Here is a 57671-nt window from a genome sequence, read left to right as displayed (position 1 = left end):
CGGTGCTGGTCGGCCAAACTTAGCTGCGCGTCAAACAGTTGGCGCTGCTTGGCGTAGTGCTCGGGGGCTTTGAGCTCATCGCTAAAAGTATCCAGCCCAATCTCACCGATGGCAAGGCTTTGATACTTATCCAAATACGCCGCCAATGTGTCAATATCATTAGGCGCGTGCTGGCGGATATAGGCAGGGTGCAAGCCAAACGCAAGGTGCGCTTGTGGCACAGGCTCGGCAATGGCTAATGTTTGCAGCTGATTTTGGCAAGCCAACATGGCATCAAATCGCCGCGCCAAAAAGCCAATGAGCACCACATGACGCACACCTGCGGCATACGCCAAGCGGCTTTGCTTGGCGCGGTCTGCGTCAAAGTCAGGCACATCAAAGTGCGTGTGGGTGTCAATCAACGGTAACACAGTCGGGACAACGTCCAACGGCTTTTGGCTAACAAGGTGCTCCATGCTTTAGAAAAACCGTCTAATGGGACAAATACTCAGGGCGCACAATGCCTTGTAATTTGGCATAAGGGATGGTAATACTGGGCGCACCAAACGCATAAAACGCCAGCTCATACGGCTGGTATTGCAGCAACAAGCCCTCGCGTGTCCACGTGTAGTTGTCGGTCAAGGCAAATTTCCAGTCTTTAAAATGCTTGACAGGGTCAAGGTCGCCGCGCTTAAGCTGCGCGGTAAAATCCGCGCGTGCCAACGCCTCTAAGCGCGGTTGTTGTTTGGGTAATAAAATATCATCCAAGGTCACCACACGCTCGCGCGCGCTATCAAAGACATAATGCTGAATATTGCTGACACCATGCGCACCGCCCAGATAGGTGTTGGTATCGACCTCAACCAGCTCTAGGCTACCGCGATGCCCGTTGTAGTGCGGCAGGGCGCTGACTTGGACGGGCACGATATCGCCATCTTGCCAATTACCGCGCGCCTCGATGTTGTTGGTATTTTCGCGCACAAGGCTATCAATCGCGGCATTGATGGCGGCTTTATACTGCGCTTGGGTGGGTGCGGCGATGGCTTGCAACACTTGCGCTTGTCGTTTGGTGGCAGTATCGTCACCAACGACAAACAGCGCGTCAATCACGGCTTTATTGACGCGGCTATCTAGCCACGCCTTGCCTGTGTCAATCAGCTGAAAATCAACGTCAGGGCATGCCTTGCCGCAACGCTCGGGGTGCTCAAGTGCGCTGCCTATTTGTGGCCGATAGGTGTTAAAGTACAAATCCTGCGCCCACGTTTGCCCGTTCGCGCCAGCAAGCAATACCGCAAAACTTGCCCATTTGCCCAATGTTTGCCAAGCTTGTGGGGTCATTGCCGACATATGCTATCCTGATTGGTGGTTGGGTGATAGGGTTTATCGCGTTGGCGGCGGCTAGGTGGGCTTGCCGCGTGCGCATGGGACGGCGGTATCACAGACGGCACACTGCCTGCCTGCCGACTGCTGCGCCGTGGCAACAGCAATAACGCTGCCGCAGCGGCGGTGAGCTTGAATGTGGTGGTGACTGTCATACGCTTGCCTTAGGGTTTTGCGCTGTCATCGCTGCCCAGCCTTTGGTCATCATGCCATCAGCTAAAATGCGCTGGCTCTTCGTCATAGACATTGGCATGCCACTGCGACACTTGCCGCTGCATAAAGCTTTGAATCGCTGCGTGAATCATGTGCTGCCCGATGTATTTGCTATCTGCGCCCAGCATTTTGCGCACTTCGTCAGAAAATTCAATACAAACCAAGGGGGCTTCATCGCTGTGAGCCGCACGCAAGACCAGTTTGCCATCGTCTTGTTCGACAAATTCTAACATCATCTTTTCAATACCTGTCTCTGTGCCGCGCTCGACTGCGACATCCATTGCATCCCAGCGCGCATCGTCTGAATTGGTTTTGTGCATGGTGCTAATCCTTGTGCTTAAATTCAAGCAAAACCTAAGCGACACCATCGTCGCGTATGGGTATTAAAATGGGTGCATGGCAAGCAAAAATCAAGTTTGGGTAAGCCTACTGCACAAGCGGCACCAACGCGCCGTAGCCTGCGGCAGGCATTTGCGCAAGCGCAATGAATTTGAGCGCGTCGCCGTTGATACAGTAGCGCAGCCCGCCTTTATCACGTGGGCCGTCATCAAACACATGCCCCAAGTGCGAATGGGCGACCCGTGAGCGCACCTCGGTGCGTACCATGTTAAAACTGGTGTCGGTTGCGGTTGTGATTACTTGTGGGGCAATCGGCTGGGTAAAGCTTGGCCAGCCGCAGCCTGAGTCGTATTTGTGTGTGGACAAAAACAACGGCTCACCGCTGACCACATCGACATATAGCCCTTTGTCAAACAAGTGGTCATAGGCGTGGCTAAATGCGCGCTCGGTGGCGGCATTTTGGGTGATGTCATACTGGGCGCGGCTGAGGCGTTGTTTGAGGTTTTTGTCGTAGCCTTGATAGCGTTTGGGGTCAAGCGCGGCAGCGATGCTGTCAGCCGGCGCAAGAGACTGGTTTTGCGCCTTGTGCCCTATCACGGGAATTTTTTGCTCGGCAAGGCGAATGTCAATGTGGCAATAGCCATTGGGGTGCTTGCTTAGGTAGTCTTGGTGGTAGTCCTCGGCTTGATAAAAGTTTTTGAGCGGTTGGCTTTCAACCACAATCGGCTGACGGTATGTTTGGGCAAGCGCGGCTAAGGTTTGGTCAATCACCGCCTTGTCGGCAGGGTCGGTGTAATAAATGCCCGTGCGGTACTGCACGCCACGGTCGTTGCCTTGTTTATTTAAGCTGGTCGGGTCGATGACGCGCGTGTAATACGCCAAAATGGTGGCAAGGTTGGTTTTGTCAGCGTCATAGGTGACCTTGACGGTCTCGGCATGTCCCGAACCTGCAATCACGTCTTGGTAGCTTGGCGCGCTGCCTGTGTCTTTGCCATTGGCATAGCCTGACACAGCATCCACCACGCCTTCCACGCGTTCCATATACGCCTCAAGCCCCCAAAAACAGCCGCCTGCCAGATAAATGGTGTGCGTGCGAATCGGCGTTTTGCCATCGGCTTGGTAATACACGCCATTGGCTTGGTGGGCGGTCAGTGCATGCGCTTGTGGGTTCGCGCCTGCGCGATCGGTCACCGCCGCGCCACGGGCGTTCATGGCTTTGAGCTCGGCAAAATCATTGCTTGCGTTGTCCGCCAATGCTTGCATTTGCACGGGCGTTAGGTTGCCTTTGACCAACTTAAGCAGATTGCCTTGTTTGTCCAAAATCGCAAAATTGGGATACACTTGAATACCAAACTGGCGAATGAGCGTGCCGTCGCTGTCCATCAGCACGGACAAATCAGGATAGTCCTTGGCAACCACCTTGTACCATGTGGTAAAGTCCTGCGTGGATTTTTCATTGAGCTGACCTGGGCTGACCACGCTGATGACGTTGATTTGTGGGTATTGCTTTGCCCAGTCGTTGGCTTCTTGCAAGGTCGCTAGGCACAGCGGACACCAACTTGCCCAAAACTTCACCACGGTGGGCTTGTTGGGATCAATGCCATGGGTTGGGTTGGCGGCGTTTTTGTGGTATGGATTGGCTTGTGGCAGGCGTTGCAAGGTTGCCAACGTGGCATTGGGCAGCAGGTCGCGCTTGCTTATGCGTGCAGGTTTATCTTGCCGCGCTTGGCTAAGTTGGGCATCGACTTTTTGGCAACTGGTTAAAACAAGGCTTGCGCCAAATAGCACAGACACTAAAGCACGACGAGCAGTGATGGGCATGGTGAATTCCTGTCTTCATGGCAAGTTTTAATCAATATAACGCACAATTTATCAACACGATACGATATTTTAGTACTTTGGCTCATTGCAAGCGTGTGATCATTTAATTTGATTAAAAAATGCCGACAGACTGGTAAAATTTGCGTAGCGTTTTTGCGTTAATCTACCCATTGACTTCCTCCCCTCCCTAAAGTGAGGGGATTCCTTCTGCAAGACGGTGAAGCCCCACCGCAAACCTAAGACAATGGCAACCGCCCGTACGACACACCGTACATCTTAGATTCTTATTTTAAGCTAATCCTACCGTTAGGATTGTCTTAGACACGAATTAGCTTAAGTGTGTGTTTGGAAACGTCTTACCAGTTAAGTTACTGCGTACTCGCAATTTAGTCTTAACTTAACTGTGGAATGTAAGACATTGAATATAGTGAGATGAGTATAGCAAAACTCATCGCATTTAACAATTGCCTTATATCCACCGCCTGAAGTCGCAGGTTTACGGCAACGAATGATAAAAAACCGCTCAAATAGCGGCTGAGCGGATTTGGCAAAGCGACGGCTATCTGCCTGCCCTAGTCCTCACTGGCAAACCATTGCAGCAGCAGCAAGCACACCAACGTGATAATCATCAGCGCGGCAAAATAGGTCGTGGTATCACCCAGTGGGTCGCCCATTTGGTTGAGCATGACCGAGGCATTCATGCCCGAAGTGCTTGGCAATAGCCAGCGCACGTATTGAAGCGGCTCGGGCAGCATGGCCTCTGGCCACGTAATACCCGAGATAAATAGCATGGGCATGGAGCTGACCACCAAAATTTGCATGGCGCGTTCACGCTCACCAAACCACACCCCAAGCAAGCAGCCTAGCGAGGTCACCGCAGGAAAAAACACCGCCAACAAAAGCAGCGAGCCTGTCAAATTTTGGTTGCGCGGATAATCATTGAGCGCAAATACCCAACCGTAATAAAAACAGCCCAAAATCACCCCAACACATGACAAGCCGACCACACGCGCCAGCCACGTCTTAAAATGCGCGCGATACGTCTGGCGCTCGACCCATGTGCCAACCAGCATTGCCGTGCCCATCAAGTACATCTGCTGCAAAATCAAAATCGCCACGGGCGGTACGACATAACTGCCATAGCCTTCAGTGACGTTGTATAACGGGTTGATGGTGATATTGACAGGCGAAAAACTGGCTTTGGCAACATTGATATCCTGTCCCTGCGCAACCGCGCGTTTGATTTCTGCCCCTGCCGATACCGTACCTGCAACCTCCATGAAACCCGTTTGCACTTGTTTATTGAGCAAAAAATAGTTACCGTTTGCCAAGATACTGACTTTGGCGGCTTGCCCTGAATTGACGTTTTGGAACAAATTGGGCGCAATGACCATATAGCCTGCGATTTTGCCTTGCCACATCAGCTGACGCGCTTGGCGTTCGTCGGTGACGACCTGCGCATCAAGGCGTGGATTGGCTTGGGCATAGCCAATCATGGTGTTTGACAGCGTTGAGTGGTCATAATCGACAATCGCCACAGGCACATGGCGCACGACTTCATTTTTGTACGGCCACGGATAAAAAAAGCCGTACAAAATTGGCGCGATAATCAGCATCGTCATCACGCCTTTATCGGCAAGCGCACTTTGCCACACCGCCAGCACTTGGCGCAAAAAACTGCGCTCCCACACATCGCGCACGACCCGTTTTGCCATCAGCGCTGCCCCCATTTTTCAGGTTTTAGCAAGGCTTTTTTGGTCAAAGCTGCCGACAATAGCAAGGTGATGGCAACCGCCAACATAAAGCCATACGCCGCCGAGATGGCATAGCTTGGGGGCGCGCCCATTTGAATTTGCGGGGTTTGTACGCGCAAATAATGCGTCAGCGGCAAGGCATTTGCCCAGCGTTGGGCGGCAGGGCTCATGGCGATGAACGGAAACGTCACGCCCGAAAACGCAAACGACGGCGCGGAGATAAAACCCGTAAATGACAAACCTTGTCGATACGAAAACGTGCCAACAGTGACAATCACGCCAAGCCAAAACGACACCATCATAAACAACAAAAATATGCCATACGTGACCGCAAGCGATGCCAAACGCACAGGATAAATGCGCGTATCAAGGGTCAAAATCACCGCCCCCCACAGCGTATACGCCAACATTGCCCAAATCAATTTGCCATTGAGCCCTGCCATAACGCGCCACAGTGTCGGATGGGCAGGGTCACCGCCGATACTGGCATACCACTGCCCCAGCGTTTTGTCGCGCAGCTCACGCCCAATGACTGACGCACCAATCACCATCGACAAGATATGCAACAAAGCAGGCATGGTAGTGACGGACAAAAACTGTTGGTAGTTGTTGGCGGTGTTAAATAGGCCAATGCTTTGGGTTTGAATGGGTGAATAGCTAGTACGAACGGTGGTGATGTCTTCACCTTGGGCAATACGGCGTTTGATTTCTGCCCCTGCCGAAAACGTGCCCACAGCGGTACGCACGCCTTTTTGCACCATACCTGAGTGCGTCCCAAACTGGGCATTGACATTGAGCAAAAGCCGTGTGGGTCTGCCGCTTTGCAAGTTGTCGGCAAAATCGTACGGAATTTCAATCACACCGTACACCGTGCGCTGTTCAATCGCACGTTTGGCGGCTGCGGCATCGGGCAATTCGGCGACGACATCGACCTCGGGCGTGGCATCAATGTAGCGGATCAAGGTGGTAGATTGCGCGGTGTGGCTGTGGTCAATCACCGCCACAGGCACACCAACCAGCGCACCTGCGCTAAAGGTCCACCAAACCAAAAACACAATCAGCAAGGGCAGCCAAAACATCACGGCAAAATCCCACGGATTGTTTTGCAAAAACACCATCTCACCTCGCGCGCTGCGCCAAAACGCAGCAAACAGCCCACCGCGTTGGTTGGGCTGTGTGTTGGTGACAGGCGGAACGGTTTGGCTAGGCATGCGCTATTATCTAATTGTGCTCATTGTAAAGGTTGAACGCTGCGTTTATTTTGCAGCAGTTTGGTTGTTGTCGGCAGGTATTTCGACCAACACCGTCATGCCTTGGCGCAAACGGCTATCAGGCTTTTGCGGATGGGCGCGAATCTCAAACGTGCGCATATCAAAGCCGTCTTTGCTGTTGGTTGGTCGCCATGTGGCAAAATCTGACAACACCGAGCTTGAATACACCTTGAACACTTGTGTGTATGGCTGCCCATCGGTCGATAGTGCAGGCACTTTACCCGTAAACTGGCTACCGACGGCAAAACGTCCAAGGTTATTTTCGGTGACGTTAAGCACCACCCATTGGTCAGTCGGATCAACGACGGTCACCAACGGTACGCCTTGCCCAACCACTTGCCCCGGTTTGGCAATGACATCATCAACAATGCCTGCAATCGGGCTTTTGAGGTTAGCCTCGTCTTTGGCAACCAAGGCTTCTTTGATTTTGCCCTCAACTTGGCGCACCTGCGCGGCAGCACCTTCGATATCTTCACTGCGCGCGCCTGTTTTGGCAAGGTCGTATTGCGCTTTGGCGGCGTTGGCTTTGTCTTGGCTGGCGCGGTAGTTGGTGTAGGCCTCATCGCGTTTTTGGCGCGACATCAAGCCTTCGCTGGCAAGGCGATCGACGCGCTCAAAGGTGGTCTTTGCCAAATCCGCTGCCGATTGTGCCGCTTCGTACTGATAACGCGCCATCTCGATTTCTTGCGGTCGCGCCCCATTTTTGGCTTTATCAAGTTGGCTTTGCGCCGCATCACGGGCAGCGCGCGCTTCTTCTAGCTTGGCGTTGATTTCAGGGCTTTCCATGTCAATCAGCGGTGTGCCGATGGTGATGTTGTCACCTTCTTTGACATAAATTTGGCTAATCCGCCCTGCCACTTTGGCAGCTACAGGCGTTTGCCTAACCTCGATACGCCCTTGTAGCGTCGTCGGCTCGGTGCTGATTCCGGCTTTATCTTTGAACAATCCCCACAGCACCAAACCTATTAGACTAAGCAAAATCAAGGTGATAATCAGACTGCGCAGCTTGCTGGGCTTTTTGGCAGGTGGTTCGTAAGCAGGGGCAGGTGGCGCAGGCGGCGGTTCAATGGGCGGCACAGTGCCTGCAACAGACGGTGTTGGATCGGCTGACGCTTGTGCAAGCGGCTCGTCGATTTCTTCCACCGTGGTGGTTGTGGTGGTGACAACGACATGGCGCGGTTGTTGCGGCTCTACCGTGTTCGCGTCGAGGCGTGGCGCGTCGTGTGAGGTGGGGTCGTTGGGGTTTGCCATAGGTTGCCTGTTGGTCTCAACGGTTGGTTATCAGTTTTTTTACAACTTTTTAAATTAAAGTACGGCTCATATTAGCTGGCGCGCTGCTCAAAATAAATTGCAGGCAGCTTAATGTCCGCGCTTTGCATGTATTGATTAAACGCCAGCGGTGTGCCACAGCTTTGCATCAGATCCGCCAGTGCTTGCACGTAGTCGTTGGCAGCTTTTGCTTGTTCGGTTTTTGCCTTTTGCAAATTGGCCTCAGCTTGCATGACTTCAACGGCGGTATTCACACCTTCTTGAAAGCCCAAACGGCGAAAGCGTAGCATTTCACTGGCAAGCTCAATGTTGGTGTTGAGTGCGATGTAATTTTGCTGCGCGTTTTTGACGCTTTGCCAGTTTTTTTCAACCAACAACATGATGTTATCGGCGGCATCGACTTGGCTAAATTCGGCTTGGTGCAGCTTGGCAAGGCTTGATTGGCGGCTGGCATCGCGGTCGATACCGCCCCACAGCTTCCAGTTGGCAGCCACACCTGCAATCCAGTTGTCCTCAGTGCCTGCTTGCGCGCGCCCAAATACGGTGACGGTTGGGCGATAGTTGGCTTCGCTAAATGCGTGCAAGGCTTGGGCTTGTTGGTATTTTGCCGCCACTTTGGCAAAGGCAGGGTGGTGCTGTTTGGCTTGCTGCTGAAAATACGCCAGCGGCGGTAGCGGCTTGGTGGAGACAAACAACGGTGAGGTTGGGCGCACGGCATACGGGGTGCGTAGCATACGCTGCAGCGCGGTCATGGCAAGCTGGGCATCGTTTAATGCTTTGATATTTTCGTATTCGGCATCAGCCAGTGCTTTTTTGGCTTCTAGGCGGTCTACCCGTGAAATCAGCCCGACATCCAGCGAGCGTTGGGCGGCGTAGTCGGTTTCTTGGATAGCGCGCAAAGCTTGGTTGCGCAAATACGCCGCCATGATAGCAAGCTGGGTCTGAAAATAACGCTTGGCAAGCGTGGTGTATTGTTCATCAAGTGACAGGCTGGCATCGGCGCGGCTTTCGTCGGTCATGCCGTTGAGCAAATCGGTTACCGATTGGGTGCGATTGCCATTGTACGCTGACCACAGCACCGTAACATTGGCGTTGGCAAGGTTGCGATTGACGTCGCGTGAGGTGTTGTTGGGCACGCTGTCATCAATCAAGCCGCCGATATCGCTTGGGGTTGGCACAGGAATGGGTAAGGGCACGGGCAGCGGATTGGCTAAATTGCCCAAATCCGTGCGCACGTCGTTTTTAAAATCTTTGGTATCAATATCCACATCGACATGGGCGTGGGCGGCGGTTGCGCCGATGAATACCACAGGCTTGTTGAGGTTGCGCGTGGAGTCGGCGCGTAAGGCATTGCTGACGATGTTGGCGTTATCGGCGGCAACTTTGGGTGATACTTGCACCAAATACGCCTGCGCTTGGCTAAGCGTCAAGTAGCTGGGGACATTGACTTCCACACTTGGCGGAAACGGCACGCCATTGTTAATGACTTTGTCAAAGTTTTGCGCGGAATACTCAACGGCAGGCACTTGGGCGATATCGACAGGCTGCGGACTTGGTGGCGCGGTGATAACAGGTGGCGTGTCGGTCGGTGTCGCGTCGGGGTTTAGCTTATCTGTGCTTAGCGCGGTTGGGGCGTTGGAGGTGGCATTGGCGGTCTTGGCCAAATCATCGGCACACGCAGGTTGGGCGATGCCACACCCCAACGCGGCATATAGCGCGACCTGCAACGCCTGTGCACTGCCTTTGCGTGCGTGCGGCAACGATTGTCGGATAAAACGAAATTTGGATGTCATGGCACTCACTATCGCTGATGAACCGTTGCTAAACAAAATCGGGCATAAAACCACTACACCGCCAAACCAATGCTGAATTGTAAAAACTTGCGCATGACTCGTCAATCTATACTTTTGACTGGCATTTTTTGACTTCCTCCCCTCCCTAAAGTGAGGGGATTCCTGCTCCCAGACGGTCAAGCCCGACCGCAAGAATGTTCTTACTAGCATTGATATCTCTATCATGCCGTGTGCCACACTTCGCACAAGTCTACTGCGAGCATAGCTCTTGTCTTGCGAACGGGCAAAGCAGTGCTTTGCTTATCCGTTCTCATCTCTTATTCGCAAACCTGCTCTACCTTTCGGACTACTGGACGTATCGCCACAGCACGAACAAGTTTGGGTAGTGTATTTCTCATTGACGATTTCAAAACGGCAACCTGCGTTCTCGCATTTGTAGGTCAGTTGTCGTTTGAGTTCAAACCAACCTGCATCGTAAACCGATTTGGCTAGTTTGCCTTTTTTGCTGTTAAATTGGGTGGTTTTAACGTCACCAACCACGATTAGCGCGTTATCTTTGACTAATCGGGTGGTGAATTTGTGGATGAGGTCTTGGCGTGTATTTTTGATTTTGGCATGGATAGCCTTAACACGCTGTTTGTTTTTTGCTCGTTGGGCGGTGGCTAATTTTTTAGCCCATGCTTGGGTCTGTTTGATTTGCAGTTTATCACCTTTTGAGGTGGTGGCACTGTCTTTAAGCCCTAAGTCAATACCGATACTATCTGCTCCGCATTGTGTTTTAGGGTATTCTTTGACGGTGATACAGGCATACCATCGGTTACGGCTGTCTTGGACGACCTCAAGGGTGTTGATTTGATACAGCGATAGATTGTAGCTGTCCCATACGTCTATCAGTAGCTTTTGCCCTTTGGCTAGGCTTAATTGTAACGTCGATTTTAAGCCCTTTTTGCCTGTTTGGTGGGTGGCAATGTGTTTGATGGCGGATTGTTTAAATGGTAGCCAACCGAGTGATTGACGTTTTGAGTTTGGGTTGTTGGTTCGCCATGATAGTTTAGCTTTTTTGCATTGCTTTCGGCTTTTGGCATGGGTTTCGTTGATGGCTTGGATGGTTTGCGAGTGTAAGCCAAGGAATTCGCCGCTACCTTTGGTATATTCGTTTAGGTCATAGGCTGAAAAGAATTTGCCTGTTTTTTGTAGGTGCTTGTAACTCAAGTCATTGATGTAGTTCCACACGAAATTGACCGAACCACTTAGGCGGTTAAGTTGGTCTGTGTGTTTATCTCGTATGCGTAACTTGAGTGTTTTCATGGGTTTATTTTAACATATTTAGTATCTTATCGTGTGTAAGCATAGCTACTTAAGTTGCCTTATATCCACCGCCTAAAGTCGCAGGTTTACGGCAACGGAAGATAAACGTTTGCCCGTCGTCGTGGATTTTTGCCGATACCGCCTTTATAATGGCGGTTGATGGCTGTTTTGATGCCACATATTTTATGTCATTGATTTGGCAATCAAATTTTAACATGGTACAAAAAATTATCCACATCGACATGGACGCATTTTATGCCAGTGTCGAGCAGCGCGACAACCCTGCATGGCGTGGGCTCCCCGTCGTCGTTGGCGGTGACCCCAATGGGCGCGGCGTGGTTGCTACCGCCAGCTATGAGGCGCGGCAATTTGGTGTACGCTCTGCCATGTCGTGCTATCGTGCGCGCCAGCTGTGCCCACACGCGGTCTTTGTGCGCCCACGCTTTGAGGTGTATCGCGCGATTAGCCAACAAATTCGTACGCTGATGCAGGCGTATAGCGATTGTATTGAGCCGCTATCATTGGACGAGGCGTATTTGGACGTGTCGGCAAGCCCGTTTGAGCAAGGTTCAGCAACACGCATTGCCAATCGGCTGCGCGGCGATATCTGGACGCAAACGGGTTTGACCGCGTCGGCAGGCGTGTCGTACAACAAAATGCTGGCAAAAATCGCCTCAGATATCAACAAGCCCAACGGTATTGCGGTCATCACACCCGAGCAAGCGTTGGATTTTATCGCCGCCCTACCTGTCAAAAAATTTCACGGCATCGGCAAAGCAACGGTCAAAACTTTACACGAAATGGGCATCTATACGGGCTTGGATTTGCGTAACACGCCAAGCGCGGTGCTCAAGCAGCGTTTTGGCAAGCGCGGTGAGTTTTATCACCAAATCAGCCACGGCAACGACCCACGCGCTGTCAAAGGCGAGCGCGTGCACAAATCCGTCGGCTCAGAGAGTACATTTGTTCACAATCTGACCGATAAAGCTTTGATTTTACAAGCTTTAAATCATGAAAACACCAAGGCGTTTGGCCAGCTTACGCGCAAAAACAAACTTGCCCACACCGTGACCATCAAGGTCAAATACAGTGATTTTAGCCAACTGACGCGCTCACACAGCTTTAGCGCGCCTGTGACCTCAGCGCAGATGGTTGAGGGCTGGCTGGCGTGGCTGTACGATCAGACCCCACAAGCCCTGCCCGTGCGCTTGGTCGGGGTGACGTATTCTAACTTGGTCAATCCCGATGACTGTGATCAACTGGCACTGTTTGGCGACTAGCGACGCTATTCGCTGCTAACGGTGACGCTGCTCAACGATGATGGAGTCAATGCCGTTGTTTTGTAGCTGACGCTGCGCGCGTGCGGCTTGCTCAGCGGTTGGCATGGTGCGTGAGATGACTTGATACAGGGTTTGGTCTTGTGCGTCGCGTTTTTTGACGATTTGGGCATCCACCCCTGCCATGAGCACTTCAACGCGGCGGCGGTCGGCATCGCTGGCATTGTCAAAGCTGTTGATTTGCAAAATGTATGTCGTCGCGCTGGTCAAGTCGCTGTTGGCCGTGTTGGGTGCTGCCGCCGTGCTATCTATTGGCGCGGCTTGCTCGGCGGCAGTGTCTGCCGTGCCGCCCGTGTAATCCAAACCGTTGCGCTCTATCGCGGCCACCGTGGCAGATTGCATCGGGTTGTCGGTTGTGGTAACAGGCGCAGGGGTCGAGGCGCTGCCACTGGCTGGTGTGGGCGCGGTCACCACCGCGTCGGGCTTGGCGGTCGGTGGCAGCCCTGACGCAAGAACGGCTTGGTCGGGGATACCGCTGACTTGTTGCTGACGCAGCAAATCATAAAACTGGTAATCGGTCATTTGCCCATCGGGTGCGCTGGCTGCCGCTTGCGCCACTGTACCAGCAGGCGCAGGTTGGACGCTGTCCGCCTCATGCTTACCCCATGGATTCCACAGATACAACAGCAATACCAACCCAAGCGCCAAGATGACACCGACCAACATCGCTGCCACCAACGACGCGCTGTTGGTCGAGGTGTTGGGAGTCGCGCCGCGTTTGGCTCTTCCCCCAATCGGCGGCAATTTGGACGAGGTTTTTTTGGGCATGGCAAAATCCTTGGGTCAGCTAGGCGCACATATTTTGCAAACGCTTACATGCTGGTTGGCGCAGACAAGCCCAGCAAAATCAAACCGTTTTGGATGACTTGGCGCACCGCTTTGGACAGCCGCAAACGCGCTTGCATGAGGTTTAGCGTAGCGGCGTCGGGCGTGTCGCCGTCTTTGGGCAAAATCCGATTGTCATTGTACCAACCATGAAACGCGCTTGCCAAATCCTTTAGATAGTTGGTTAAAATGTGTGGCTCATACTGTAAGGCCGCGCGGCGCAACGTGGCAGGATAATTTGCCAAACGGTTCATCAGCTCAAGCTCAATCGGCTGAGTCAGCAAGGCTTGGTGGGCTTTGCCTGCCGCGTCATCCACCGTAAGCCCACGCTCCTCTAGCCGCTCAAGCACACGGCAGATGCGCGCATGGGCGTATTGGATGTAGTACACGGCATTGTCTTTGCTTTGCGATTTTGCCAGCTCAAGATCAAAATCCATGTGCTGTTCTGGCTTACGCGCGACATAATAAAACCGCGCCGCGTCATTGCCGACTTCCTCACGCAGCGCACGCAAGGTGACAAATTCGCCCGAACGCGATGACATCTGCACCTGCTCATCGCCGCGCCAAAGGGTGACAAACTGCACCAAAATCACCACCATGCGCGCCGCGTCATAGCCAAGAGCCGATAACGCCGCTTGTACGCGCTTGATATAGCCGTGATGGTCTGCGCCCCACACGTCGATAATGGTGTCAAAGCCGCGCTCAAGCTTGTTGCGGTGATAGGCGATATCTGAGGCAAAATAGGTGTATTGACCATTGGCACGGCGCACCACGCGGTCTTTTTCATCGCCAAAATCGGTTGAGCGAAACCACACGTTGCCATCTTGCTCATACAAATAACCGCGCTTATCAAGCTCATCAAGCGTCGGTGCAATGGCATCTTGCAACGATTTTTCGCTAAACCATGCGTCATAGCGCACGCTAAAGTCTGCCAAATCGTCTTTGATATCAGCCAAGATGCTATTGAGCGCGGCATCATGAAACACCGCATAGCCTTCACCCAGCAACGCTTTGGCATTGCTGATTAAGCCGTCGATGTGCGCTTCTTTGTCGCCTAACACCAGTTGTTTGTCGCCATTGGCAGCCGTGCGAAACACCGCATCCTCGGGCACGTCTTGGCTCAAGGCTTGCCAGTCGATGGCATACGCGTCGCCGTGCTGTTTTTTGATGGTTTTGGCAATCTGGGTGACATAATCACCTTGATAGCCATTGACGGGAAACACCACAGGCGCGTCAAACAGTGCCAAATAGCGCAGCAGCGTACTGGTCGCCAAGATATCCATTTGCCGCCCTGCGTCATTGACGTAGTATTCACGCTGCACTTGGTAGCCCAATGCCTCAAGCAGATTGGCAATGCTCATGCCAAACGCCGCGCCGCGCCCATGGCCAACGTGTAGGCTTGAGGTGGGGTTGGCAGAGACAAACTCGACTTGAACTTTGTGCGCGGCAAACTCATCGCTCGTCCCAAAGTCGCCGCGCTCACGCATGATGTCATCCAGCACGGCAAAATGCGCGTCAGCATCCAAGAAAAAATTGATAAACCCTGCGCCTGCCAGCTCCACACGCGCAATACCTGCCGTTTGCGGCAACGCATCGATGATGGCTTGTGCCAACACGCGCGGCGGCTGCCCTGCGGCTTTGGCGGCAACCAACGCCAAATTACTGGCAAAATCGCCATGCGCGCGGTCTTTGGTGCGGCTGATGGTGCTGCGGTTTTGCCAATCGGCAGGCAAACGTCCATCGGCTTGTAAGGTGGCAACGGCTTGGTCAAGGGCGGATTGAATCAGGCTTGGGTCGGACATGACGCTCTCAAAGTGGTTACAAAGTTAAAGGTTAAACAATCTGCACCTAATATAGCAATTTTTGGCGGTTTTTTCATCTGCTTTGCTGACTGGCCGCGCCCATAAAGACGGCGGCAATTACATTGCTAAAACAAGCGGTGCGCACGTTTTGGCTTATAATACCGTTCGATTTGTCATGACCCGTGGCGCGCTGTCATCGGCAACCGCTGCCAACATTTCGCCCGTATAAAAAAGGTTTACACCATGTTGATGTTGATTTCTAACGAAAAAATCACCGAATTTGGCATGTGGATTGTCGTGCCTGCCTTCATCGCGTTTTTGTTTTTTATCATGTGGGATATCGCCAAAAAATCCCACGCAGGGCGTTCGGGTACGTTTTGGATTTTTTTGGTATTGGGCGCAGGCTGTATCGGTTTTATCATCAAAATGATCATGGAGTGGTATTTTGGGCGCACGCTGTAAGCGGCTTGGGCGTATTGGCATATCACCACGCCAAGTTGCCGCCAGCATCACGGCTTGGTAGCCAGCATCACCGCGCGTTTGGGGCGTGGGTAGCCCTCGATGGTCATACGCATGTCATCGGGATGTAAAAAATCCTTGAGCGAATGAAAGGTCATCCACGCGGTGGCGCGCTGCTCGTCGGTCGTGGTCTCATCGATATCGACGCAGCGCACATTGACAAAGCCTGCTTTTTGTAGCCACAACGTCAAAGCGGCCACCGATGGGATAAAATACACGTTATTCATCTGCGCGTAGCGGTCGCTAGGCACAAGCACGCGCGTGACATCGCCGTCGATGACAAGGGTTTCTAGCACCAGCTCACCGCCTTTGACCAGCTGTGCCTTAAGCTTGGCCAAAAACTCAAACGGCGCGGCGCGATGATACAACACCCCCATGCTAAACACGGTATGAAACAAACCGCTGGCTGGCAATGCCTCAAGCCCAACAGGAATAAAATGCGTGGCAAGCCGCCCATAGCGGTTGCGGTCGGCATCGCCAATAAAATGCCGCAATGCCATAAACTGATGATAAAACAGGCATGACGGGTCAATCACCACCACCGTTGCCGCGCCTGCACCCGTCATGCGCCAGCCGTGATAGCCCGAACCTCCGCCGACATCCAACACGCGCTTGTCGGTCAAATCACCGATATGGGGCGCGACGCGTTGCCATTTATAGTCACTGCGCCATTCGGTGTCGATGAACACCTGCCGCGTGGCATCGCCCTGCGCACCAAGCAAAAACGGCCCTTTGCGCCATGGCATCAGCTGTTTGAGCAGCGCGGTTGTCGCATTGGCCGTGGCGGCTGTCCAGTCGAGTGTCACCGTCACGGCAGGCGCGTTCAAATCCACCGCGCGGTTGTCATCTGGCAACACCGCAGGCAAGCGCGCGATTAACGACGCATAATGCGGCGCGTGGGCATAGCGGCTTTTGTCTTTGATATGCGCAAGCCAACTTGGCAGCCGTGCCAGCCAATCTTGCAGCGCTGGATACGCTGCGCTTAGCTGCAATAGCGTTAGATACAATTCGGTTTCGGCATGGGTAATGCTAGAGGCGGTGGAGCTCATACGACAATGGATTTTTTTATCAATGACCAAACGGTGATGGTTTAAACGCGCTGGCTATTTAAACGCGATGATAGAGGCAAAATTTAAAAACTGAAACCACGTCAGATGCCGCTTAAACCCAACCGCCGCCAGCCGCGCATGATGCATGGGCAAAGTATCGGTTATCAGCACGTTTTCAAGGGCGTTGCGTTTGCCGCTGATTTCCAACTCGCTGTAGCCGTTGGCGCGTTTAAAGTCATAGTACCGCTCAACCTGCCACGCGTCATCTTGCTCATCAAGCAAGTGGGTTTTTTCGGTCACAAGCAAAATCCCACCGTCGGCTAGCGCGTCATAGCACTTTTGTAGCAGCGCGTGGCGTGACTCAGGCGGCAAAAACTGTAGCGTCAAATTAAGCACAATCATATCACACGCCAACAGCGCAACATCGCGCACATCGGCAAGTGTCACCGTGATATCATGCTTGGGATAATGCGCCGTGAGCAAGGCTTGCGCTTGTTGGCACATCGGGGCTGACACGTCAATAGCGTGTATCTCAACATCCGACGGCGCAAAATGGCCTGCCAGCGCAAAGCTCACCGCCCCCAGCGAACAGCCCAAATCATAAATCCGACTGACCTTGTCACCTGCGGCGTTACGCTGGCGAAACGCGCAATGCCGCTGGGCAAAAATCGGCAGCATTGACAGCACTTGCCCATAGCCCGGTACACTGCGCCGAATCATATCGGGAAAGCACGCCACCACTTGCTCATCAAAGCTAAAGCGTGCGTTTTTATCCAGTGGTGTGGTAAAAATGGTATCTTGTGCAGCGTTTGTGGCAAAAGACGGGGCAGAGCGTGAGGCGGCGGTGGTTGCCGCTTGGGTGGCATCATGGGTCATGGCGCGTGAATGTTAAATAAAGTTTGGGTTGGGCAACTGGCAAACTCAGCACACAGCCAACGCTTGGCAGCTTATTTTGCCGCCATTAACGCCAACCACCGCCCAGCGCGTTGTACAAGGCAACTAAGTTCAGCGCTTGCCCAAGTTCATTTTGAATCAGGCTTTGCTCATACTCTTGTGCGGTAATGCGTGCCTTTGGCATACTATCAAAGGTTTGCCGCCCGTAATTATACAGCTTTTTGGCGTGGCTGGCTTGTAATTCGGCAGCTTGTACGCCTGTTTGCAAATCCGTGTGCTGACGGCGCAGCGCGGCATCCAGCTGGGCGCTGTTATCCACTTCTGCCAAAGCATTGAGCAAGGTTTTGTCATACTCTGCCATTGCAGCTTGCACACGCGCGTCAGCAGCTGCAATGTTCAGCTTGATACGCCCGTTGGTAAATAGTGGTACCGATACCGTGGCATTGACCAGCCCAACGGTCGCGCCCGTGCTGCTCAAGCCGTTGTCGCTGATCGACAGCCCGCCTGTGACAGCACCAAAGTCTAACCCAAAACGCGGGTAGCGGTCAGCCACCGCACTGCCGTGTTTGGCGGCCAGCGCATTGACTTGCGCCTGTTTGGCGCGGATATCGGGGCGGCGGGTCAGTAAATCGCTGGGATAATAGCCGCGTGGCGCGTTTGGTAGCCGCTTAAATACATTATCACGGCTGACGGGGATGTCAAACGTTTGCGGTGTTTTACCACTTAATACGGCGATTTGGCGGATGTTGGCCTGGCGCTCGGCTGCCAAATTGGCTTGTTTGGCGCGGATGCCTTGCAGCTTGACTTCCACGTCATCAATGTCATAGCGCGTGCCTTGCCCCAAGTCAAACCGCGCCTTGGCATAGCGGCGCAAATCCACCAATGCTGCCTCGGTCCGCTTGAGCACTGCCGCTTGCCGCTCTTTGCTACGCGCTTCAAAGTACGCCTGCGCAATCTTTGCCGACACCAACATCTGCGCGGCGTGATTTTTTTCTGCGGTGGCAAGATAAGCATAGCCTGCGGCATCGGCATCGCTTTGTTTTTTACCAAAAAAATCAGGCTCCCAACTGGCCAACACGCCCAAATGGTAGCTGTGTCCATCAACGTCGATGTTGGTATCGCCCCAATCACCGCCAAGCATACCCAACGGACGGCGCACGTTGGATGGCAGCGGATTATCAACGCTGCCTGTTGCCGCGGTTGCCCCACCCGACGCACCCACCATCAGCCCTTTATCCGCATTGGCAAGACGCGCAATGGCGCGCGCCTCATCAATCCGTGCATTGGCTTGGCGAACATCGGGCGCGTGCTGTAAACCATCCTCAATCAGCCGCGACAACACAGGGTCACGAAACTGCTGCCACCACGCACGGATATCGCTTTGCTCACCCATCGGCAGCACATAGTCAAATGTTTGCGGAAAAGTGACTTGCGATTGTGACTTGACAGGCGTGTTTTGACAGCCACTGATAAGCCCTGCCATCAGCGTACTGGCTAGCACCACGCCCGTCAATGCGCGGCACGGCAGGTGGCTTATTACTGGGTTTGGGATTGGGCGCGAACGGGTCATGATCATTGTCCAAAATAATTCACTATACGGCTACCAACGGGCAAAAAACCGTTAGCCTTGTTTATCCAACATACTGCGAAAACGGCGCAAGGCAAAAAACATAAAAATCAGCCCTGCAACGGTCATCTCAACCAAATAATGCCCAACGATGTGTAAATCGGCATTGCGAAACAGCACCGCATGGCTAAACAGCGCGTATTGGGTGACGGGTGAAAACTGCGAAATACTTTGCACCCACACAGGCATACTCTCAAACGGCGCATCACCGCCTGATATCAGCCGCAAAATCACATACACGGGCAGCGACAACAAGCCAAATTGCGGCAGCGTCGGCGCAAGCGTGGCAAACATAATCCCCATGGCCGAGGCAGAAAACAAAAACACCAACGTGCCAAGCATATATAAAGCAATCGAGCCATTAATCTGCACGCCCAACCAGCCTTGCACGACAAATATCAACGACAGCAATGCCGCACTGGCGATCACCACGCCGTTGCTGATGATTTTTGCCAGTGCAATTTGGTTGGCCGTCACAGGCATAACCAACAAATGCTCAATCGTGCCGCGTTCTTTTTCACGAATAATGGCCGCACCAACCAGCATCATCGCCAGCAAAAACACAAAGCCGACGATATTGGTCACCGCAAAAAACCAATGGCTGGCGGTGTTGGGGTTAAACCACACACTGGTTTGGATTTTGACAGGCAGGCGCTCAAGTGGGCTGTCTTTTTTTAGATAATTGTAGGCTTCTTGGTTAAAAATCTCTTGGATATACACCATGCCCACGCCTGCTTGTGACACCGCCGTCGCGTCGGCAGATAACTGCACGCTCGGGTGCTTGCCTGTGCGCGCGTCTTTTTCAAAATCCTCAGGAAACTCCAAACCAAAAATATATTCGCCTTTATCAAAGCCATCACTTAGGGTCTGGCTATCGGCAACCTCAATCGGCGGCTGAAAACTTGGCGGCTGCAATGTCGAAATCAAATAGCGACTCATCGGCGATCGGTCATGATTTACCACCGCCACGGTGGCGTTATTGACCTCGGTGGTAATCCCCGTTGAGATGGTATAAATCGACACCGTGAACAAAAACGCGATAATCAACAACACCATCGGATCACTAAACAGCGTTTGAAACTCCTTGCTGGTCAAGGTCATGACGTTTTTGAGCCCTTGCCACGCACCAGGCGGCACGCGCTTGGGCGCGGCAGGCACAGGTTTGGACAAATCAGCGCGCTGCATACTCATTGCTCCTGTTTTTGCAAACACAGACTGGCAAGCACAACATACACCACCCCAAAGCCAAGGATTATCAAATAATTTCGCGCAAAGTTTTGTATCCCCAAACCCTTAGCAATCGCGCCAAGGCTGATTTGCTGAAAATAGGCGGCAGGAAACGCCTCACCCACAAATCGGCTAACGCCTGTGATGGATGATAACGGATACAAAAAGCCTGAAAAATTCAGCGCAGGAATCATTGCCGCCACCGCGGTGGCAAACACCGCTGACACCTGTGTTTTCATCATCGATGAAATCCACAGCCCAAACGCCGTTGCCGCGCACACCAGCAGCAGCGCGCCCACCGTCAGCCCAACAAACGAACCCTTGACAGGCACGCCAATGACAACAATCGCAATCCACACCAACACAAAATAACTGGCAAATGCCGTCAAAATATACGGAATCTGCTTGCCAACCAAAAATTGCGTCGTTGAAGCAGGCGATGTGTATAAATTGGTGATTGAGCCCAGCTCTTTTTCACGCACCACACCAAGCGCGGTCATCATCGCAGGAATCAAAATCAACGCCAACATCAACGTACCAGGGATAATGGCATAAATACTGGCAAAACCTTGGTTATACAAAAACCGCGGCTCAATCACGATGGCAGGGCGTGAGTCAATCGGCAAGCCTGATTGGCGCACCTTATCACGCGCATACGTCAGCAAAATCCCCGTGACATAGCCTTTGATGTTCTCAGCGATAAATGGCGCACTGCCATCGATATAAAAGTTAATCTCGGGGCGGTCAAACTGCTTCATATCTGCCGCAAACTGGCTGGGAATTTCCAAAACCAGCTTGGCGTCACCGCTTTTGAGGCGTGTTTGCACCTGTTCACTCGATTGCAAACGCTCAACGCCCGAAAAATACGGCGAACCATCAAAATATTCAATCAGCTCACGGCTTTCGGTGGATTGGTCATAATCAATGACCGCCATGTTCAGGTGGTTGATGTCAAACGACACCGCATATGCCACTGTCAGCATAATCACCACAGGGCCGATCAAGGCAAACGACAGCCGAATTTTATCGCGGCGCAGCTCTTTGCCCTCACGGTTGGCAAATGCCCACATCAATGCCAGCCATGCCCACAGACCTTGACGCCGTTTGAGCGGTTTTTTGTTGGGTTGCTCGCGATTTTCGCTTGCGGCGGCGGTTTGCGACTTGGCGGCATCAGCTGGCGGTGAGTTGGCGGCAGCCGCTTGCGCGTTTTGTTTGGTGTTTTTGCCATCGTCGGAGGCATCAACCAAATACGCGATAAACGCTTCTTCAAACGTATCAGCACCTTTTTGGGCTTGTAGATCGCGCGGTTTGCCCACGGCCAACACATTGCCTTGATGCATCAGCGAGATACGGTCACAACGTAGCGCCTCACTCATAAAATGGGTGGAAACAAAAATCGTAATGCGCTGCTCACGCGACAATGCGACGAGTTTTTTCCAAAACATATCGCGCGCGGCAGGATCAACGCCCGATGTCGGCTCATCCAAAATCAGCACCTTGGGCTGGTGCAAACACGCCGCCGCCAGTTGCAAACGCTGACGTATGCCAAGCGGCAAATCGGCAGGCAGTTTGTCGGCCACATCGGCCAAGTCAAACGCGGCAAGGCTCTGTTCGATATAGCGTGTCTGCTCGTTTTCGGGGATGCGGTATAGCCGCGCGTGTAGCTTGAGGTTGCCGCGGACGGACAGCTCTTCATACAATGAAAATGCCTGCGACATGTAGCCGACTTTGAGGCGGTTTTCCATGCTGCCACCTGTCACAGGCTCGCCAAGCAAATACGCCGTGCCCTCACTGACATCAAGCAGCCCCGTCAGCATTTTCATGGTGGTGGATTTGCCACAACCGTTTGACCCCAAAAAGCCAAAAATCTCGCCTTGGGCAATGCTAAAGCTGACGTGATTGACCGCGACAAAATCACCAAAACGTTTGGTCAAGCCCTCTGCCTCAATGGCAGGCGGTAAACTTGGGTCAGGCTCAAACGGTGGCACGCTAAAGCTGTTGTCACCGCGTTTGTTTTCGGGCAAGAGCCTGTTGTAGGCCTCCTCAAGGTTGGGTCGCCCTTCAGCGTCTAGTGGCTGGCTGGCGTACTGCTTGACGACGTTTTCGGTGGTGTCGCTGATGAGGATTTCGCCATCGTTCATGGCAATGGTGTAGGCAAATTGTGACGCTTCATCAATATAAGCGGTTGATACCATCACCGTCATGTTGGGGTTTTCGCCGCGCAATGTATTGACCAATGTCCAAAACTGCTGGCGCGACAACGGATCTACCCCTGTGGTGGGCTCATCCAAAATCAACAAATCAGGGTCATGCACCAGCGCACAGCACAAGCTAAGTTTTTGCTTCATCCCACCCGACAGCTTGCCTGCAGGGCGGTCTTTGAATTTTAGCAAATCGGTGGCGGCCAGCAAACGCTCAATGCGTGCTTGGCGCGCGGTTTTGTCAATGCTAAACAGGCGCGCGTGAAAATCGATGTTTTCCATCACCGACAGCGTTGGGTAGAGGTTATGCCCAAGCCCTTGCGGCATAAAGGCGACTTTGTTGAGCAGTTGCTCACGGTCGCGCTTGTTGCCCATGTCCTTGCCAAGGACTTGGACGGTGCCTGTCTGGATTTTTTTCATGCCAGCAATCAGGCTCATCAAGGTCGATTTGCCCACGCCATCAGGCCCAACAAGACCGATGGTGGTGGCAGCAGGCACGGTGACGCTGATATCTTTGAGCGCTTCGGTTTGTTTGCCATAGCGGTGTGAGACGTTTTGTACCACCACCGCTGCTGGTAGGTTATCCGACTGAGGGACACAAAAATCAGCCGCCGCTTGTCGCGTGTTAAAAGGTTGTAGCCGTTTCATCGCCATCTGCTCCTTAAGGCCGTTAGTCGGCAGCTGAAGCGGTAGCAGGCGTTGGGTTGGCGGTTTGGCTGGGTGTGGGCTGCGCGTTGGATGGGTAGTTTGGCAGTTTAACCGCCAAATCTTCTTGCCAGTTGGCAGCAGGGTCAAGCTGAACATAGCCTTGGGCAGTCATGCCGCCTTTGAGCAGATTTTGATAACGTTTGGCAATTTGGGGATCTAAGCTTAGCTTGACGCGGTACATCATTTTTTCGCGCTCGTTTTTGGTTTCGACCGACTTGGGCGTAAACTGCGATTGGTTGGCGACAAAGCTGACTTTGGCAGGAAAAACGGCGTTGATACCGTCCAACACAATCCGCGCAGGGCTGCCAATTTGCACTTGACTGCTGCTGTCGGTTGGCAAAAAGATTTCTAAATACACATCGCTTGGATCGACCAGCGTGACAACCTTGCTGCCTGCGGCAATGACGTTGCCGACCTCGGCAATGCGGTATTCAACCCGTCCAGCCTGTGGCGCGCGTACGTACAAATCAGACTGGATGGATTTAACACGGTTGATTTGTGATTGGGCTTGGTCGATACCTGCTTGCGCTTCTGCCATGGCGGCTTTGGCTTCTTCAACGCCTGCCCGCGCCTCATCAATGCTAGCTTGTGCTTCTGTTGAGCCCGCCGATGCTTGGTTTTTGGCGGCTTGCGCGGCGAGCACTTCAGCTTTGGCGGCTTCATAGGCTTGTTGGCGTTGCTGCAATTCTGCCACCGATACCAAGTCATCTTTGCGCAAGGCAATGGTGTTGTTGAGGTTGTCTTTAGCGATTTGTAGCTGCGCTTGTTTGGCGGCAATGACGGCACCGGCTTGGCTGACGCCGCCTTGGGTGCGCGCAAAGCCACCTTCGGCGCGTTTTTGTGTGCTCATCGCCCGACGAATAGCCCCTTGTGCGCGTGACTTGGCAGCCTCAGCTTGGGCTTTGGCAGCTTGTGCTGCCTGTAACTGGGTGTCTAGCTCATCGGATGACAGCGTGACCAACGGCGTGCCTTGCTCGACTGCATCGCCTTCATGAACCAGCACTTGGCTGACTCGGCCTGCGCGTAAGCTTGCGACATCGATTTTTTGCAGCTGTAAACGCCCGTTTGATGACGCAAAACCCGTTGGCGTTGCGTCTTGGGTGCGCTGGCGGTTCATGTAGATAGCCAGCGCTGCCAACGCCAGTAGGGCGACAATCAGCACCACATAAGATGATTTTTTCATAACTGACACCACAGCCTGCCGAACGCGCATTAATCACTGACTAAACCTACGTTTTGGTGACACTGCCCGCGGTCTTCGGCACGCCTTATTTTTATGCCCATGTTTATACCCCAACCGCGCCTGCTGTCACGGCCAAGGTTACCCAACTTTCGTTTGAAATTTTTATTTGTATTTGCCCAGTTATGCGCAAAGCTTTTTTATTTAAAGCCTTGTTTTGGCAAAACTTTTGTCTTGCTTGGTATCTTAAGACAACTTAAGACTTAAAATTTTTCTTAATCATGATTATACCAACAAAACCTTATTTGTATAGTGGAATAAACCATTTATTTGTAGTCGATGTGATGATAGCGCCAATATCACCCCTCTGTATCGCCCAGCCGTGGCTTTATGGTTCAGAGGTTTTAATAAAAACAAAAAAATTAACAAAATCACACAATATGCTTGCGGCAATGCTGACGGGCGCGGCTGACAAATTGCCGTGTGCTGGCACAAAAATCGGCTAGGCTAGCTGCCATCACGGACCATGAGCCAACGTGACACCCCCTTTAAAATCAGCTGCATAGTCCCCATTTATCCAGCGTTATAGACGGTTACATAACGGATTTATAAGGAACAATCATGCAAACCATTATTTTAGGTGGCGGCTGTTTTTGGTGCACCGAGTCGGTGTTTCGCCATGTCAAAGGCGTGACGCAAGTCACCTCAGGCTACATGGGCGGCGATGCGGCAACCGCCAACTACCGCGCGGTGTGCGGCGGCGATACAGGGCATATCGAGGTTATCGCGGTCGAATTTGATGACAGCGTCATCGGGCTTGAGACGATATTGGATATCTTTTTTGTCACCCATGACCCAACCACGCAAGACCGCCAAGGCAATGACGTGGGGCGGCAGTACGCGTCAGTGATTTTTTATACCGATGAGGCGGCACAAAAACCAACCATTGACCGCGTGATTGGGCAACTGCGCGATGAGATGGGCATTCGTGTGGTCACAGAGGTGCACCCTGCGCAAGAATTTCATATTGCCGAGGACTACCACCAAGACTACTACGCCAAAAACCCCAGCCAAAGCTACTGTAACTTTGTCATTCCGCCCAAACTTGCCAAGCTCAAGCAGTATTTTAGCGGCTTTGTGGTCGAACGCAGCCAATAACCCATGCAGGGATGGCGGCTTGTCATCTGGTCACGGCTTGTAAGCTTGTAATAGGCACCGTCTGTGTTAAGATAGGTGCTTATTTTTTGCATGATATTTTGTGCCCTATAAATTTTTTACCCGATTAAATAAAAGGTTTGACCATGACAACGCCTGTGTACCAACACGCACGATGCGCAAAAAAATCCCTCAAATTTGGCTTAAGCGGTATGGTTTTAGGCTTGGTCAGCGCGTCGGCGTTTGCCGCACCTGAGCCGCCGTATTTGGACAACGGTGAGTTTCAACAATGCTTAAATAAGCTCAAAAATTCATCGGGGTTTGCAGCTGTGTTGCCAAGTACGTTTGAGCGTTATCGCCCAAGCGCGCCTGACCCCAGTGTGGTGGTATCGCTGAATTATCAGCCTGAGTTTGACAAAAAAGTCTGGGATTATCTGTCGGGGTTGGTTGATGATGAACGCGCGCAAGACGGTGTTGCCGCCAAGCAACGTCTAATGCCGACCTTGCGCCAAATCGAGCAACGCTATGGCGTGGATGCCAACCACGTGCTTGGCGTGTGGGGGGTGGAGTCAAACTTTGGCAAAACCTTGGGCAAAAAGGACTTGATTGAATCATTGGCAACGTTGTCATGTTTTGACCGTCGGCAAAGTTATTTTCGCACCGAATACGCCAACGCGCTAAAAATCCTGCAGCAAGGTGACATCCGCCGCGAAGACTTAAAAGGTTCATGGGCAGGCGCGTTTGGGCAAACCCAGTTTATGCCCTCAACGTTTTTGCGCTTGGCACAAGACTTTGACGGTGATGGGCGCAAAGATTTGGTCAATAGCGAAGCCGACGCGCTTGCCTCGACCGCCAACTTTTTGGCAAAATCAGGCTATCGCACGGGTGAGCCGTGGGGCTATGAAGTCAAATTGCCGTCAGGCTACTGGGCAAACAGCAATCGCAAAGATAAAAAACCGATAAGCTACTGGCGCGGCCAAGGCTTGACGTTGCCCGATGGCCGCCCACTGCCCAGTGACCTAGACAGCGCGGGGCTGCTGTTGCCTGCTGGGGTTGAAGGGCCGGCGTTTTTGGTCGGCAAAAACTTTGACACGTTTTATAGCTACAATGCGTCAGAGAACTATGCGCTTGCCATCGCACACTTGTCAGATATGATTCGACAAAATCGCACCAGCAATGTCGGCTTTGCCACGCCATGGCCGACCGACGATCCTGGTATCAGCCGCCGACAAGCGCGTGAAATTCAGCAAGCTTTGCTCAATTTGGGCTATGACATCGGCAACGCGGACGGCATTATTGGTGATAAGACACGCTATGCCATCCAAGACTACCAACGCAAACAAGGTGTGAATCCCGACGGGCGCGCAGGCATGAAGCTGTATCGCCAGTTGGTTGGACAAAACGGACAATCGGGTGCATTTGTCAGGCAACCAACCAACCAACCTAGCCAGTACCGCCAACCTACCACATACAACCAACCAAACGGCTACCGCATCGTCCAACCTGTCGTCGTCGCGCCAGTGGTCAGCGCGCCTAACAACAATCGCCCTGTTATTATGCGTCGCGTTGATACTGGTAATGGCGTGGTTTTGGTACCGTCGCGCTAAGCGTTTGTGACGCTTGCCCATCAAAAAACCTCAAGCCATCGCGGTTTGAGGTTTTTTTGTCAGAAGCCTTAGACAATCGGTGGTGGGGTGGGCTCTTTGCCATCATCCATTTGGATTTTTTTGGTTTCACCCGAAGCATTGCTGCCCCAGTCGTCGTCTTCGTCATCGTCCCATTTTTTGAAGTTTTCACTGGGGTTGATGCCGCGCCGTTTCATATCAGCGACTTGTTCTTCAAGTGTGCGAAACTGACGCGCCTCGTGCATGCTATCTTCAAGTTCGCTGATTTCGCGGTTGAGTTCAGCACGGTCTGGCGGATTGGTTGGATTAGCCATGTAACATACTCCTTAAAAAATTTTTAGCCTAATAATCGTTGAGCAGGGTCATATTGCGATTGAGCTGCCACAGCTCGCGCGTGCTGCGCGCGTCTTTGTGGGGCAAAATCCAACCGCTATCAATGAGCTGCTGTTTAATCCATTGTAAATCTAAGCTGTTGATTTGGCAACGTGACACCGCGTGCGCGTCGGGCATGGTGCGCTCCACCACCGCCAGCGCAGGGGCTTTGAGCAAATCATTAAACGCGCGTTGCAGCATGTCGGTGCTAAATGGCACGGGCAATAGCGCAATCATATCCAACATCTCGCCCCAACTAAGCAGATGCGTCGCGGTAATATCGTGCAGATTGCCGTGCTGATAAGCATGCGCCGAATAATTGACCAATACGGTGTCATCAAGCACCAAATGCAGCTTTGGTCTAGCCGCCGTGGCAGGTGGCGCGGCAGGCGGCACGTTCTCATTGGTGCGGTCGCGCTTGCTCCATGGCGTACGAAATAACGGTGACACCGCTGCCATTGACGCGCTATCAGGCGGCGCAAGCACACTATCAGCGCTAAAGGTAACTGGATGCGGCGTGTGCTGCTCAACCAACGCTGTGACCAGACGCAAACACGCCTCGATCGCCTGCTCAACATCGTGATACAACACGGTGCGTTCGTACTGTTCTTTTTGCACTTGGTTGGCTAAGTCCAGCCGCTGACGTGACACGGTGGACAGTGACGCGGCACTGCGCAAAAGCGCCACCACAGGCGATGGCTTGTTGCGCGCGTACAGATAGTTTAGGTGTAAATAGCTGATACCCATGGGGCTTAGCGTGCCATAATCCCCACCCAGCACAAACAGCACCGCGTCACTGGCATCGATTTGCCGACGGCTAAAGGCGTTGGCGTTTTCGGGGCTGCCAATCAAATCCCACGTCACGTTATACAAAGGGGTCAGCGCGTCTTGCAGCGCGTTTTCAAGCGCAGGCTGCTCGTTACGCACCAAACACACATGGATATGATAAGGTCGGCTGGTCACCTAAATTCTCGCTTGTTTTGTACTTTTAGCTTATTTTCATCAACACACAAACGGCACAAACCACACCGCGGCACACAATCATGCCGTCAAATCGCTGTGTCCAAACGCAACCGCACGCGGCGGCAAGTACTGCATAAGCAAGCGTGTCGCCACCGTTTGAGTTTGGGCAACATCGCCCGTGACACATAGCGTCAGCGCAGGCAAATCCGTCTGTAAGCGGCGCAAATCTGCCGTTTGCAGCAACGACGCAACCCGCCGAGCAATCGCGCCGCCTGAATCTATCAGCGTCAAGCGCGCGTCTGTGGCCGCAATCTGGGCGCGCAAATAATCGGCAAAAAACGGATAATGCGTACAGCCCAATACCAAATAATCCACCGCCTGCGCAATCAGCGTATCAAGCAAATGTGCCAGCTCACCCACCGCCACATGTCCGCTTGGCATGCCTGCTTCTACCCACGGCACCAAACTGGCTAGGCTGTATTTACCCACCGTCACCCCATGCGGTGCCGCAACTTGCGCAATCACGGTATTAAGCAATGCGCCATTGAGCGTGGCAGGCGTGGCAAGCACGGCAATGTGGCGCGTTTGGCTTGCCAGCACCGCAGGCTTGATGGCAGGCACTAACCCCACGATGGGTATATGGGCAAACGCTTGGCGCACCGCCTGCAGCCCATACGCCGACGCGCTGTTGCAGGCAATCACCACCAGTTTGCAGCCTTTTGCTACCAGCCAACGCACCGCGTTGATTGTCAAACGCTCGATATCCGCCGCGCTGCGCCCACCATACGGCACATGCAGCGTGTCTGCCAAATACAAGTAACGCTCATGCGGCAAGGCTTGCATGATGTGCGCCAGTACCGACAGCCCACCGACACCCGAATCAAACACCCCAATCGGCGCATTGGCAGGATTGGCACACGGCTGATTGACGGGATAAAACACTGGCTGGGATGGGCACATGCCGTCACGCACTTTAATTTAAACGATTTACCACAGACTTAAAACACACGCTTAGGGCGCATTGCCCCAATAGCCAATTATCTTAGCGCAAAAACTGGGCTAAAACCATGAATTTTTGCCCAAACGGTATCAATGTTGGATGTTAGCAGGCAAAACTTGGCGCACTAACCACTTAAGCCATGCCATCATACGGCATGGTCAGTTCAATCACCGTATCGCCAGTTGGCAAGCGCAAGGTCACATCGTTGCCCTGCTCGACCAATTCACCTGCATGGGCAAGCTGATAAAACACGTTGCGGTGCACCAATGCCCAAATTGCCGAATCGCCATTTTGGCGCACCTTAACGTACGGCTGCTCGGCTTGCTCGTTGCAAGTTTTGGTGTTTGTCGCGTCGGCATCGGCATGTTGTTGTGCCAAATGAAACGGTAAGCCAAATTGCAGCGGATGCGCTGCATCCACAGTCACGCGCTCACCTTGCGCGGTGGTCAGTTGCAGCACGCGTTTGCCGTTTTGTTCGATATAATCGTATTGCGTGACCAGTAGCGGCGCGTCTTCGACAGTGATTTGCAGTTTTTCAACAGGGGTTTTTAAAAAATACGTCACCGCACCTGCATCATCGACTTCTGCCCACAACACGCGGCTAAATAGCGTCACCATGGCATCGCGCGCAATTTTGCGCCCCTCATGCCACCACTCGCCATTGGCTTTGATGACCAAATCCATTGCGCCGCAAAATTTGGGTTGCCAGGTTTCTAGCGGCGGTATCGGTTGGCGGTTTGCGTCATCATCTGTCAGTAGTTGCTGGCTGAGGTTGTCTAGACTGGCGGTGTGTGTTTGGGTGGCGGTCGTGCTGTTCATCATCATTCCTTGTGCTGTCATGTCAGTTGCTGTGGTTATCATAGCGGCTTTTATTTGGCTTGCGCGTAGCAATGCTTTATCAATGCGTAAAAAATTATAAGCCACCGCTTGGTCTATCACCAAAAACCGCCAATTTTTATCGGATAAAAAATGACTGACTGGTCATAGACCCGTGTGCGCAAAGTTTGGCTATATGGCAATGGATTTTTTTAGGCTATAATGGGGCAATTTAGAGGGCTAAACGTTTGAAAAGGGCTAAGATTTTGTTGTATTTTGTGCCGATATTGCCCTGCCAACGCGTTTATCTTGTATCTGTTTGCTTAACTTTTTGAATGGAACGTTGTCATTCAGCCAATTTTTGCTAAGGAGTAGCCATGTCAGCAGACGCTAGCACGGACACCGTGCAACCCATCGAACGTGAACAAATGGAATTCGACGTGGTCATCGTCGGCGGCGGCCCGTCAGGTCTGTCGGCGGCCATTCGCCTGCGCCAGCTTGCCATCGAGGCAGGCAATGACGAGTTTAGCGTGTGCGTGGTCGAAAAAGGCTCAGAATTCGGCGCGCATATCCTATCGGGCGCGGTCATGGAGCCGCGCGCGCTGACTGAGCTGATTCCCGATTGGAAAGAAAAAGGCGCGCCTGTGCATGTAGCGGCCAAAGAAGACCGCGTGTATATGCTCAAAAACGCGACCAAACACCGCCAGCTACCCAACAAGATTGTACCTGCGTTGATGCACAATGACGGTAACTATATCATCTCATTGGGCAATTTGGTGCGCTGGTTGGCTACCCAAGCCGAGGAACTGGAAGTCATGATGTTCCCAGGCTTTGCCGCCGCTGAGGTGCTATACGGCGAAGACGGCTCGGTGCGTGGTATCGTCACAGGTGACATGGGCGTTGCTGCTGATGGTAAACCCAAATCAAGCTTTGAACCTGGCTATGAGCTGTTGGCAAAATACACGATTTTTGCCGAAGGTTGCCGCGGCCATCTGGGCAAGCGTTTGGTCAAACAGTTTGGTTTGGATGATGGGCGCGACCCACAGCATTATGGCATTGGGCTCAAAGAGCTATGGGAAGTTGAGCCCGATAAGCATGAGCTTGGCGTGGTCATGCACGGTTCAGGCTGGCCGCTTTCTGAAACAGGCAGCACAGGCGGTTGGTGGTTGTATTTTGATGAAAATAACCAAGTGTCGTTTGGTTTGGTGGTTGATTTGTCGTACACCAATCCCTATGTGTCACCGTTTGATGAAATGCAACGCCTTAAAACCCATCCCGTCATCAGCAGCATTTTACAAGGCGGTAAGCGTCTATCCTATGGTGCGCGCGCCTTGGCAAAAGGCGGTCTCAATGCCCTGCCAAAACTGTATTTCCCTGGTGGCGTGTTGGTCGGCGATGACGCAGGCTTTTTGAACCCTGCCAAAATCAAAGGCACGCACACGGCGATTAAATCGGGCATGTTGGCGGCTGAATCGGTCTATGCCGCGATTGCCGCAGGGCGTGCACACGATGAAGTAGCCAGCTATGAAGACGCGTTCAAAAATTCATGGCTGCATGAAGACATGTACCAAGCGCGTAACTTTGCAGGCGCGATGCACCGCATGGGCACATGGATGGGCGGCGCGTTTAACTTCCTAGATGCCAATATCTTTAAAGGCAAAATGCCATTGACGATTCGCGACACCACGCCCGATTATGCCGCACTAGAACGCGCTGACCACGCCTTTGTGCCTGAGTATCCCAAGCCAGACGGCAAATTGACGTTTGACAAGCTATCATCGGTGTTTATCTCCAACACCAATCACGCCGAAGACCAGCCTTGCCACTTGCGCTTGACCGACCCTGCCATTCCAATTACGCGTAACCTCAAAATCTTTGCTGAGCCAGCTCAGCGCTACTGCCCTGCAGGGGTATATGAAGTTGTGCCCGATGGTGCAGACAGTGCCAAGTTTGTCATCAATGCGCAAAACTGCGTACACTGCAAAACCTGTGACATCAAAGACCCGTCACAAAACATCACATGGGTGACACCCGAAGGCGGCGGTGGCCCGAACTATCCCAACATGTAAAGCTGTTTTTGAGCCAATACTGACAGCAAAAACCAATCGCCACTTGGTTAAGTGGCGATTTTTTTACGCAACAAAAAACCGCCTGCCCCAGCACGGGCGGACGGTTTTTGCTGGGTGATATGCATTGTTAGCCGACCAACTGCATTTGTCCTGCTTTGACCGCCAGCGTCTTACCCAGATTGGTGCTATACGTCGGTTTTAGGATATCGCTGACAAACACCCAATCGCACTGGCATTGCTCGCGCGTTGCGGTGACCACCATATAACCACGGCGGCTGGTATCGCACCATTTGAGCGTGCCGCCTTGCACCAACATCGGCAACACGGTGGCAAGCTGCTCGGGCGGTACGCTAGGTAAGTACGCCTCAAACCCCGGTGAGGTCACCGACTGCACAGCAAACTCCACCCCTGCAGGCTTGCCGTCATTGGTCACAAGGTTGTTTGCCCATGCGTTGTGGGTATCGCCCGATAGCACCACAAGATTTTTGTTGAGCCTGTTTGCCATGGTAAACACCGTTTCTTGCGCCACTGCATAGCCGTCCCACGCATCAAGGTTGTAGGGGATATAAGGCGCGTTTAATATGGCTTGCTCTTGCGCGCTGAGTGTGCTGGGTGCTTGTTTGGCTTTTTGTGCCATTGCCAGATAATCCGTGATAGTCACGCCAACTTTGGGGTTTAGCAAGTTAAACAGCACAGGCGACGGCATACGCATTTTGCCAATGACGACTTGCTGACCCAACATTTGCCATGTCGCGTTTGACTGCTGCATTTGGCTGTATAGCCAGTTTTGCTGCGCCAAGCCAAGTAGCTGGCGATTGGCGGCTGTCCAATCGGTAACAAATTTGTTGCCATCAAAGACAGGCTGGCCGCTGGCATCCACCCCAATATAGTCATTGTAATCAAGCTGCTTGTCGCGCCCGATGATACGCGTGTCCAGCATGTGCAAGCTGACCAAGTCAGCAAAGTTAAAACTGCGATAAATCTGGTTCATCACGCCTGTGCGCGTTGGCAACCACTCGTGATACGCCTTCATCGCAGCCATTTTGCGCGTGTTCCAATCGCCTTCATTGGGTTGGTGATTTTCTGCGCCATCCATGTAGGCATCGTTGGCAATTTCGTGGTCGTCCCACACCGCAATCATCGGCAAGGCAGCGTGCATGGCTTGCAAATCCTTGTCGCTGCGGTATTGCGCATAGCGTTCACGGTAGTCACGAATCGTCAAAAGCTCGGTGGCAGGGCTGACCTCGCGCCCAAGCTTAGCGGCATGCGCTGAGGCATACGCGGTCACGGCTTGCCCGTTGCTGTCAGTCGTTGTGCGCCCGTATTCATAAATGTAATCACCCAAATGAATGACGGCATCCAGCGGCTGTCTGGCGATGTCGGCATAAGCATGGAAGTAGCCTGCAGGGAAGTTTGAGCAGCTAACCACGGCAAGTTTGACTTGCGCCACGCTGCCTGTCGGTAGGGTTTTGGTTGTGCCTGTCGGGCTGGTCGCACCGTCTGCCATAAAGCGATAGTAATACGTGGTGGCAGGTTTTAAACCTGTGGCATCGACTTTGACGGTATAATCCGCCCCGCCATCGGCTATCGCTGTGCCAGATTGCACAATTTGGCTAAAACGGCTATCGGCGGCCACTTGCCATTGCACAGGGTAGCTGCCTGCGCTGTCGGGAGTAACGCGCGTCCAAATGATGACGCGGTCGCTTAGGGGGTCGCCACTGGCAACACCATGCAAAAACTGGACACGCGCACGGTCGCCACCCACAGCTTCAATCCTGGTGTCGTCGTCATCGTCGTCACAGCCTGCCAGCATCAGCGACGCGCCTGCCGCGGCCGTCATTGATGACGCTTGCAAAAAGCGGCGGCGGTTGAGCATCGGTGTTTCGGCATCGGGTTTAAAAAAATTGTGCAGTGGGCTGGTTTCGTGGTCGTCGTTGTGCTGGGTCATGCTGGCTTCCTAATAGCGAACAAATACACACAAGGTTTTTTGGCTACCAGCATAAAGCAGCAACATGACAATTTGGTGAAAGACCACCACGCAGTTTTGGCTAAAACCAGTTTGTCCAGCCCACATTGCCCAGTCCAAGCCGTCATAAAAAAACCGCCCAATGATACAGCGGTTTTTTTGGTACGGCTGCACCAAAATGCGTTAGGCGATACCTGCGGCAGCCTTGAACGCCGCTTCGTCATAATCATCACCATGAGTCACCACCACCATGTTGCCATCGGTCGATACATTGACGAATTTTACGCCTTTCACTGTTTCGGTTTTTTTGACGAATTCATCAGCTGCTGCTTTGTCGCCCACTTTGATGTCGTATTTGGTTTGTGGCATAGCCAACTCCCTATCATTTACCAATCATATCAAGCTAAGCAGAATAACCAGTCGCTGATGAGCATCTGCTATTGCCTGTTGATTAAGGTTGCATTTATTTTCTTTAAAAAAGCTTAAATTTTCTTGGTACTTCTATAAAAATTTGAGCCTATGTACTGATACTGACTAAGATAGCAAAATTTTGTGCTAAAAACCTAGTACATTTGTCGGTAATTAGGAGGGTTTAATCTGAGAAATAGTAACAAATGGTTAAGTTAATTTAATCATAAACCACCACAGTGCAAGATCATGGGCAAAGATTAGGCGTTGATGTACTTGATGGCATTGGGTGTCCAGCGTGCAATCAGGCGGTGCACATCGGCTTTGCGCGTTGGGTCAGCGATAAGCAGCCGCGCCAAGGCGTTTGCCATGACCAGCAGCACCTCGTCACGCGCCAAGTCGCTGATATAGTAGCCCAAATGCCCTGCTTGGCGTTTGCCAAGTAGCTCGCCTGCGCCGCGTAGTGCCAAGTCTTTTTGGGCGATGACAAAGCCGTCACTGCTGTCGCGCAAGACGTTTAAGCGTTCGACACCTGTGGCAGATAGGGGCGTTTGGTAAAGCAGCACGCAGTAGCTTTTTTCGCTGCCGCGTCCAACGCGTCCGCGCAGCTGGTGCAGCTGTGACAAGCCAAGGCGCTCGGCATTTTCAATCACCATCAGTGAGGCGTTGGGCACATCGACACCCACTTCAATCACGGTGGTGGCGACCAGTAGCGCGGTTTTGCCGTCTTTGAAGTCTTGCATGACGGCTTGTTTTTGGGCAGGACGCATCTTGCCATGCACCAGCCCAATGGGGATGTTGAGGCGGTCAGCCAAATCGGCAAACGTGGCTTCGGCGGCTTGTGCGTCCAGTGCGGTTGATTCCTCAACCAGCGGACAGACCCAATACGCTTGCTTGCCTGCTTGGCAGTTTACCGCAATACGCTCAATGACCTCATCACGGCGGTCACGGCTGACGGTCACGGTGGTGATGGGTGTGCGGTTGGGCGGTAATTCATCAATCACAGATGTGTCCATGTCGCCAAACGCGCTCATCGCCAAGGTACGTGGAATCGGTGTGGCGGTCATCATCAGTTGGTGCGGTGTGGTATGCGCTAGACCTTTGTTGAGTAGGGCGACGCGCTGCTCAACGCCAAAACGGTGCTGCTCATCGATAATCGCTAAGCCTAACTTGGCAAAGCTGACTTGTTCTTGAAAAATCGCATGCGTGCCAATGACGATTTGCACGTCATTATCGGCAACGGCTTGCAGCATGTGGGCGCGTTGTTTGGCGGTTTGTTTGCCAGCCAGCCAGCCCACGTTGATGCCAAGCGGCGTAAACCAACGCTCAAAATTGTGCAGATGCTGCTCGGCTAAAATTTCGGTCGGTGCCATCAGCGCAACTTGCCAACCGCTATCTAGCGCGTAACACGCTGCCAACGCTGCGACCAACGTCTTGCCTGCGCCCACATCGCCTTGCACCAAACGCAACATCGGCACAGACTGCGCCAAATCGCGGACAATCTCGCTGACCACGCGCTGCTGCGCCCGTGTCAGGCTAAACGGCAAACTGGCAAGTAAGCGTTCTGCCAACGGGCTAATAGTTTGACAGCGCGGTGCTTTGTACTGGTGCAGCTGTTGCTTACGATACATCAGCCCCAACTGGTGCGCCAACATTTCTTCTAAAATCAGCCGTTGGCAGGTGGGGTGGCGGCGTTCTTTGAGCGCGTTGAGTAGCCGCTGCTGCTGGGTCAAATCGGTATAAATCGGCGGACGATGAATAAAGCTCAACGCCGTCAAAAGGTTAAACTCGGCAAACGGGTTGGCAATCTCGGTCACGCCTGCCAACAACGGCAACTGCTGGGCAATGATGGGCGCGACGGCTTGCCAGTCAGCAGGGTGCAGGCTCTCGGGCGCGCCGTGCTGCTGATGTTGCTGGACGCTGCGCAAGGCAACGTTAATCAGACTGCGCAACTTATTTTGCTGTAGCTGCTTGACGGTTGGATAAATCGGTATCAGACCGCTGGCGGCAGGTGGTTTGTGGTCGGTGATGACCTCGTATTCAGGATGGCTAATTTGGGTACCGTATTTATTGATCGCCACCTCGCCAAACACACGCAAGATCTGCCCTGCAACCATAGTTTCTTGTAAACCGCGATACAGATGATAAAAACGCAGCGTCACCTGCCCCGTATCGTCTTTGAGCGTCACGCTCATGCCACTGCGCTTGGCATTGACGTAGGTGATCACGCCTTGCACCAACGCCGATTGCCCTGCAACCAGCTCGCGCATGGGTATGATACGGCTGCGGTCTTCATAGTCGCGCGGTAAATGCAGCAACAAATCAAACACGCGCGTGATATCAAGCTGCGCCAGTTGGTTGGCAATGTGGCTACCCACGCCTGCCAGCGCGGTGACAGGCATGTTGAGCACATCGGGAGAATCGGTCGGGGTCATTGTCCTTTGGTTGTATTTAAACAATCTAGCGTATTGATAACTTTTGATTATAGCACAGTTCAAACGCACCAACGCGGGGTTTCGGCGGTGATTGGCCGGCTAAAGGACAAAAAACTAGCCGCCTGTTGCCCTAGCGCAGGTTTTGCTTTTTGGCCAAAAAACGCCTATGCTAACGCCGATTTATACCATTTTTGAGGGTTTTTATGCCATTAAACCGCCGAGAATTGCTGCAATTATTTGGCATCACTGTATCAGGCGCGTTAGCCGCTGACTTGGTCGGCTGTCAGGCCACGCCTATACCTACGCCTCGCCCAACCCTACCTGCCACGCCGCAACTGGCACTGGTGTTGGGCGGCGGCGGTGCTAAGGGCTTTGCCCATATCGGTGTGCTTAACGTGCTAGAAAGTCACGGCATCAAACCTGATGTAATTGTTGGTACAAGCATGGGTGCGGTGGTCGGTAGCCTGTACGCCAGTGGCAAATCTGCCGCACAGCTTGAACAAATCGCGCTGAGTGTGCGTGACGATGAATTGCTGGACTTCACCTTGAGTAAACAAGGCTTTATCGAAGGTGTGCGCCTACAAAACTGGATCAACGCGCAAGTAGGTCACCGCCCGATTGAGCGGCTACCGATACGATTTATCAGCATAGCAACCGATGCCATCGACAAGCGCAAGGTCGAATTGAGCCAAGGCGATACGGGGCTTGCGGTACGCGCATCAAGCAGCGTGTATGGCGTGTTTATCGCGCCACGGATCAACAACCGCCGTTACCTTGATGGCGGTATGGTTAGCCTTGTACCTGTGCAAACCGCCAAAGATACAGGCGCGCGTCTCATTATTGCGGTGGATGTGTTTGCACCGACAGATCAAGCCGCCACCTTTGTAAGCAAGCCACGAGATTTTTGGACACAGCTTGATGCCGCGCTTGGTGCAACGCCTATCAAGGATTCGGCGGAGTTGGCATTGGCGGACGTGGTCATTCGCCCTGATGTGCGCGCCATCGGCACGGCAAACTTACACGCCAAAGCCGCGGCAATTCGGGCAGGCGAGGCTGCGGCCAAACGCGCCCTGCCAACATTGTTACAACAATTATCAGCGCAAACTCGCACTACCCCACCTGCGCGGCCGCCGATGCCACAACGCTGATGGTTCGGCAGTCAATCAAACAAACCGTCGATTATCACAGACGGTTTTTTATTTGTGCCATGTATTGGTCAGATTATTTGACCCGTAGGCGGTATTTGACCATCGCCACCTCGTTCAAGCCCAGCCCCGGTACGTCCCATTGCACCGCGCGATATTGTGACATCGGCACGTCTTGTAACACACCGCCGACATTCATTTTTAGTGGCATGTACTGAAAATTCACCCCATCGACACTACCGCGGACGCGCGCAGGCTCAAGATCCGCTTGGCTGATCAGTTCCATGTTGGCAGGGATATCAAAGGTGACTTTCATGTTGCGCACACGCTCGCTGCCTTGATTGGTGATGTAACCGCGATACTCAAGCACATTGCCGCTTGCTACCTGAGTTTGTGGGGTGATGGGGCTTAGCGCTTCTTGCCCTGTCGCGTCACGCCCAACGACAGACACCAACACGCGGCTGGTTAAGGCTGCATTGTTGGCGGCAGGTGCGCGTGGTACGCTCTGGTTGCCTGTGATTAGGTTGGTTAATTGTGGGCTAACCAGTACAGGCTGGGCGGCGGTGGTATTGGTATTGTAGCTACCTGCCTGATAAGCGTTGTACGCGTTCGTGTTGTTGGCGGTTGCGTTGGGGTCAGCGGTCAAGGTCGGTAGCACGGCAAACGCTTGGCTTGATAGCACGCCTGCGCCAAGTAGCGCGGCAAGTTTGGCAGTGGTTTTCAACATGGGGTCATTCCTCTAGTTATTGATTTGGGACTAAATATTCAATATTCATCCGTTGCGTGTTGGTTACGCCCGTGACATCGGTTGAGACAAACCAAACAAGCAAACCATCAGTGTGCGCTTAGCATAGCAAACTTTGCGCCCAAACACACCTATTGCCCGTCTGCTGGCCGCTTGCGTTACCAAATCACCACAGTCAAGTCAGGCTGATTGTTAAAAACCACGGCACAAATTTGGCAAACGCTTATTTACTTTATGGTTTAATTCGCCTACTATGGAAAATTCATGTATTTTATGCTGCGTTGCCGTGTGCTGACCGTTGATGGGTCAGCGTTATTTTATCGCCCATAGCCTCCATAACCTATCGTTAATTAGTTTGATTGCCATGATATCACCATCTCACCCAACCGATGCGCTCACCCCCAACCGTACCGAACCTGCCTATCATGCCATGATTGATTTGCCCGATAATCCAACCGATGAGCGCAGCAGCACGCCTGCGTATGTGACGTGGTTTCGCAATTTTGCGCCGTATATCAACACCCACCGCGGCAAGACGTTTGTCATCATGTTCAATGGTGAGGCGGTACAGCATGACAATTTTAGCAATCTGATTCATGACTTGGCATTGCTGCACAGTTTGGGCATTAAGCTGGTGTTGGTGCATGGCGCGCGGCCGCAAATTGATGCCAACTTGCGCCAACAAGCCATTGACGCGCCGACGGTCAATGATGTACGCGTCACACCACCTGCCGCCATGCCTGCGATTTTGCAAGCGGTTGGCTCAATTCGCTTACAAATCGAGGCACAGCTGTCGATGGGTCTGGCAAATTCACCAATGTATGGTTCACGCATTGATGCGGTGTCAGGCAATTTTGTCACCGCGCGTCCGTACGGTGTGCGCGATGGCGTGGATTATCAGTTTACAGGTGAGGTGCGCGCGATTGATGCCGAGGCAATTCGCAACAATTTGCAGCATAACCACGTGGTGATTTTGGGCTCGATGGGTTACTCTGCCACGGGTGAGGTGTTTAACCTACTGGCAGAAGACGTCGCGCTACAAGCGGCAATTTGCCTGCAAGCGGATAAGCTGATTTTTTTGGGTGAGCGCACAGGCATCACCAATGCCAAAGGGCAGCTGCTTAAAGAAATGATTCCGCATGAGGTCACGCGCTATTTGCGTGATACGCCGTTAGATAGTGAGGTTGGGCGGTTTTTGCAAGCGGCAAGTGAGGCGTGTCAGCACGGCATCCACCGCACGCATATTATTTCATACGCCAAAGACGGTGCGCTGCTTGAGGAGTTATTCACCCGTGATGGCTCAGGCACGCTGATTTCGCACGATCCGTATGAAGAAATTCGCCGCGCAGATATTGATGATGTGGTGGGTTTGATTGAATTGCTTGAGCCGCTAGAGGAGCAAGGCATTTTGGTACGGCGTTCGCGTGAGCGGCTAGAAAGTGAGCTTGAGTATTTTAGCGTGATTGAGCGCGACGGCATGGTACTTGGCTGCGCGGCGTTGTATCCATTATCAGATGATGCTGCCGAGGTCGCCTGTGTGGCAGTGCACCCCAATTACCGCAAGGGCAATCGTGGCGCAGATTTGGTGACGTTTTTGGAGCAGCAAGCGCGTAGCCACGGTATCAATACGTTGTTTGTGCTGACCACGCGCACGGCGCATTGGTTTGTTGAGCAAGGGTTTGTTGAAGTGCCTGCCGACCAACTGCCTGCCAAGCGTTTGGCAAGCTATGACAGCGGACGCAATTCCAAGGTGTTAAAAAAAGCGCTTTAAATCAAACGGCTTTAAGCTTTAGCATACCTTGGCTTCCCCCTCCCCCAAAGGGAGTGGAGGAAGTCAATCATACGCCAAGTGGTTGATTTAATTACTATCTTTTGCCGCTGTTTTGGGATTGATGGCCAGCAGTTCAATATCAAAAATCAACACGCTGTTGGGTTCGATTTCGGCATTGCCTGCCGCGCCATAGCCCAGCGCAGGCGGAACAAACAAGCGGTATTTAGCCCCCACCTGCATCAGCGGCAAACCCTCACGCCAACCGGCAATGACTTGGTCAAGCGCAAAGGTGACAGGCTCACCGCGTCTGTATGAGCTGTCAAATACCGTGCCGTCAATCAGTTTGCCTTCATAATGCACCTTGACGCTGTCGCTGGCAGTTGGGCGCGCGCCTGTGCCTGCTTTGAGTACTTGGTATTGTAGCCCTGAAGCGGTGGTGCGCACGCCTGCTTGTTTGGCGTTGTCACGCAAAAACTGTTCGGCTTGTTGGGCGTTGTCGGCGGCGGTGGCCTCAATTTGTTTGGCGTATTCGATTTCTTTGCGTTTTTGGTAGGCTAACAACACGCGCTGCATTTGGTCTTTGCCAAGCGTTGCGTCGCGGTCTTGATAGGCATCACGAAAGCCTTGAAAAAACGCGTCTAGCACCAAGTCATCCACAACATCCTTGTTACCGTTTGCCATCAAATAGCCCAAGCTGTAGCTGACTTGGTCAATCTGGCTGCTGGTCGGCTGCACGCTACTGGTAGCAGGCAAATAGCGTGACGGGGTGACGTTGGATGTTTCGCTGGTTGCGCGTGACGCGGTTTGGCTCGCTTGCGCGGCGTTGGCTTGTACCGAGGTGGTCGCGTTGGGCGCTGCTTTAGCGATTTTGATAATCGCGGCATGGGCAAGCTGACTTGGCATGGCGGCTGCAATCGCCACGGATAAGGCACAACTTGTCGCGCGCGCTAGATATTTGGGCAAAAAAGACATGACGCTGTCCTATGTGGTGGTTGGTTATTGGGCGGCAGACGCTGCACCTAGCTGCGCCTCAAGTTGGCGTTGTAATTCGGCCATGGTGGCAGCGTCTAAACCCTGCTCCTGCCCTTGTGCTGCACCTTGTAGTTCTGCAGGATTGTCGGTAGGCGGATTGACTTTCACCAGCTCAATATCAAAAATCAGCACGCTGTTAGGCTCAATCGCCCCTGGTGCGCCTTGCTCACCGTATGCCAATTTGGCAGGGATATAAAAGCGGTATTTCGCCCCTTCGTTCATCAGCTGTACACCTTCTGTCCAGCCAGGGATGACTTGGTTGAGCGGAAACACAACAGGCTCGCCGCCGTGTTTGGCAGAGCTGTCAAATACGTTGCCATCGATGGTTTTGCCTTCGTACTGCACGGCTACGATGTCGGTGGCTTTGGGTTTTGCGCCTGTGCCTTCTTGTAGCACTTCATATTGTAAGCCTGAGGCGGTGGTCTTGACGTTGGGTTTTTTGGCATTTTGGGCTAAAAATGCCTCGCCTTTGGCAAGATTGTCTTGTAGCAGTTTGGCAGTTTGGCGTTGCTCGTATGCCATGACGGTTTGCTGCATTTGTTCAGGGGTCAGGTTGGTGGGCTTGTTGGCAAAGCCATCTTGCAAGCCTTGGACGATGTCTTGCACGCGCAAGTCTGAGGCAACGTCATGCACGTTGCTGCCCATCATGTAGCCTAGGCTGTAGCCAACTTTGGTGTCCTCATCGCTGGTGGGATTGACCGCATTGGCAGTCGTCGCCTGAGGGGTCTGGCCCAGTGCGCCGCGCCCTAATTCGGCAGCGTGCGGGGTGTTGCCAAAACTGTGTAAAAAAATCGGTGACAATGCCAAGCCGCCCAGTACCAACGCGGCGATAATCGGCAAGGCTTTGCCATTGCCATGCTCGGCAGGGCGCACGGTGGTGGTTTGGGTGGCGGTTTTTTGTGGGTGTGGCTGGGTGGTTTGGCGGCTCATAGATTATCCTTTCAAAATAAATTTTAAAAAATCAAAACTCAATACTGGCGCAAGGGCGGCTGCAACCATTGCTGCTGGGCGGCGGTCAATGGCGCATCGGGCGCGGCGGTGTCATCGGTGGTTAAGCCAAGCTGCCATTTTTGGACAGGCTGCTGGGTGGCGTTTGGTGCAGGCACGTCAAGCAGTAGCAATTCATCACGGCGAAACACGTGGCACAGACTGGCATTGCCCGTCACAGCTTGCGCACGGGTGGTGGCGGTGAGGCGTTTTTCACTGGCTTTTAGCCCATCAATGGCAATAATGATATCATGCGCCGATAGCCCTGCCTGCGCCGCTACACCATCACGCAACACGCGTTGCAGCTTGATGCCTTGCGTATCGGCGCTGTATCGCATGCCCCATGCCGCGCCTGCGTTGGTGTCGTGCTCATGTTTTGGCGTCACGCCCACCGCTTTGAGCCAATCTGCCAGTGCTAGCTCATCTGTACCGTCGATGTAACGGGCTTTAAAATCCTGCCAAATCTCAACGGGCAAAAATTCTGCCATGACTTCATCCAGCAGTGCGACCGACAGCCCAAGGCGTTTGTGGCGCGTGTCTGCTTGCTGGCTGCGCTGATACAAGGCTTTGACCACGTCAAACAAGCGGCCATTGTGCTGCATCAAGGTGACATCAAGCCCAAACGCGACCAATGCGCCTTTGTTGTAGTAGCTCACGCCTGCATTGGCGCTGTTCTCGTCGCTGCGATACAGCTTAATCCACGCATCAAAACTTGACTCCGCCACACTTTGATGTGTGCGGCCTGCGGTCTGGTGGTAGCGGTTGATTTGTTCGCCAAGCAAATTTAAATAACGCGCTGGCGTGATCACACCTGCCGCTTGCAGCATAAAGTCATCAATATAACTGGTAAAACCCTCAAACACCCACAACAGCGATGTATATGCCTCGCGCGTCAAATTGGCATGCAAGTCATCAGTCAGCATGACATCGGGGCGCACAGTCTTAACCCACCAAGCATGAAAATATTCATGGCTGCACAAGCCCAAAAACCGCTGATAGTTATCACTTGGCGCGGCAGGCTCATAGACGCTGGGCAAATCATCACGCGGCGTGATCAGACTGGTACTAGCGGCATGCTCAAGCCCACCATAATCATTGTCCGTTGCCATGGTCAAAAACACATAATCAGCAAACGGTGTATCGCCCAACCAATCGACATAGGTCTGGCAAATCTGGCGCAAATCCTGTTGCAAGCGGTTTAAATCCGCATCAAATACCCCTGAAATCACAAAACGGTGCGGCACTTGCCGATCAGCGGCCTGCACCACAAAATCAAACGCGCGTTGTTCGGCAATTTCAAACGGGCTGTCGATAAACTGCTCATAATCATCAGCTTGCACGCAATAGCATACACTGGCAGGCATATCGGCTGTTTCATCGTCATCCGCTGGCGTGTCATCCACCGCCAACGCCGCTTCGGTGTCCTGCCAGTCAAAGGTTTGCCCGTCTGCGTCAGCTATCACCGCCAATGCTTCAACGTCATCAAACGGGTCTAAATCAACAAACGGTAACGCACAGGCAAAGCCAACCTCACCACCATTGATCGCAACAAAATCCAACGGGCACAACAAATCCACCGTAATAGGCGACTGCTCTAGCCCCTGCACCGCCAATGCTAACACAGCAAAATTGCCATACAGCCGCGTTTCATCAATATACGCGCCGCGCACCGACAAATCATAGGCATACACCTCGTAATTGACCGTCACAGGCGTACCTGCCGCTGCCTGCACTTGCCAATGGTTTTTATCCAGCTTGACAAGGCGTTGGGTGGCTAAATCATCGCCCACCCGTGCCGTCACCGTGCCGATGTGACGGGCAAACTCACGCACCAAATAACTGCCTGCAATCCATGTCGGTAACCACAACACGGGGTTATCGACAGGTGCGATAAAGCGCAGCGTGACATCGACCAAATGCAGACGAAAACGGCTAAAATCCAGCTGATAAGTGATTGGCATCGGTTTGGACATATGACCACCAAGGCGAATAAACCAAAAATAAACGCCCATCATTGTAGCATGTGGGCACATACTTGTGCAGCCACCTGTTAGCGGCTACACATTTTAGTATTATTGGGTTTGGGTATACGCTTGGCTATGCCCAACAAACTCAATCGTGGGTTGGCGCGCACCATTGGCACAGCGGTTGTCCAAGATGCGGTTATTTTTGACCACGCCTTCGCTGGATTGCTCACGAACGGTTGAGCCGATGACGATAGGCTGCTCAAGGTCGCTGGCAAAGCAATTACCCTGTACCAAATTGTTATCATCTTCAATAATGATGGCGTTTTTGCCACTGGTAAAGTCATTGTCAAGCACTTGGTTGCGCTCGGCCTCATCGAGATGATACCGCGTAAACGGTGTTTCGCTGATGGTGTACGCGCCACAGGCAAAACCTTTGAGGTTGCGCGATTGACGGGCAGCAATCCACACGCTGACAGGTTCATTGGCAAACACATTGTGCGCGATTTGATTGCTGTCGCTGCCTTGCGTGCGCAAAAAGTGGTTGCTGCGGCTGGGGTCATCGGCGTGCTCAAAGCAGTTGCGGTATAAAAATATACCGCCTGCGCCGTTGTGATCAAAATGCGAATACTCGATGCGGTTATTGACCGATGAATCAATCGCGATGGCTTCGCGGTTGGGCTTGCCCGTGCGAAAGCCATTTTGGCTAAAATAGCTGTGGCTGACGGTGTTATGGCCGCTGCCAAATTCAAAATACAACCCAACCGTACCTGCCTTGACCACACCAATGCCGTATAGATGCACACGCTGAACATGGTCACCGATAAAAATACCGCTGCTGCGTGTGTGGGCCACCAGCAGGTTATCCACCCAAATGTCATGCGGCGATTGCTCGCGCTGGGCGGCAAGCGTGGTCTTGCCTGCGGTCAGCGTCTCATAACGCGCGTTGGCAGGTGTTTGTTGCTCGATGATTAAGCCGTGATTGTAGCCCAATGTCAGGCAGTTTTTGATGCGCACATTGTGCACGCCTGTGGGCTGATTGGGCGGTGTGCGCACGGCAATCGCGGTGATGGTGTCATCGGTGCTTGACAGCAACGCGCCTTGGCAGTCTAGCGTCGTGTCGCTGTCGGTGATGACAAAGCTGATGTTTTGTTGCCACAAATCGGCATTGGCAGGCACCAAGCGCACGTTGCCGCGAATGGGCACAACCTGCCCATGGCTTAGCGTGCGTACGTCCAGCTCGGTAACGGCAGCGTCGTTGGTGGGCTCATCGCGCACAGGCGCAAACTGACGCATCTTGTCGGCAAGCGACTGCATGGCTTCGCGCGTTGCGGCAAATTTGGGCGGTGGTTCATGATAGGTGTTGCTGTGGCTATGCTGCTCGATTTTGCCGAGCAATGCCTCGCCCCACTGGCTAATCATTTGTGCCCATTTTGGACGGGCGGCGGTGGATGGTAACATTGGCTGACCTTGCGCTTGACGGGTGGCAAAATAAAACTGGGCGATGATAACAACCATCAGCAGCCCAATGACACTAAAAGCAACACCAGTATAGCGTAAGTAGCGCGCGCGTCGAGGGGGTTTATTGGGCATGGTTTGTTGGATTTTGTAAGCCGTTGTGGTTGTGCCTCAAAAGCTGAGGTTAAACGCCAAATTTAGGCCTGAATACGAACGACCTGCAAGGGCGCTTTGCTGGTCAGACCATCAAGGGCGCGCGCGATTTGTGCCAACGCGGGTGTGGTCTGCGCGCTTGGTGCTGCGTCGTCTAGCAAGGTCACGCCCAGTGCAGGCAAAATCTGCGCCAGTTGTTGGTCACTGTTTTGTCCAAGCGTGGCAAGTTTGGCATCGCGTGCCTTGTCTGCCGCGCTAAGTGTGCCAAAGCACGGTTTGTTGAGAGCCTTTAGCATCATCAATTTACCAAACACATCCGCGCCTGCCGCATCCAGCCATTGCCCTGTGATAAGCACGCCATCGGCATCCAGCGCATTGACACGCTGCACCAGCCGCGTAAGCCAGCCTGCAGAGCGCAATGCCCCCACACGCAAATCATGCACCACCACCAATGTCATGGGCTGATTATCAACCAACCTTGGCAAGTCTTTTGCCAATATCGTCTGCCGATGCACGCTTAGCCGATTTGCTGACCACAGCCGCCAACCGATGCCAACCAATGCCAACACCAACAGCACGCCCGTGAGCGTATTGGCATGACCCCAAACCAGCATCGCACCTGCCCAAATCGCCAACCACAGCAGCCACCACACGGCATTGTGGATAACCAAACGCCCCCACAAGCGGACAAAGTCGGCCGTTGAACGCGGCACGGCATACGCATTGAGCGTCTGCAGGCACGCCAGTACCAGCACGGCCAACCCAATCCACCACCCCACATGACCCAAATTTGCCAACACGCGCATTGCTTCCAGTTTATTTACCCAAATTTAACGATTTTTGCCCCCCCAAGCTTATGCAAAGTGAGGCAGTCAAGCCCAAAGACGTAAGTTTACAGCAACAAGCGATACAAAGGTAAAATTTGACCCACTCTCACCACCACAGCCTGTACGTCCCATGACAACCTTATAGGTTACCACCTTTTGCCATATCGCCATCGCGCAATCGTATCGGCAGGGGCAAGCTGTCTAACTTGTGCTGACCATACAAGCGTATCTTACTGCATAAAATTTTTTTAGACGTAAAACGTGGAAATTTAGCCCGACTTTTGAAAAAGAAAAGTTGGTCAATGCGCTAGGTAGGCTGAGTAAGGTTTATTCGCTATTGGGGTAAATTCTGTATTCGTAGGCTTTAAGCATAGCTTGTTAGCTGATTGAAATATAAATATAATTTAGCAGTGTCCTTATTTAGTGTCAATGATGCCCAATCAGCCAAAATCCCATTATCATTGCGTTTATACCCACACTTATCACTGAGTGTGGGTGACAAACCACCGCAGACAATGCTTGTCTGGCGCTATATCGGCTAAAACAAAAACAAATCGTCACCGACCTTTGTCAAAAATGGGTAGTAGAGGTTTTACAGTTGAATATTGCTATTTTAGCCAAACCTTGCTACATTCTTGCCAATTTTAGCCAGACACCCACGACTATGCCAACACCCAACGCCCCCAAACGTCCAGATTCCAATGAACCCGACTTGCTTGACCGCTCCAAACGCGCCTTCACCGACCGCGCGGCAGGGCGACGTACAGGGCGCACACGGCTGTGGGTGCTGCTCATTGTGCCGCTGCTGGCGTTGGCGTGGCTGGCATACGCCTACCAACAGACCCTATACGCGCCAAGCAACGCACCCAAACACATGCTGACGGTAGAAAAAGGGCAAACGTACTATGGGCTGATTGACGACTGGGACAAAACCCAACGCATGTTTGTTGCGCCATTGGCAAAACTGTATATCAAAACCCACGTCAAAACCCCTTTGCATTCAGGCAGTTACCAGATTCCTGCCAATGCCAGCTTTGCCCAGTTTTTGGACGTTTTAGCGCAAGGTGAGAAGGTTGCGTTTGTCAAAGTCCAAATCATCGAGGGCAAAACCGCCAAAGACTTATACCGCACACTCAAAGACAACAGCGGCATCACCAACGATGTCATCAGTCAAGACGGCAAGCGCGTTGATAGCGCAAAATTGGGCTTGGACTTGCCTGCCGATTACATGCCAGACGGCAACCTTGAGGGCTGGTTTTCGCCCGATACTTATTATTTTAATGAAGGCAGCAGCGACAAAAAAGTCCTATCTGACCTCTTTAAACGCCAATATACCGCACTGATGGACAACTGGCAAAACCGTCAAGCGGATTTGCCCTACGCCAGCCCGTACGAAGCCTTGATTATGGCATCCATCATCGAAAAAGAAACCAGCGTACCCAGCGAGCGCAATGAAGTGGCAGGCGTGTTTGTCAATCGGCTACGCAAAAACATGCGCCTACAAACCGACCCAACCGTGATTTATGGCATGGGCGAGCGTTATGACGGCAACATCCGCAAAGCCGACTTAGCCGAAAAAACCGCCTACAACACCTACCAAATCGACGGCTTGCCACCCACCCCGATTGCCCTACCCAGCATTGAGTCGATTCAAGCCGCGCTGCACCCAAATGACACCGATGCCTTGTATTTTGTCGCCACGGGCAACGGTGGGCACAAGTTTACCAGCAACCTTGCCGACCACAACCGCGCGGTACAAGACTACCTGCGCGTGCTGCGTGAAAAACGCGCACAGGGTAATTAATTTGACGTGTTTTTCAACAAAGTAAAAAAGGCGAACGCACGATATGACAGCGCGATTTATCAGCTTTGAAGGCACTGAAGGTGTGGGCAAAACCACCTTGCTTCATGCCCTTGCCAAGCATTTGCGTGCACAAGGCATGGATGTGCTGACCACGCGTGAACCCGGCGGCAGTCCGTTTGCCGAGCGTTTGCGCGCGCTTTTGCTTGACCCTGCCACCAGCATGGCAGATGATAGCGAGCTGTTGTTGATGTTTGCTGCACGCGCCGATCACCTTGCACAAACGATTTTACCTGCATTGGCAGCAGGTAGTTGGGTGCTGTGCGACCGTTTTGTTGATTCAAGCGTTGCTTACCAAGGGTTTGGGCGCAAGCATGGCGACGCTGAGACACTGGCAAAAATCCATACCTTGAGTAAGCAGTTTGTCCCACGCTTGCCCGATTGCACGATTTGGCTGGATTTGCCCGTGGCGCAAGGCATGGCACGCGCCAAACGCCGTGCCAACTTGGATGCCACCACGCTTGACCGCTTTGAGCAGCAGCAACTGGCGTTTTTTGAGCGCGTTCACCAAGGCTTTGCGTATTGCCAAGCCCACGCGCCCAAACGTGTGCAGCGCATTGACGCATCAGGCGACACACAGACGGTCTTGGCGCGCATCGTGGCCGCGGTCGAACCGCTTGGTTAAGCGCGCCACTTAGCATGTCGCACCAAAAATTTGGCGCTGACATTGACCCGTTTGCCAGCGTTTATGGCATGGCAGGCGTTAGCACCACATCGGCAGGGGTGGGCAAAGATTGCGGAAAATCGCGGTTATAATGCAGTCCGCGCGACTCATGCCGCCGCAGGGCGCAGCGCACAATCAGTTCTGCCACCAACAACAGGTTACGCAGCTCAATCAAGTTTTTATTGAGGGCAAAACTGGCGTAATACTCTTGCATTTCTTGTTTTAGCAGCAAGATTCGGCTTAGCGCGCGGTGTAGGCGTTTGTTGGAGCGCACGATACCGACGTAATGCCACATTGTGTGGCGCAGCTCATCCCAATTTTGTAGCAAAATCACCGCCTCGTCTTGGTCGGCGTTGTCTTTGATTTGCCACGTTGGAATGGTGGGGATGACGGGCGCGGTGCTGGCATGGCTGTCACCCATATGCGCCGCCGCGCTCATGGCATACACAAAGCACTCAAGCAGAGAGTTGCTCGCCATGCGATTGGCACCATGCAGCCCTGTGAATGACGTTTCGCCAAGCGCGTACAGGTTAAGCACGTCCGTTTGCCCATGCTGATTGACGACCACACCGCCGCAAGTGTAGTGCGCCGCAGGCACGACAGGGATTTGGTCTTGGGTGATGTCAATGCCAAACTCTAGCAGCCGCGCGTACAACGTGGGAAAATGCGCTTTGACAAATTCAGGGTCTTTGTGGGTGATATCCAAATACACATGCCGCAGCCCCAGCCGCTTCATTTCAAAATCAATGGTTAGCGCGACAATATCACGCGGTGCAAGCTCGCCACGCGTATCAAACCGCAGCATAAAGCGTTCGCCCTCGGGGTGATTTTCGCACGGTGGCAAGCGCAAATACGCACCTTCACCGCGCAGGGCTTCGGTCAGCAAAAATGACCGCGCCTCAGGATGGTACAAGCAGGTTGGATGAAACTGGTTAAACTCCAAATTCGCCACGCGGCAGCCTGCCCGCCACGCCATCGCAATACCGTCCCCCGTGGCGATATCAGGATTTGAGGTGTACAAATACGCCTTGGACGCACCGCCACATGCCAATGCAACAAAACCTGCGCCAAACGTCAGCACGCGCTGCGTCTTGGTATCAAACGCATACACACCAACCGCGCGATTGGGCTCACTTAAGGGTTCATCAAAATGCTGCGCCAGGCCATTGGTGGTGATGACATCAATCGCTATCAGGTGGTCAAACAAGGTGACGTTTTGGCGTTCGCGCACACGCGCAAGCAAGGTCGTGGCTATCGCTTGCCCTGTGGCATCGGCAACATGGGCGATACGCCGCCGACTGTGCCCCCCTTCTCGCGTCAAATGCAAATCGGTGCTGGTGTCATCTAGCGTAAAATCAACACCTTGTGCCAACAAAAACTCAATCACCTTGCGGCTGTTTTCTACCGTAAAGCGCACCGCCTCTTCATGGCACAGCCCTGCGCCTGCAATCAGCGTGTCGTTGATGTGCGCTTCAACCGTATCATCTTGCGCCCACACCGCTGCCACACCGCCTTGTGCATAATACGTGCTAGACTCCAACGGCTCATCTTTCATCAGCATCGCCACCGACAAGTTTTGTGGCAATGACAGCGCCAATGTCAGCCCTGCTGCACCACCACCGACAATCACCACATCAAAGTGTTGCACCGCATCTGCAGCGGCACACGCACGCAGCGCGGCCTCAGCATCGGGCTTGGCAGCGGCAAGCGGCACGGTATCATCAATGGCACGCGGCGGCATTAGGCTCGGTTCAATCGCGCTTGGCGGTAGGTCAATCATCTGTCGGTACTCGTATCGCTACTGGCTAAAATAGCTTAGTCTAACATAGCTTGTTGAATCGGGCCGCCTAAAAGCAGCTCATTAAAAAAAGTGGCTGATTGCAAGTGACTGATTAAACATTGCCGCTTGGTCAAACAGCCGTGGCTGGCACAGCCGCTTGCCGATTCAGCAATCCTAACAAGCTGGCTAAAATTTGATGCATCATTTTAGCATATTCTGCCAAGGCTTTCCGATATGGTACAGTAAATTTCGGATAAATGGTAAACCGTGGGGGTTACTAGACCATGCAAAACGACTTCATGAACGATTACAACAACTTGCTCAACGAGTTAGAGCGACAGTTAGCCGAATTGGTAACGACAAACAACACTCAATCACAACAAATAGAACGATTGCGATTGACAGCAGTCAATCGCAATTTGACCGCACAGAACGGGCGATTGAACAGCGAGAACGAGAAACTAGCCAACATCAACAGACAACAGAACGATTTACTTACCAAACTGTTAGGGAAATCCAAAAGGAACTAAACCCAAATCAAGTTAAAGGAATAAGTTTGTAATACATTTGCTTTACAAATAACGTGCAAATGCTAACGCCCTGCGGTTGTTGGCTCAAAAAAATAACCGATTTTTAAAATCGGCTATTTTTTTGAGCTTGATATTAAATATGCAAAGCACAATAAACTTTTTCATCTTTATTAGGGTCATCTTTGCTTGGAACAAACCCCTTACTAACAAGTTTTACAGAATTGAATGTTTTGCCTTCATCATTGGTAACCATCACAATTAAATCTTGGTCTTCAAAGCTTTGTAATTCTTTGATGAGTTCCTTAATCGTTTTAGTTCTATCTTCCCACTGTACAATATCACTCATAAATTAATCCCCAATTCTGTTTAAATTTTCGTCATAAGTACCAAGACGTGTTGTTTTTGAACCCAATCTTGCCACAGAACTAGCTGCTTTCCACGCTCCGCCATTATGACTATCAACATCTGGCGTAATATAGGGCAACCCTTTTACAACTGCTGATTTTGTTGCTTGATAGACTGGCTGACCGTTTGAACGCTCATTAATTTTACTATAGCCTAATTGTGTAGCCTTAGCTGTTGCTGCTGCCGTAGTAGCAAAATATGCTCCTGCTTGAGCCTGTGTAACTAGAAACACAATTGCTGAACTAAAAGCAAATCCTAGTGTTAATACTTTAAGAAAATTTTTTATAGTAACAATCCCTATTTTTTGGAAAAAATTAGCACCATAACACCTTACAATCTGTTATTTTTTGTTTAGTTTTTAAAACCCAATTCGTTTAAATATTGGCGGTAAAATTCGACCTTTTTGCTATTGCCTAATTCTGATTTAACACGATTTAGGTAATCTGAAGCACTTTCGCCCATGCGAGCGTGCCAGTTTGTAATCTTGTCGACAATCTTAGGGGGCAAAGGCTTCAATCTGTGGGCTAGTCAAGTGTAAGGGTAGCTGGTGTCGCGCCTTTTGTCCAACCAAAACCAAAAAAAACGGCAATCGCTTGTTGATCGATTGCCGTTGTTCATGCGATAGCCTGTCAAACACCCACGGGCAATGCTCACCGTTAGCGCAGTTGGCTATCTTTACTGCCACGGCGGTTAAACAGCTCAAAGGCTTGTTGGTGTTGCTCAAGCGCCTGCTGACATGCCACACAGTAGCGCACCCCCGGCATAGCAAGGCGGCGCGCTTGCGGAATTGGCTGACCGCATTCATCGCAAAATTCGGCGCTCTCACCCGTTGGTAATGCACGACGCGCGCGGGCGATTGCGTCTTCAACCGTTGCGCTGATTTGTTCTTGCTCGGCACCGTCAGCCGCCCATCCACTTGCCATAACGCTCCCCTATTTTTTGCGTTTCGCTTTGGTTTAACCAAGTCAATATGGGGCAAAAAATGGTTAATTACAAGCAGTTAAACCTGACAGCGTGGTTATTTGGGCTGCAAGTCAATCACCTGCCCTTTGACATCACGGCTCACATCTGCCATCAGCGCGACATACGCTGCCATCAAGTCTGTGGGCGCACGTAGGGTATTGGGGTCTTCACTGGGATAAGCACTGGCGCGCATTTGGGTGCGCGTCGCACCGGGGTTGATGACATTAAAGCGCAGTTGGGTGGTGGTGTGGGTTTCTTGGGTAAAAATATCGCACATGCCTTCAAGCGCGTGCTTGGATAAGGCATACGCACCCCAAAACGCACGCGGACGGCTGCCCACACCACTACCTGTGAACACAACCGATGCCATCGGCGCGGCGCGTAGCAGTGGTAGCAAGGCTTGGGTCAGCAAAAACGTTGCGGTGAAGTTTACGCGGATGACTTTTTCAAACAGCGCAGGGTCATACATCTCAAGCGGAGTCAAAACACCCAAAATCCCTGCATTGTGTAGCACGCCATCCAAATGCCCGACTTCTTTTTCAATCAAATGCGCCAGTTGCACCATTTCGGTGTCGCTTGCGCTCTCAAGATTCAGCGGCAACAGCGCAGGCTCTGCCCCACCTGCCGCTTCGATGGCATCGTACACGGCTTCAAGCTTGCTCATGGTTTTGCCAAGTAGCAGCACAGTCGCGCCATATTTGGCATAGGTCAAGGCGGCAACTTTGCCAATGCCATCACCTGCCCCCGTCACCAAGATATTTTTGCCGCGCAGGCAGTCGGCAGGTGGCACAAAGGCGCGTAGCTCGTCATGGGTCATCAGATTTTCCTTAAATTAAGCCTCAAAATTAAGTCTTGGCAAGATTGAGCCAGTCTTCTACCAAGCGCGCCAAGTCTGACGGCGTGGCGGCGATGGCATCGGCTTGCCAGTCGGCAAGTTGGTCACGCTCGGCAGGCAATACATAGCCATACGCCGCTGCGATGGTCGGCATACGCGCCGCGTTGCCTGCTTGGATATCTCGCAGATGGTCGCCAATGTATAAGCACGCGCTGGCAGGCGCACCCAACTGCTTGGCGGCAAGATAAAGCGGCTCGGGGTCGGGCTTGGGGTGTGCCACGTCATCACCGCAGACCAGCACGGCACAACGCTCGGCTAAGCCGATGGCTGTTAAGAGCTTTTCGGATAGGGTGCGCGGTTTGTTGGTCACCACCCCCCACGGTATGGCGTTGGTTTCAAGTTTATCCAATAGCGGCAGCAGGCCATCATACACGCGGCTATCAACACAGATATCCGCGGCATAGCGGCGCAAAAATTCTTGCAAATTTGCCGCCAACATCGGGTCGTCATCAGCAAGGCTTGCGCCATCGTTGCCAAACATCGCCCGAACCATCGCGCGTCCGCCTGCTGATACTTGCTCTCGAATCAACGCCTCACTGGGCAAAGGCAAATCTTGCTCGCGGCACATGGCGTGAATCACGCGGATAAAATCGGGCGCGGTGTCAATCAGCGTGCCGTCAAGGTCAAATAAAACCGCTTGCTGAACGTGAGCGTTTGCCATGCTTGGTCTGCCTTTATTTAGCATTGGGCTTGTACACCGCCAACATGTAATTGACATCGACGTTTTGTGCCAACCAATAGTGGCGTGTGATGGGATTATAATGCAGTCCAATCAAATCCTGACGGCGAAAGCCGCTGTGCTCGGCAAAACGGTCAAGCTCAGCAGGTGTGATAAACTTGGTAAAATCATGCGTACCGCGCGGTAACAAGCGCAGCACATACTCCGCCCCGACAATGGCAAACAGATACGACTTAGGATTGCGGTTAATCGTTGAGAGTACCAACACGCCATTGGGCTTGAGCAACGTAAAACACGCATCAATGATCGATTGCGGATTGGGCACGTGCTCAAGCATCTCCATACAGGTGACCACATCAAACGCGCCTGCGTGCGTGGCGGCAAAGTCTTCCACCGCCACGCAATCATAAGTCACATCCTGCCGTGTTTGGCTGGCATGGATTTTTGCCGCCTCAATGTTTGCTAGACCCATATCAATGCCCGTCACGCGCGCGCCACGCTCTGCCATGCTGTGCGATAAAATCCCGCCGCCGCAGCCAACATCAAGCACCGTTTTGCCCGTCAAGCCTGATTGCTGACGCGTGATAACTTTCTGCTCAATCCAGTTGAGGCGCAGCGGATTGATTTGGTGCAAGGTGGCAAACGCGCCGTTTTTGTCCCACCACTGACTGGCCAAGTCATTGAATTTTTGGATTTCTTGCGCATCGACATTTTGCTGGCCGCTAGACTGGTTGCGCGCTTTTTGTGCAGTCGGCTGTGCGTTTGGCAGGGGTGCGTCAGTGTGGCTGTGCTGCGCGTTGGTATTGGGCTGGTTGTCATTGAACTGATTCATTGGGCTACCGTGAATAATCAACTGGATTTAGTAAGCGTTAAAAAAATACAATAGGCAAGCGGCATTGTAGCAAATTTTTGCCAATCGGCTGTAGCGATTGTGTGGCGGATGTTTTGGTTTGGCGGCAAGCCATTAAACTTGCCGCATGCGATTCTTGCCCATGCCTTGCCACGCTGTCGGATTTTTTTAGCAGTTGTCAGTTTTGGTTTGGCATTGCGCAAGGTGCATGGTAAGCTATAATGGCAAAAAAAATCGGACGACGTTGCCGATTTTAACCGTATTTTGAGCACAATTTTTTAATTTTTGATAGCAAGGCAACACCATGAAAACATTTGCAAGGCGTGCGTTGGGGGCAGCGGTTGGGTTGGCATGGGGGCTAGCGGCGCTGCCTGCCTTGGCGGCGGATTTTGTCGCGGGCAAAGACTACACCGTGCTTGCCAATCCTGAAAAAATCGACGGCAACAACATCATCGTGCGCGAGTTTTTTTGGTATGGCTGTCCACATTGCTATAAGCTTGAACCGTATATGCACCAATGGGCGCAAACCAAGCCTGCTGATGTGGTGTTCTTACAAACGCCTGCCGCGCTCAACCCCGTGTGGGAACAAAACGCACGCGGATTTTATGCCGCGCAGCTCATGGGCTACCAAAACAAAACCCACCAAGCGATGTTTGATGCCATCCAAAAAGACCGCCAAAAGCTGTTTGACCAAGCCAGCCTCGGTCAATGGTACGCCTCGCAAGGCTTAGACATCAATAAATTTAACAGCCTATATAATTCATTTGCCGTCAATACACGCATTGCGCGTTCTGCCGACGCGGCGCAGCGGTATCAGCTAACGGGTGTGCCTGCTGTGGTGGTCGATGGCAAGTATGTGGTCAGCGGTGAGGACGGACGCGTGCCGCAAGTGGTGGATTATTTGGTCAAAAAAGCCCGTGCCGAACGGGCAGCGGCTAAATAACTTACCACTTTAATTTAGATAACCTTTTAATAATGGCTTAATTCAACGTATTAAGCCATTTTTTTGGTATTTTTGGCTTGAACCTGCTGAATTTTTTCTCACTTCATCATTTTGTCACACAATCTTTCTAAGCTATGCCGTTATCGGTATCAAATTAACCCAATCTTAACATTAGACGTAAAAAGGTGCTGTGATGAAACTACGATTTCTAACCCTAGCCGTGGTCGGCGTACTGTCTTTGGCCGCATGTAATGACGATGACAACGACACCAAAATCGTTGCCGTCGATTCACCAACCAACACTACCCCAGCGCAGCCTGCCCAACCAACGCAGCCAACCACCCCAAGCGTCACGCCCACGCAGCCCAATACCCAGCCGACCACGCCAATCGTCATCGAGACCTATTACCAAACCAAAACTCCTTATCAAGCTCCCAAAGATATCGCCAATTTGCCAGCCGCACCTACAGGCTACGTGCCTGTTTATACTCAATTGCTGGCGCGTCATGGCTCACGCGGCTTGTCGAGCATCAAATATGACTTGGTGGTATACCGTATGTGGCAACAGGCCAAAGCTGATGGTGCATTGACCGAGCTTGGCGAAAAACTTGGCGATGATGTACTTGCTATCATGCAAGCCAATTTCTTTTTGGGACAAAACGTTGATGGTGTGAGCTTTGATGCCAAAAAAGGTGGCTACGGCAACGAAACCCA

General features: G+C 52.5%; 49 protein-coding genes and 2 pseudogenes (1 of these 51 running past the window's edge). 11 read left to right on the top strand and 40 right to left on the bottom strand.

Going from position 1 to position 57671, the window contains the following annotated elements:
- From AC5L4R_RS04740 to AC5L4R_RS04690, 11 genes and pseudogenes are all read right to left on the bottom strand, one after another.
- Positions 1-455: the 5' portion of a TatD family hydrolase gene (locus AC5L4R_RS04740; RefSeq protein WP_494472917.1), read on the bottom strand. It extends 442 nt beyond the left edge of the window; only the first 455 of its 897 coding nucleotides appear in the window; its start codon is at positions 453-455; the stop codon falls past the left edge of the window.
- 16 nt (positions 456-471) lie between these two features.
- The gene (locus tag AC5L4R_RS04735; RefSeq protein ID WP_494472916.1) at positions 472-1326 is read right to left on the bottom strand and encodes an RsiV family protein; all 855 of its coding nucleotides are present in this window, start codon (positions 1324-1326) and stop codon (positions 472-474) included.
- On the bottom strand, positions 1314-1514 hold the full coding sequence (locus AC5L4R_RS04730) for a hypothetical protein (protein ID WP_494472915.1): 201 nt from the start codon (positions 1512-1514) through the stop codon (positions 1314-1316). The genes AC5L4R_RS04735 and AC5L4R_RS04730 overlap by 13 nt, the downstream gene beginning before the upstream one ends.
- A gap of 57 nt (positions 1515-1571) precedes the next feature.
- Positions 1572-1892, bottom strand: a complete 321-nt coding sequence (locus AC5L4R_RS04725) for a hypothetical protein (protein WP_494472914.1) — start codon at positions 1890-1892, stop codon at positions 1572-1574.
- Between the two features lie 106 nt (positions 1893-1998).
- Entirely contained in the window at positions 1999-3732 is a 1734-nt protein-coding gene (gene msrAB / locus AC5L4R_RS04720) for a bifunctional peptide-methionine (S)-S-oxide reductase MsrA/peptide-methionine (R)-S-oxide reductase MsrB (RefSeq protein WP_494472913.1), read from the bottom strand.
- A 572-nt stretch (positions 3733-4304) separates the two neighbouring features.
- On the bottom strand, positions 4305-5447 hold the full coding sequence (locus tag AC5L4R_RS04715; RefSeq protein WP_494472912.1) for an ABC transporter permease: 1143 nt from the start codon (positions 5445-5447) through the stop codon (positions 4305-4307).
- A complete protein-coding gene (locus AC5L4R_RS04710; RefSeq protein WP_494472911.1) occupies positions 5447-6697 on the bottom strand; it encodes an ABC transporter permease in 1251 nt (416 codons plus the stop codon). The genes AC5L4R_RS04715 and AC5L4R_RS04710 overlap by 1 nt, the downstream gene beginning before the upstream one ends.
- Positions 6698-6742: 45 nt before the next feature.
- Positions 6743-8008, bottom strand: coding sequence for an HlyD family secretion protein (locus AC5L4R_RS04705; RefSeq protein ID WP_079352025.1), 1266 nt, complete (start codon positions 8006-8008; stop codon positions 6743-6745).
- Between the two features lie 71 nt (positions 8009-8079).
- Positions 8080-9819 (bottom strand): TolC family protein, encoded by a 1740-nt coding sequence (locus tag AC5L4R_RS04700; protein ID WP_494472910.1) that lies wholly within the window; start codon positions 9817-9819, stop codon positions 8080-8082.
- Between the two features lie 145 nt (positions 9820-9964).
- A pseudogene (locus tag AC5L4R_RS04695) lies at positions 9965-10045 on the bottom strand (RNA-guided endonuclease TnpB family protein); the annotation flags it as partial.
- Positions 10046-10119: 74 nt separating this feature from the next.
- Entirely contained in the window at positions 10120-11127 is a 1008-nt protein-coding gene (locus tag AC5L4R_RS04690; RefSeq protein WP_494472909.1) for an RNA-guided endonuclease InsQ/TnpB family protein, read from the bottom strand.
- A 215-nt stretch (positions 11128-11342) separates the two neighbouring features.
- Here AC5L4R_RS04690 and dinB point away from each other — a divergent pair, with 215 nt between their 5' ends.
- Complete coding sequence (gene dinB / locus AC5L4R_RS04685; protein ID WP_494472908.1) at positions 11343-12407, top strand: DNA polymerase IV; 1065 nt, start codon at positions 11343-11345, stop codon at positions 12405-12407.
- Positions 12408-12422: 15 nt separating this feature from the next.
- Here the strand turns inward: dinB and AC5L4R_RS04680 are convergent, their stop codons facing one another.
- Positions 12423-13232 (bottom strand): SPOR domain-containing protein, encoded by an 810-nt coding sequence (locus AC5L4R_RS04680; protein ID WP_494472907.1) that lies wholly within the window; start codon positions 13230-13232, stop codon positions 12423-12425.
- Positions 13233-13276: 44 nt separating this feature from the next.
- A complete protein-coding gene (gene argS / locus AC5L4R_RS04675) occupies positions 13277-15091 on the bottom strand; it encodes an arginine--tRNA ligase (protein WP_494472906.1) in 1815 nt (604 codons plus the stop codon).
- A gap of 243 nt (positions 15092-15334) precedes the next feature.
- Between argS and AC5L4R_RS04670 the strand changes: the two genes are divergently transcribed.
- Positions 15335-15553, top strand: coding sequence for a DUF2788 domain-containing protein (locus AC5L4R_RS04670; RefSeq protein WP_067057653.1), 219 nt, complete (start codon positions 15335-15337; stop codon positions 15551-15553).
- A gap of 47 nt (positions 15554-15600) precedes the next feature.
- On the opposite strand, the gene cmoB is transcribed toward AC5L4R_RS04670, so the two are convergent.
- The 6 genes from cmoB to AC5L4R_RS04640 form a co-directional block, all read right to left on the bottom strand.
- Positions 15601-16659 carry a tRNA 5-methoxyuridine(34)/uridine 5-oxyacetic acid(34) synthase CmoB gene (gene cmoB, locus AC5L4R_RS04665; protein ID WP_494472905.1) on the bottom strand — a complete coding sequence of 353 codons (1059 nt, stop codon included), beginning with the start codon at positions 16657-16659 and terminating at the stop codon, positions 15601-15603.
- A 54-nt stretch (positions 16660-16713) separates the two neighbouring features.
- The gene (gene cmoA / locus AC5L4R_RS04660) at positions 16714-17535 is read right to left on the bottom strand and encodes a carboxy-S-adenosyl-L-methionine synthase CmoA (protein ID WP_494472904.1); all 822 of its coding nucleotides are present in this window, start codon (positions 17533-17535) and stop codon (positions 16714-16716) included.
- A gap of 85 nt (positions 17536-17620) precedes the next feature.
- Entirely contained in the window at positions 17621-19123 is a 1503-nt protein-coding gene (locus AC5L4R_RS04655) for an efflux transporter outer membrane subunit (RefSeq protein WP_494472903.1), read from the bottom strand.
- Between the two features lie 51 nt (positions 19124-19174).
- Positions 19175-20365: an ABC transporter permease gene (locus AC5L4R_RS04650; protein ID WP_494472902.1), complete on the bottom strand. Its 1191-nt coding sequence runs from the start codon at positions 20363-20365 to the stop codon at positions 19175-19177.
- 2 nt (positions 20366-20367) lie between these two features.
- A complete protein-coding gene (gene rbbA, locus AC5L4R_RS04645; RefSeq protein ID WP_494472901.1) occupies positions 20368-23256 on the bottom strand; it encodes a ribosome-associated ATPase/putative transporter RbbA in 2889 nt (962 codons plus the stop codon).
- A gap of 22 nt (positions 23257-23278) precedes the next feature.
- Positions 23279-24499, bottom strand: coding sequence for an HlyD family secretion protein (locus AC5L4R_RS04640; RefSeq protein WP_494472900.1), 1221 nt, complete (start codon positions 24497-24499; stop codon positions 23279-23281).
- Between the two features lie 618 nt (positions 24500-25117).
- Between AC5L4R_RS04640 and msrA the strand changes: the two genes are divergently transcribed.
- Entirely contained in the window at positions 25118-25654 is a 537-nt protein-coding gene (gene msrA, locus AC5L4R_RS04635; protein ID WP_494472899.1) for a peptide-methionine (S)-S-oxide reductase MsrA, read from the top strand.
- Positions 25655-25863: 209 nt separating this feature from the next.
- Complete coding sequence (locus AC5L4R_RS04630; RefSeq protein ID WP_494472946.1) at positions 25864-27258, top strand: lytic murein transglycosylase; 1395 nt, start codon at positions 25864-25866, stop codon at positions 27256-27258.
- Between the two features lie 68 nt (positions 27259-27326).
- Here the strand turns inward: AC5L4R_RS04630 and AC5L4R_RS04625 are convergent, their stop codons facing one another.
- The 4 genes from AC5L4R_RS04625 to AC5L4R_RS04610 all read right to left on the bottom strand — a co-directional run bounded on the left by AC5L4R_RS04625 (position 27327) and on the right by AC5L4R_RS04610 (position 30451).
- On the bottom strand, positions 27327-27590 hold the full coding sequence (locus tag AC5L4R_RS04625) for a hypothetical protein (protein ID WP_494472898.1): 264 nt from the start codon (positions 27588-27590) through the stop codon (positions 27327-27329).
- A 28-nt stretch (positions 27591-27618) separates the two neighbouring features.
- Positions 27619-28611, bottom strand: coding sequence for a DUF4062 domain-containing protein (locus AC5L4R_RS04620; protein WP_494472897.1), 993 nt, complete (start codon positions 28609-28611; stop codon positions 27619-27621).
- A 78-nt stretch (positions 28612-28689) separates the two neighbouring features.
- A complete protein-coding gene (gene murI, locus AC5L4R_RS04615; protein ID WP_494472896.1) occupies positions 28690-29571 on the bottom strand; it encodes a glutamate racemase in 882 nt (293 codons plus the stop codon).
- A gap of 172 nt (positions 29572-29743) precedes the next feature.
- The gene (locus AC5L4R_RS04610; protein ID WP_494472895.1) at positions 29744-30451 is read right to left on the bottom strand and encodes a DUF1285 domain-containing protein; all 708 of its coding nucleotides are present in this window, start codon (positions 30449-30451) and stop codon (positions 29744-29746) included.
- 353 nt (positions 30452-30804) lie between these two features.
- On the opposite strand from AC5L4R_RS04610, the gene AC5L4R_RS04605 reads away from it, so the two are divergent.
- Positions 30805-32496, top strand: coding sequence for an electron transfer flavoprotein-ubiquinone oxidoreductase (locus AC5L4R_RS04605; RefSeq protein WP_494472894.1), 1692 nt, complete (start codon positions 30805-30807; stop codon positions 32494-32496).
- A 127-nt stretch (positions 32497-32623) separates the two neighbouring features.
- On the opposite strand, the gene AC5L4R_RS04600 is transcribed toward AC5L4R_RS04605, so the two are convergent.
- From AC5L4R_RS04600 to recG, 3 genes are all read right to left on the bottom strand, one after another.
- Positions 32624-34444 (bottom strand): alkaline phosphatase D family protein, encoded by a 1821-nt coding sequence (locus AC5L4R_RS04600; RefSeq protein ID WP_494472893.1) that lies wholly within the window; start codon positions 34442-34444, stop codon positions 32624-32626.
- A 201-nt stretch (positions 34445-34645) separates the two neighbouring features.
- A complete protein-coding gene (locus AC5L4R_RS04595; protein WP_067057688.1) occupies positions 34646-34831 on the bottom strand; it encodes a hypothetical protein in 186 nt (61 codons plus the stop codon).
- A 299-nt stretch (positions 34832-35130) separates the two neighbouring features.
- Entirely contained in the window at positions 35131-37305 is a 2175-nt protein-coding gene (recG, locus tag AC5L4R_RS04590) for an ATP-dependent DNA helicase RecG (RefSeq protein WP_494472892.1), read from the bottom strand.
- A gap of 203 nt (positions 37306-37508) precedes the next feature.
- Between recG and AC5L4R_RS04585 the strand changes: the two genes are divergently transcribed.
- The gene (locus tag AC5L4R_RS04585; RefSeq protein WP_494472891.1) at positions 37509-38453 is read left to right on the top strand and encodes a patatin-like phospholipase family protein; all 945 of its coding nucleotides are present in this window, start codon (positions 37509-37511) and stop codon (positions 38451-38453) included.
- Positions 38454-38526: 73 nt separating this feature from the next.
- Here AC5L4R_RS04585 and AC5L4R_RS04580 read toward each other — a convergent pair whose 3' ends face one another.
- Positions 38527-39177 carry a hypothetical protein gene (locus tag AC5L4R_RS04580; RefSeq protein ID WP_494472890.1) on the bottom strand — a complete coding sequence of 217 codons (651 nt, stop codon included), beginning with the start codon at positions 39175-39177 and terminating at the stop codon, positions 38527-38529.
- Between the two features lie 448 nt (positions 39178-39625).
- On the opposite strand from AC5L4R_RS04580, the gene argA reads away from it, so the two are divergent.
- Positions 39626-40966: an amino-acid N-acetyltransferase gene (gene argA / locus AC5L4R_RS04575; RefSeq protein ID WP_494472945.1), complete on the top strand. Its 1341-nt coding sequence runs from the start codon at positions 39626-39628 to the stop codon at positions 40964-40966.
- Positions 40967-41053: 87 nt separating this feature from the next.
- Here the strand turns inward: argA and bamJ (AC5L4R_RS04570) are convergent, their stop codons facing one another.
- The 6 genes from bamJ (AC5L4R_RS04570) to AC5L4R_RS04545 form a co-directional block, all read right to left on the bottom strand.
- The gene (gene bamJ / locus AC5L4R_RS04570) at positions 41054-41938 is read right to left on the bottom strand and encodes a BamJ family beta-barrel-assembly machinery protein (protein ID WP_494472889.1); all 885 of its coding nucleotides are present in this window, start codon (positions 41936-41938) and stop codon (positions 41054-41056) included.
- A gap of 24 nt (positions 41939-41962) precedes the next feature.
- Positions 41963-42928 carry a BamJ family beta-barrel-assembly machinery protein gene (gene bamJ / locus AC5L4R_RS04565; protein WP_494472888.1) on the bottom strand — a complete coding sequence of 322 codons (966 nt, stop codon included), beginning with the start codon at positions 42926-42928 and terminating at the stop codon, positions 41963-41965.
- Positions 42929-42966: 38 nt separating this feature from the next.
- Entirely contained in the window at positions 42967-44958 is a 1992-nt protein-coding gene (locus tag AC5L4R_RS04560; protein ID WP_494472887.1) for a M61 family metallopeptidase, read from the bottom strand.
- Between the two features lie 99 nt (positions 44959-45057).
- Positions 45058-46542, bottom strand: coding sequence for a right-handed parallel beta-helix repeat-containing protein (locus AC5L4R_RS04555; RefSeq protein ID WP_494472886.1), 1485 nt, complete (start codon positions 46540-46542; stop codon positions 45058-45060).
- A gap of 62 nt (positions 46543-46604) precedes the next feature.
- The gene (locus AC5L4R_RS04550) at positions 46605-47357 is read right to left on the bottom strand and encodes a hypothetical protein (protein WP_494472885.1); all 753 of its coding nucleotides are present in this window, start codon (positions 47355-47357) and stop codon (positions 46605-46607) included.
- Positions 47358-47714: 357 nt separating this feature from the next.
- On the bottom strand, positions 47715-47759 hold the full coding sequence (locus tag AC5L4R_RS04545) for a helix-turn-helix domain-containing protein (RefSeq protein ID WP_494472944.1): 45 nt from the start codon (positions 47757-47759) through the stop codon (positions 47715-47717).
- Positions 47760-48051: 292 nt separating this feature from the next.
- On the opposite strand from AC5L4R_RS04545, the gene mltG reads away from it, so the two are divergent.
- On the top strand, positions 48052-49191 hold the full coding sequence (mltG, locus tag AC5L4R_RS04540; protein WP_494472884.1) for an endolytic transglycosylase MltG: 1140 nt from the start codon (positions 48052-48054) through the stop codon (positions 49189-49191).
- 43 nt (positions 49192-49234) lie between these two features.
- Positions 49235-49873 (top strand): dTMP kinase, encoded by a 639-nt coding sequence (gene tmk, locus AC5L4R_RS04535; RefSeq protein ID WP_494472883.1) that lies wholly within the window; start codon positions 49235-49237, stop codon positions 49871-49873.
- A 61-nt stretch (positions 49874-49934) separates the two neighbouring features.
- Here the strand turns inward: tmk and nadB are convergent, their stop codons facing one another.
- The 7 genes from nadB to ubiG all read right to left on the bottom strand — a co-directional run bounded on the left by nadB (position 49935) and on the right by ubiG (position 55996).
- Complete coding sequence (gene nadB, locus AC5L4R_RS04530; RefSeq protein WP_494472882.1) at positions 49935-51692, bottom strand: L-aspartate oxidase; 1758 nt, start codon at positions 51690-51692, stop codon at positions 49935-49937.
- A gap of 663 nt (positions 51693-52355) precedes the next feature.
- Positions 52356-52568 carry a hypothetical protein gene (locus tag AC5L4R_RS04525; RefSeq protein WP_494472881.1) on the bottom strand — a complete coding sequence of 71 codons (213 nt, stop codon included), beginning with the start codon at positions 52566-52568 and terminating at the stop codon, positions 52356-52358.
- Between the two features lie 3 nt (positions 52569-52571).
- Positions 52572-52859: a toxin C-terminal domain-containing protein gene (locus AC5L4R_RS04520; RefSeq protein ID WP_494472880.1), complete on the bottom strand. Its 288-nt coding sequence runs from the start codon at positions 52857-52859 to the stop codon at positions 52572-52574.
- Between the two features lie 424 nt (positions 52860-53283).
- Positions 53284-53550 (bottom strand): DksA/TraR family C4-type zinc finger protein, encoded by a 267-nt coding sequence (locus tag AC5L4R_RS04515; protein WP_494472879.1) that lies wholly within the window; start codon positions 53548-53550, stop codon positions 53284-53286.
- Positions 53551-53645: 95 nt separating this feature from the next.
- Positions 53646-54407, bottom strand: coding sequence for a YciK family oxidoreductase (locus AC5L4R_RS04510; protein ID WP_494472878.1), 762 nt, complete (start codon positions 54405-54407; stop codon positions 53646-53648).
- A gap of 28 nt (positions 54408-54435) precedes the next feature.
- Positions 54436-55146 (bottom strand): HAD family hydrolase, encoded by a 711-nt coding sequence (locus AC5L4R_RS04505; protein WP_494472877.1) that lies wholly within the window; start codon positions 55144-55146, stop codon positions 54436-54438.
- Positions 55147-55159: 13 nt separating this feature from the next.
- Positions 55160-55996, bottom strand: coding sequence for a bifunctional 2-polyprenyl-6-hydroxyphenol methylase/3-demethylubiquinol 3-O-methyltransferase UbiG (gene ubiG / locus AC5L4R_RS04500; RefSeq protein WP_494472876.1), 837 nt, complete (start codon positions 55994-55996; stop codon positions 55160-55162).
- A 322-nt stretch (positions 55997-56318) separates the two neighbouring features.
- Between ubiG and AC5L4R_RS04495 the strand changes: the two genes are divergently transcribed.
- Both AC5L4R_RS04495 and AC5L4R_RS04490 read left to right on the top strand, forming a co-directional pair.
- Complete coding sequence (locus AC5L4R_RS04495) at positions 56319-56957, top strand: thiol:disulfide interchange protein DsbA/DsbL (RefSeq protein ID WP_494472875.1); 639 nt, start codon at positions 56319-56321, stop codon at positions 56955-56957.
- Between the two features lie 193 nt (positions 56958-57150).
- Positions 57151-57671, top strand: a pseudogene (locus tag AC5L4R_RS04490) (hypothetical protein); the annotation flags it as partial.

This window comes from Faucicola sp. SE7633 (assembly GCF_059264685.1).
This window is presented reverse-complemented; position numbering and strand designations above follow the sequence as displayed.

Excerpts from the sequence above, each read along its gene's own strand:
- AC5L4R_RS04735 (WP_494472916.1), bottom strand. The coding sequence starts at position 1,326 with ATGTCGGCAATGACCCCACAAGCTTGGCAAACATTGGGCAAATGGGCA.
- AC5L4R_RS04730 (WP_494472915.1), bottom strand. The coding sequence starts at position 1,514 with ATGACAGTCACCACCACATTCAAGCTCACCGCCGCTGCGGCAGCGTTA.
- AC5L4R_RS04725 (WP_494472914.1), bottom strand. The coding sequence starts at position 1,892 with ATGCACAAAACCAATTCAGACGATGCGCGCTGGGATGCAATGGATGTC.
- msrAB (WP_494472913.1), bottom strand. The coding sequence starts at position 3,732 with ATGCCCATCACTGCTCGTCGTGCTTTAGTGTCTGTGCTATTTGGCGCA.
- AC5L4R_RS04715 (WP_494472912.1), bottom strand. The coding sequence starts at position 5,447 with ATGGCAAAACGGGTCGTGCGCGATGTGTGGGAGCGCAGTTTTTTGCGC.
- AC5L4R_RS04710 (WP_494472911.1), bottom strand. The coding sequence starts at position 6,697 with ATGCCTAGCCAAACCGTTCCGCCTGTCACCAACACACAGCCCAACCAA.
- AC5L4R_RS04705 (WP_079352025.1), bottom strand. The coding sequence starts at position 8,008 with ATGGCAAACCCCAACGACCCCACCTCACACGACGCGCCACGCCTCGAC.
- AC5L4R_RS04700 (WP_494472910.1), bottom strand. The coding sequence starts at position 9,819 with ATGACATCCAAATTTCGTTTTATCCGACAATCGTTGCCGCACGCACGC.
- AC5L4R_RS04690 (WP_494472909.1), bottom strand. The coding sequence starts at position 11,127 with ATGAAAACACTCAAGTTACGCATACGAGATAAACACACAGACCAACTT.
- dinB (WP_494472908.1), top strand. The coding sequence starts at position 11,343 with ATGGTACAAAAAATTATCCACATCGACATGGACGCATTTTATGCCAGT.
- AC5L4R_RS04680 (WP_494472907.1), bottom strand. The coding sequence starts at position 13,232 with ATGCCCAAAAAAACCTCGTCCAAATTGCCGCCGATTGGGGGAAGAGCC.
- argS (WP_494472906.1), bottom strand. The coding sequence starts at position 15,091 with ATGTCCGACCCAAGCCTGATTCAATCCGCCCTTGACCAAGCCGTTGCC.
- AC5L4R_RS04670 (WP_067057653.1), top strand. The coding sequence starts at position 15,335 with ATGTTGATGTTGATTTCTAACGAAAAAATCACCGAATTTGGCATGTGG.
- cmoB (WP_494472905.1), bottom strand. The coding sequence starts at position 16,659 with ATGAGCTCCACCGCCTCTAGCATTACCCATGCCGAAACCGAATTGTAT.
- cmoA (WP_494472904.1), bottom strand. The coding sequence starts at position 17,535 with ATGACCCATGATGCCACCCAAGCGGCAACCACCGCCGCCTCACGCTCT.
- AC5L4R_RS04655 (WP_494472903.1), bottom strand. The coding sequence starts at position 19,123 with ATGACCCGTTCGCGCCCAATCCCAAACCCAGTAATAAGCCACCTGCCG.
- AC5L4R_RS04650 (WP_494472902.1), bottom strand. The coding sequence starts at position 20,365 with ATGCAGCGCGCTGATTTGTCCAAACCTGTGCCTGCCGCGCCCAAGCGC.
- rbbA (WP_494472901.1), bottom strand. The coding sequence starts at position 23,256 with ATGAAACGGCTACAACCTTTTAACACGCGACAAGCGGCGGCTGATTTT.
- AC5L4R_RS04640 (WP_494472900.1), bottom strand. The coding sequence starts at position 24,499 with ATGAAAAAATCATCTTATGTGGTGCTGATTGTCGCCCTACTGGCGTTG.
- msrA (WP_494472899.1), top strand. The coding sequence starts at position 25,118 with ATGCAAACCATTATTTTAGGTGGCGGCTGTTTTTGGTGCACCGAGTCG.
- AC5L4R_RS04630 (WP_494472946.1), top strand. The coding sequence starts at position 25,864 with ATGGTTTTAGGCTTGGTCAGCGCGTCGGCGTTTGCCGCACCTGAGCCG.
- AC5L4R_RS04625 (WP_494472898.1), bottom strand. The coding sequence starts at position 27,590 with ATGGCTAATCCAACCAATCCGCCAGACCGTGCTGAACTCAACCGCGAA.
- murI (WP_494472896.1), bottom strand. The coding sequence starts at position 29,571 with ATGTGCCCATCCCAGCCAGTGTTTTATCCCGTCAATCAGCCGTGTGCC.
- AC5L4R_RS04610 (WP_494472895.1), bottom strand. The coding sequence starts at position 30,451 with ATGACAGCACAAGGAATGATGATGAACAGCACGACCGCCACCCAAACA.
- AC5L4R_RS04605 (WP_494472894.1), top strand. The coding sequence starts at position 30,805 with ATGTCAGCAGACGCTAGCACGGACACCGTGCAACCCATCGAACGTGAA.
- AC5L4R_RS04600 (WP_494472893.1), bottom strand. The coding sequence starts at position 34,444 with ATGACCCAGCACAACGACGACCACGAAACCAGCCCACTGCACAATTTT.
- AC5L4R_RS04595 (WP_067057688.1), bottom strand. The coding sequence starts at position 34,831 with ATGCCACAAACCAAATACGACATCAAAGTGGGCGACAAAGCAGCAGCT.
- recG (WP_494472892.1), bottom strand. The coding sequence starts at position 37,305 with ATGACCCCGACCGATTCTCCCGATGTGCTCAACATGCCTGTCACCGCG.
- AC5L4R_RS04585 (WP_494472891.1), top strand. The coding sequence starts at position 37,509 with ATGCCATTAAACCGCCGAGAATTGCTGCAATTATTTGGCATCACTGTA.
- AC5L4R_RS04580 (WP_494472890.1), bottom strand. The coding sequence starts at position 39,177 with ATGTTGAAAACCACTGCCAAACTTGCCGCGCTACTTGGCGCAGGCGTG.
- argA (WP_494472945.1), top strand. The coding sequence starts at position 39,626 with ATGATTGATTTGCCCGATAATCCAACCGATGAGCGCAGCAGCACGCCT.
- bamJ (WP_494472889.1), bottom strand. The coding sequence starts at position 41,938 with ATGTCTTTTTTGCCCAAATATCTAGCGCGCGCGACAAGTTGTGCCTTA.
- bamJ (WP_494472888.1), bottom strand. The coding sequence starts at position 42,928 with ATGAGCCGCCAAACCACCCAGCCACACCCACAAAAAACCGCCACCCAA.
- AC5L4R_RS04560 (WP_494472887.1), bottom strand. The coding sequence starts at position 44,958 with ATGTCCAAACCGATGCCAATCACTTATCAGCTGGATTTTAGCCGTTTT.
- AC5L4R_RS04555 (WP_494472886.1), bottom strand. The coding sequence starts at position 46,542 with ATGCCCAATAAACCCCCTCGACGCGCGCGCTACTTACGCTATACTGGT.
- mltG (WP_494472884.1), top strand. The coding sequence starts at position 48,052 with ATGCCAACACCCAACGCCCCCAAACGTCCAGATTCCAATGAACCCGAC.
- tmk (WP_494472883.1), top strand. The coding sequence starts at position 49,235 with ATGACAGCGCGATTTATCAGCTTTGAAGGCACTGAAGGTGTGGGCAAA.
- nadB (WP_494472882.1), bottom strand. The coding sequence starts at position 51,692 with ATGATTGACCTACCGCCAAGCGCGATTGAACCGAGCCTAATGCCGCCG.
- AC5L4R_RS04525 (WP_494472881.1), bottom strand. The coding sequence starts at position 52,568 with ATGAGTGATATTGTACAGTGGGAAGATAGAACTAAAACGATTAAGGAA.
- AC5L4R_RS04515 (WP_494472879.1), bottom strand. The coding sequence starts at position 53,550 with ATGGCAAGTGGATGGGCGGCTGACGGTGCCGAGCAAGAACAAATCAGC.
- AC5L4R_RS04510 (WP_494472878.1), bottom strand. The coding sequence starts at position 54,407 with ATGACCCATGACGAGCTACGCGCCTTTGTGCCACCTGCCGACTGCCTG.
- AC5L4R_RS04505 (WP_494472877.1), bottom strand. The coding sequence starts at position 55,146 with ATGGCAAACGCTCACGTTCAGCAAGCGGTTTTATTTGACCTTGACGGC.
- ubiG (WP_494472876.1), bottom strand. The coding sequence starts at position 55,996 with ATGAATCAGTTCAATGACAACCAGCCCAATACCAACGCGCAGCACAGC.
- AC5L4R_RS04495 (WP_494472875.1), top strand. The coding sequence starts at position 56,319 with ATGAAAACATTTGCAAGGCGTGCGTTGGGGGCAGCGGTTGGGTTGGCA.